This is a genomic window from Pseudobdellovibrionaceae bacterium (genome assembly GCA_020635075.1).
In the GTDB taxonomy this organism is placed as follows: Bacteria; Bdellovibrionota; Bdellovibrionia; order Bdellovibrionales; family UBA1609; genus JADZEO01.
This window is the reverse complement of the sequence record JACKAM010000001.1, coordinates 57,672-115,342: the sequence shown is the minus strand read 5'-3', so window position 1 is coordinate 115,342 and position 57,671 is coordinate 57,672. Positions and strand designations below refer to the sequence as shown.

At 50.2% G+C, this 57,671-nt stretch carries 49 protein-coding genes (2 of these 49 cut by a window edge); 19 read left to right on the top strand and 30 right to left on the bottom strand.

Features of this window, described 5'->3' with window-relative positions; all coding sequences use genetic code 11:
• From H6624_00505 to H6624_00485, 5 genes are all read right to left on the bottom strand, one after another.
• A protein-coding gene (locus H6624_00505) for a hypothetical protein (GenBank protein ID MCB9082788.1) crosses the window boundary here: on the bottom strand, positions 1-3,154 show its 5' portion. It extends 11 nt beyond the left edge of the window; the window shows 3,154 of its 3,165 coding nt (coding positions 1-3,154); the start codon lies at positions 3,152-3,154; the stop codon falls past the left edge of the window.
• The gene (locus tag H6624_00500; protein ID MCB9082787.1) at positions 3,151-5,562 is read right to left on the bottom strand and encodes a hypothetical protein; all 2,412 of its coding nucleotides are present in this window, start codon (positions 5,560-5,562) and stop codon (positions 3,151-3,153) included. The genes H6624_00505 and H6624_00500 overlap by 4 nt, the downstream gene beginning before the upstream one ends.
• A gap of 643 nt (positions 5,563-6,205) precedes the next feature.
• The gene (locus H6624_00495) at positions 6,206-6,550 is read right to left on the bottom strand and encodes a hypothetical protein (GenBank protein ID MCB9082786.1); all 345 of its coding nucleotides are present in this window, start codon (positions 6,548-6,550) and stop codon (positions 6,206-6,208) included.
• On the bottom strand, positions 6,550-7,080 hold the full coding sequence (locus H6624_00490) for a hypothetical protein (protein ID MCB9082785.1): 531 nt from the start codon (positions 7,078-7,080) through the stop codon (positions 6,550-6,552). Before H6624_00490 ends, H6624_00495 begins: the two co-directional genes overlap by 1 nt.
• Positions 7,077-7,850 (bottom strand): hypothetical protein, encoded by a 774-nt coding sequence (locus H6624_00485; protein ID MCB9082784.1) that lies wholly within the window; start codon positions 7,848-7,850, stop codon positions 7,077-7,079. The genes H6624_00490 and H6624_00485 overlap by 4 nt, the downstream gene beginning before the upstream one ends.
• 313 nt (positions 7,851-8,163) lie before the next feature.
• On the opposite strand from H6624_00485, the gene H6624_00480 reads away from it, so the two are divergent.
• The 3 genes from H6624_00480 (at position 8,164) to H6624_00470 (ending at position 10,900) form a co-directional block, all read left to right on the top strand.
• Positions 8,164-8,556: a hypothetical protein gene (locus tag H6624_00480; GenBank protein MCB9082783.1), complete on the top strand. Its 393-nt coding sequence runs from the start codon at positions 8,164-8,166 to the stop codon at positions 8,554-8,556.
• 416 nt (positions 8,557-8,972) lie between these two features.
• Positions 8,973-9,410: a hypothetical protein gene (locus H6624_00475; protein MCB9082782.1), complete on the top strand. Its 438-nt coding sequence runs from the start codon at positions 8,973-8,975 to the stop codon at positions 9,408-9,410.
• A 275-nt stretch (positions 9,411-9,685) separates the two neighbouring features.
• Complete coding sequence (locus tag H6624_00470) at positions 9,686-10,900, top strand: HNH endonuclease (GenBank protein MCB9082781.1); 1,215 nt, start codon at positions 9,686-9,688, stop codon at positions 10,898-10,900.
• A gap of 317 nt (positions 10,901-11,217) precedes the next feature.
• Here H6624_00470 and H6624_00465 read toward each other — a convergent pair whose 3' ends face one another.
• The 3 genes from H6624_00465 to H6624_00455 are packed head-to-tail and all read right to left on the bottom strand — an operon-like array spanning position 11,218 to position 17,838.
• Positions 11,218-12,357 carry a hypothetical protein gene (locus tag H6624_00465; protein ID MCB9082780.1) on the bottom strand — a complete coding sequence of 380 codons (1,140 nt, stop codon included), beginning with the start codon at positions 12,355-12,357 and terminating at the stop codon, positions 11,218-11,220.
• 13 nt (positions 12,358-12,370) lie between these two features.
• The gene (locus H6624_00460) at positions 12,371-15,481 is read right to left on the bottom strand and encodes a zinc-dependent metalloprotease (GenBank protein MCB9082779.1); all 3,111 of its coding nucleotides are present in this window, start codon (positions 15,479-15,481) and stop codon (positions 12,371-12,373) included.
• Positions 15,478-17,838 (bottom strand): hypothetical protein, encoded by a 2,361-nt coding sequence (locus H6624_00455; protein ID MCB9082778.1) that lies wholly within the window; start codon positions 17,836-17,838, stop codon positions 15,478-15,480. The genes H6624_00460 and H6624_00455 overlap by 4 nt, the downstream gene beginning before the upstream one ends.
• 263 nt (positions 17,839-18,101) lie before the next feature.
• Here H6624_00455 and gpmA point away from each other — a divergent pair, with 263 nt between their 5' ends.
• From gpmA to H6624_00435, 4 genes are all read left to right on the top strand, one after another.
• Entirely contained in the window at positions 18,102-18,851 is a 750-nt protein-coding gene (gene gpmA, locus H6624_00450) for a 2,3-diphosphoglycerate-dependent phosphoglycerate mutase (protein MCB9082777.1), read from the top strand.
• Between the two features lie 34 nt (positions 18,852-18,885).
• Complete coding sequence (locus tag H6624_00445) at positions 18,886-19,521, top strand: hypothetical protein (protein MCB9082776.1); 636 nt, start codon at positions 18,886-18,888, stop codon at positions 19,519-19,521.
• A gap of 1 nt (position 19,522) precedes the next feature.
• A complete protein-coding gene (locus H6624_00440; protein MCB9082775.1) occupies positions 19,523-20,620 on the top strand; it encodes a matrixin family metalloprotease in 1,098 nt (365 codons plus the stop codon).
• Positions 20,621-20,768: 148 nt separating this feature from the next.
• Positions 20,769-21,074: an RNA-binding protein gene (locus tag H6624_00435; protein ID MCB9082774.1), complete on the top strand. Its 306-nt coding sequence runs from the start codon at positions 20,769-20,771 to the stop codon at positions 21,072-21,074.
• Positions 21,075-21,146: 72 nt separating this feature from the next.
• Here the strand turns inward: H6624_00435 and H6624_00430 are convergent, their stop codons facing one another.
• A complete protein-coding gene (locus tag H6624_00430; protein ID MCB9082773.1) occupies positions 21,147-21,671 on the bottom strand; it encodes a YceI family protein in 525 nt (174 codons plus the stop codon).
• Between the two features lie 179 nt (positions 21,672-21,850).
• Positions 21,851-22,444, bottom strand: coding sequence for a hypothetical protein (locus tag H6624_00425; GenBank protein ID MCB9082772.1), 594 nt, complete (start codon positions 22,442-22,444; stop codon positions 21,851-21,853).
• 223 nt (positions 22,445-22,667) lie between these two features.
• Between H6624_00425 and H6624_00420 the strand changes: the two genes are divergently transcribed.
• Positions 22,668-24,038, top strand: a complete 1,371-nt coding sequence (locus H6624_00420) for an aldehyde dehydrogenase (GenBank protein MCB9082771.1) — start codon at positions 22,668-22,670, stop codon at positions 24,036-24,038.
• A 3-nt stretch (positions 24,039-24,041) separates the two neighbouring features.
• Here the strand turns inward: H6624_00420 and H6624_00415 are convergent, their stop codons facing one another.
• Positions 24,042-24,875, bottom strand: a complete 834-nt coding sequence (locus H6624_00415; GenBank protein ID MCB9082770.1) for a 6-carboxytetrahydropterin synthase — start codon at positions 24,873-24,875, stop codon at positions 24,042-24,044.
• A 150-nt stretch (positions 24,876-25,025) separates the two neighbouring features.
• Here H6624_00415 and H6624_00410 point away from each other — a divergent pair, with 150 nt between their 5' ends.
• The 8 genes from H6624_00410 to H6624_00375 all read left to right on the top strand — a co-directional run bounded on the left by H6624_00410 (position 25,026) and on the right by H6624_00375 (position 37,125).
• Positions 25,026-26,702 carry an AMP-binding protein gene (locus tag H6624_00410; GenBank protein MCB9082769.1) on the top strand — a complete coding sequence of 559 codons (1,677 nt, stop codon included), beginning with the start codon at positions 25,026-25,028 and terminating at the stop codon, positions 26,700-26,702.
• Positions 26,703-26,932: 230 nt separating this feature from the next.
• Positions 26,933-28,453, top strand: a complete 1,521-nt coding sequence (locus H6624_00405; protein ID MCB9082768.1) for a hypothetical protein — start codon at positions 26,933-26,935, stop codon at positions 28,451-28,453.
• 134 nt (positions 28,454-28,587) lie between these two features.
• A complete protein-coding gene (locus H6624_00400; protein ID MCB9082767.1) occupies positions 28,588-30,096 on the top strand; it encodes a hypothetical protein in 1,509 nt (502 codons plus the stop codon).
• Positions 30,097-30,296: 200 nt separating this feature from the next.
• Complete coding sequence (locus H6624_00395; GenBank protein MCB9082766.1) at positions 30,297-30,902, top strand: ABC transporter substrate-binding protein; 606 nt, start codon at positions 30,297-30,299, stop codon at positions 30,900-30,902.
• A gap of 36 nt (positions 30,903-30,938) precedes the next feature.
• Positions 30,939-32,330 (top strand): hypothetical protein, encoded by a 1,392-nt coding sequence (locus H6624_00390; GenBank protein MCB9082765.1) that lies wholly within the window; start codon positions 30,939-30,941, stop codon positions 32,328-32,330.
• Positions 32,331-32,637: 307 nt separating this feature from the next.
• Positions 32,638-33,591, top strand: a complete 954-nt coding sequence (locus H6624_00385; GenBank protein ID MCB9082764.1) for a hypothetical protein — start codon at positions 32,638-32,640, stop codon at positions 33,589-33,591.
• Positions 33,588-35,174, top strand: a complete 1,587-nt coding sequence (locus H6624_00380) for a VWA domain-containing protein (GenBank protein ID MCB9082763.1) — start codon at positions 33,588-33,590, stop codon at positions 35,172-35,174. Before H6624_00385 ends, H6624_00380 begins: the two co-directional genes overlap by 4 nt.
• Positions 35,175-35,628: 454 nt before the next feature.
• On the top strand, positions 35,629-37,125 hold the full coding sequence (locus tag H6624_00375) for a hypothetical protein (protein MCB9082762.1): 1,497 nt from the start codon (positions 35,629-35,631) through the stop codon (positions 37,123-37,125).
• 132 nt (positions 37,126-37,257) lie between these two features.
• Here H6624_00375 and H6624_00370 read toward each other — a convergent pair whose 3' ends face one another.
• Both H6624_00370 and H6624_00365 read right to left on the bottom strand, forming a co-directional pair.
• Complete coding sequence (locus H6624_00370) at positions 37,258-38,484, bottom strand: alkaline phosphatase (protein MCB9082761.1); 1,227 nt, start codon at positions 38,482-38,484, stop codon at positions 37,258-37,260.
• Positions 38,484-39,206, bottom strand: coding sequence for a hypothetical protein (locus H6624_00365; protein MCB9082760.1), 723 nt, complete (start codon positions 39,204-39,206; stop codon positions 38,484-38,486). Before H6624_00365 ends, H6624_00370 begins: the two co-directional genes overlap by 1 nt.
• A 185-nt stretch (positions 39,207-39,391) precedes the next feature.
• On the opposite strand from H6624_00365, the gene H6624_00360 reads away from it, so the two are divergent.
• Positions 39,392-39,652 carry a peptidylprolyl isomerase gene (locus H6624_00360; protein MCB9082759.1) on the top strand — a complete coding sequence of 87 codons (261 nt, stop codon included), beginning with the start codon at positions 39,392-39,394 and terminating at the stop codon, positions 39,650-39,652.
• Between the two features lie 8 nt (positions 39,653-39,660).
• Here H6624_00360 and H6624_00355 read toward each other — a convergent pair whose 3' ends face one another.
• Positions 39,661-41,229, bottom strand: coding sequence for a leucyl aminopeptidase family protein (locus tag H6624_00355; protein MCB9082758.1), 1,569 nt, complete (start codon positions 41,227-41,229; stop codon positions 39,661-39,663).
• Between the two features lie 94 nt (positions 41,230-41,323).
• Here H6624_00355 and H6624_00350 point away from each other — a divergent pair, with 94 nt between their 5' ends.
• Positions 41,324-42,343 (top strand): endonuclease/exonuclease/phosphatase family protein, encoded by a 1,020-nt coding sequence (locus H6624_00350; protein ID MCB9082757.1) that lies wholly within the window; start codon positions 41,324-41,326, stop codon positions 42,341-42,343.
• Between the two features lie 52 nt (positions 42,344-42,395).
• Here the strand turns inward: H6624_00350 and H6624_00345 are convergent, their stop codons facing one another.
• The 12 genes from H6624_00345 to H6624_00290 form a co-directional block, all read right to left on the bottom strand.
• A complete protein-coding gene (locus H6624_00345) occupies positions 42,396-43,100 on the bottom strand; it encodes an FKBP-type peptidyl-prolyl cis-trans isomerase (protein MCB9082756.1) in 705 nt (234 codons plus the stop codon).
• 135 nt (positions 43,101-43,235) lie between these two features.
• Positions 43,236-45,086 carry an ABC transporter ATP-binding protein gene (locus H6624_00340; GenBank protein MCB9082755.1) on the bottom strand — a complete coding sequence of 617 codons (1,851 nt, stop codon included), beginning with the start codon at positions 45,084-45,086 and terminating at the stop codon, positions 43,236-43,238.
• 82 nt (positions 45,087-45,168) lie between these two features.
• Positions 45,169-45,849 carry a helix-turn-helix transcriptional regulator gene (locus H6624_00335; protein ID MCB9082754.1) on the bottom strand — a complete coding sequence of 227 codons (681 nt, stop codon included), beginning with the start codon at positions 45,847-45,849 and terminating at the stop codon, positions 45,169-45,171.
• A 70-nt stretch (positions 45,850-45,919) separates the two neighbouring features.
• A complete protein-coding gene (locus tag H6624_00330) occupies positions 45,920-46,411 on the bottom strand; it encodes a hypothetical protein (GenBank protein MCB9082753.1) in 492 nt (163 codons plus the stop codon).
• Positions 46,412-46,570: 159 nt separating this feature from the next.
• Complete coding sequence (locus H6624_00325) at positions 46,571-46,918, bottom strand: hypothetical protein (protein ID MCB9082752.1); 348 nt, start codon at positions 46,916-46,918, stop codon at positions 46,571-46,573.
• Between the two features lie 129 nt (positions 46,919-47,047).
• On the bottom strand, positions 47,048-48,193 hold the full coding sequence (locus H6624_00320) for a hypothetical protein (GenBank protein ID MCB9082751.1): 1,146 nt from the start codon (positions 48,191-48,193) through the stop codon (positions 47,048-47,050).
• Between the two features lie 165 nt (positions 48,194-48,358).
• Entirely contained in the window at positions 48,359-48,946 is a 588-nt protein-coding gene (gene thpR / locus H6624_00315) for an RNA 2',3'-cyclic phosphodiesterase (GenBank protein ID MCB9082750.1), read from the bottom strand.
• Between the two features lie 13 nt (positions 48,947-48,959).
• Positions 48,960-49,805, bottom strand: a complete 846-nt coding sequence (locus tag H6624_00310; GenBank protein ID MCB9082749.1) for an MBL fold metallo-hydrolase — start codon at positions 49,803-49,805, stop codon at positions 48,960-48,962.
• A 21-nt stretch (positions 49,806-49,826) separates the two neighbouring features.
• Positions 49,827-50,567, bottom strand: a complete 741-nt coding sequence (locus H6624_00305) for a HAMP domain-containing histidine kinase (GenBank protein ID MCB9082748.1) — start codon at positions 50,565-50,567, stop codon at positions 49,827-49,829.
• A 1-nt stretch (position 50,568) separates the two neighbouring features.
• Positions 50,569-51,033 (bottom strand): CBS domain-containing protein, encoded by a 465-nt coding sequence (locus tag H6624_00300; GenBank protein ID MCB9082747.1) that lies wholly within the window; start codon positions 51,031-51,033, stop codon positions 50,569-50,571.
• A 12-nt stretch (positions 51,034-51,045) separates the two neighbouring features.
• Positions 51,046-51,348 carry a ribosome-associated translation inhibitor RaiA gene (gene raiA / locus H6624_00295; protein ID MCB9082746.1) on the bottom strand — a complete coding sequence of 101 codons (303 nt, stop codon included), beginning with the start codon at positions 51,346-51,348 and terminating at the stop codon, positions 51,046-51,048.
• Positions 51,349-51,536: 188 nt separating this feature from the next.
• Positions 51,537-51,941, bottom strand: coding sequence for a response regulator (locus H6624_00290; protein ID MCB9082745.1), 405 nt, complete (start codon positions 51,939-51,941; stop codon positions 51,537-51,539).
• A 182-nt stretch (positions 51,942-52,123) separates the two neighbouring features.
• On the opposite strand from H6624_00290, the gene H6624_00285 reads away from it, so the two are divergent.
• Positions 52,124-53,272, top strand: coding sequence for a PAS domain S-box protein (locus H6624_00285; GenBank protein ID MCB9082744.1), 1,149 nt, complete (start codon positions 52,124-52,126; stop codon positions 53,270-53,272).
• Positions 53,273-53,317: 45 nt separating this feature from the next.
• Here the strand turns inward: H6624_00285 and H6624_00280 are convergent, their stop codons facing one another.
• From H6624_00280 to H6624_00265, 4 genes are all read right to left on the bottom strand, one after another.
• Complete coding sequence (locus H6624_00280) at positions 53,318-54,790, bottom strand: sigma-54-dependent Fis family transcriptional regulator (protein ID MCB9082743.1); 1,473 nt, start codon at positions 54,788-54,790, stop codon at positions 53,318-53,320.
• A 225-nt stretch (positions 54,791-55,015) separates the two neighbouring features.
• Positions 55,016-55,603, bottom strand: coding sequence for an ATP-binding protein (locus H6624_00275; GenBank protein ID MCB9082742.1), 588 nt, complete (start codon positions 55,601-55,603; stop codon positions 55,016-55,018).
• A 6-nt stretch (positions 55,604-55,609) separates the two neighbouring features.
• Positions 55,610-57,007 (bottom strand): MBL fold metallo-hydrolase, encoded by a 1,398-nt coding sequence (locus H6624_00270; GenBank protein ID MCB9082741.1) that lies wholly within the window; start codon positions 57,005-57,007, stop codon positions 55,610-55,612.
• Positions 57,008-57,017: 10 nt separating this feature from the next.
• Positions 57,018-57,671 carry the 3' portion of a universal stress protein gene (locus H6624_00265; protein ID MCB9082740.1) on the bottom strand. 369 nt of this gene lie beyond the right edge of the window, so the window shows 654 of its 1,023 coding nt (coding positions 370-1,023); its start codon lies beyond the right edge, outside the window; its stop codon occupies positions 57,018-57,020.

The window sequence follows — 57,671 nt, the reverse complement described above, 5'->3', positions numbered from 1 at the left end:
CAGGAATCTTGCGGTGAACAACCAGGTTGTACAACCGGAAGATCTCCAACAAGTCGTCTTTGTCCGTGTTCTGGCTACTGCCAAAACGCTTCGCCTGCTGGATCATGTTCCACATGATATTAAAGGCTACTGAGTTACGAGTCTCATGAGTAACATAGTACTTGCCATCAACCCGCACGATTCCCAAGCGGGCCGTACCGTGACGGAGACTGAAGTAGTCATCCTTAATGGCATTGGGACTCATTTTGCTCATGTCGAGCAAAGTTGAATCGAGAATCTCAGGTTCAGCGTCCTCTTTCTCAGGATCAACAAAGGCATTCGGGTCCACGCCCAACTTGGCCTTTAGGGTTTCCGGAGAGTAACAGGCCACCCGCAGCTTGTGGATCAACTGAGCATTGCGCAGGTTGGTCAGGTTGTAGGCGTTCAATGCGTACAGAGTCCGACCAAAACCAATAAACCAAGGCTCCATGTCCACACGCTCAGTGAGCATGTTTTCTAGGATCTTCTCCATGAGGTTACCAAAATCGCCATACATACCGTCGTCATCCTGGATGTAGCTCAGGAAGGACGCATAGGCCATGTACTGGTTCGGGTTGTAAGTGAAGCTCTCGTCACCCATGAGGAAGAGCATGGCAAAGATCTTATCCCAGATAATACCAATGCGTGTCTGCTCACCGGTGAAGGGGCTGAACTCGTCCCGCCAGTGACGGTCCGAGGAACTCTGCTGGATCACCGAGTTGTAAAAGGCAATCACAAGCTTCACTGCCTGAACCATTTCCTCGCGGATGGGTTCAGAGATTTCGCGAATTTCTTCGGTCTCATCGATTCCAAGCTTAGTACCCAGCTTGTCTTGGATATTGTTGTCATTAAAAGCCGTCCGCCACAAAAGCAGGAACTTCTTCATCTGGAACATGGTGCTGAAGATCCGCGAAGGATAGCCCAATGTGTTCCAGTAAGCCCTGTCATAGCGCAAGTTGCTTGAACGATAACGATCTTCGTAGGTTTCAACTAGTGACTGAACAATCTCTGTCGGAGTGGAACCATGGTCCCACACGTTACACATAGCATTCAGCACCCGGTGTTCATCGGTGCAGAACAGATACTGGGTATGGTTCTTCTTAGAAAGATCAATCTTTTTACCCGGATCATCCGAGCTGTAAGCATAGACCAGAGCCGCCTCATCATAGGGTTCCCAGTCAAACTGCAGATGCATCTCATCACGCAAAGACAGATACTCCATCACCGAAGAGGTATTCTGAACATAGTGATGCTGAACAGGCTCTCCGTTGGGACCTTCGACCATCAAGGGATCTCCTTTTTCGTCAAAGGCGGGGATCGGCGGACGCATGTTTTTCTTATCCACAGAACCATAGAAATTATGTCTCAAATTCAGGTTATGACCAAACTCATGTATGGCCACACGATAAAGAAGAGTCTCCAAAATCTGCTTGGGAGACTTTCCATCCAACAACATCTTCATGCCGTCGCTAAGCGCGCTATCAACCGCGTAAACAGTGGTGTCGCGCACGTGGCGGTGAGTGTCCTCATGAATGGCACGGCGAGCCCAGAGCTGAGTGGCCTTTAAGGCCTCGATGGCAGCACCACGGTCACGGCTCATCAGCTCTTCCAGTTCCTTCAGATCTTGAAAGCGAAAGACATCCTGGTCCACGGCTACTGAGGTGGCAGCCACGTTGGTGCTCACCTCTTTGCCGAGAGCACCCGGGTAAGCCCGATTACCGCCATTTCCATTGCCAAAAGAAGAGCGCCAAGTGAAGCGCGCCCACCCTGGGTAGCCAAATGTGAATTCAGGCAACAATGCGCGGAAGGCATCACCGGACTTAGTTCCCGACTGAACAGCCGCTGCAGTTTGGGTCCAAGTCTTGTGATCATCCTGCTCCAGAGCTTTCTTCATTTCACGGAAGATGCTCGATTTTGCATAGCGGTCTTCTTCATGTTTCACCTGATCCTTCAAAACCTTCAGATAAAACTTCAGGTAACCCGTCCATAACATCACGTTACCAGCGACGATTTCACCGGTGAAAGGATTCGCATCAGTCGGACCATAGCCAAGCGGTGCATTGTCATCGATCTCTTCGATCAACTTGATGAAGCTGTACCGTAGGTCTCCAAATTTTTTATCTCCGGCATCCTCAATTGTAAATCGTGTTTTCAGGCCGTTACGTTCAAACAACTTGTTGGTCTTGGCGATCACACCGTGCTTCGGGTGATTGAAGATCCACTTGTACTCCTCTGGAAAGTCATCGGCAAAATAATAGGTGTGAGTCTTATCTGGAGCCCAGCGATTCATCACAATATGGTTTTTGAAGCGACCATCTTCAGGGTTGATGCTCTCGACCACGGTCTGAAAATAACCGTACTTGGACATGAGAGGATCTTCTTCACCCGCATAGACGTAAGGCTTGTAGCCGGTGTCTTCCATGCGCTTAAAGGAATAGGTGTAATCCACAGTATATGAAAACAAACCCCGTGCATGTTTGCGAATCTCATCGGAACATAAGCCCACCTGAACGTAGTCCGTGCGAATGGTAAAGGAAATGTAATCCTCGGAGGTCACTAAGGACTCGGGCAAAAGATTAGCATCAGCCTTCATCCAGCAGTCAAACATCTGGGCCATGGCGATCTGATAAGGAAAGCTAGCCGCCTCCTTAACATTCGAGTTGGCCCAGTTGACGGTGAAAAAGTTCTTTTGCTCCCAAGGTTTGTAAGGATCTTCTTCTTCAACATTGGATACCTTACCATCGGATTCACGCAGCCTTAACTCAGAGTGTTTAATCGGCCAAGAGTTAATCAGGTTGTCTTCAGCCGCCCCACCTCTTTGATAAGGAGTAACAGCCGAATACAGGCGTAGACTATCCTTGGTAAAGTCAAAATACCCGGCCTTCAGATCACTCTGCCAGCCAACAAAGGCAAAGCCACCGGCTTCACTGGTTTTGGTCACCGTGGTCTTGGCCAGCCAAGTGGTTCCCTGACGACTCTGTCCGTTCAATGGCGAGATATCCTGAGTTCCGGTAAAGAAGGGCTTAAACAGACGCTCCTTCTCGGGATCGGGCTTCTTCTCAATCGGACGCTCTTGAGCACAGGAGGCAAGAAGAGCCAGAACGGAAATGCTGAGAATTAATTTAAAAGATTTCACTGGGCACCCCCTACCTTCTCTTCGGGTCTCTTGTAGATCGTCAATCCTCCCAGCTCACGATCCATTCCGGAATCGTCCGTGTCGTCAAATGACAACAACATGCGCTGGTTGGGGAAGTAGTAGCGAACATTCAAACCCGATCCGTTGGGATCAAGTGGCGAATCAAACTTACAGCCCTGATAGTCCCTGTAGGCTCTTTCATCTTCAGTGAGGGCATCTTCAACAGGGTCCATGGTTTCACCACTACCCTGGGCAATGCGCTCCATCTTTTTAAGGATCCGCAGGTCCTTTTCTTTGGCCTTGATCGACTCGATTTTGGCCTTCTCGGTGGCTTTCAAAAGACTGGCGACGAAGTGAGTGTCCTTAACACCCAGATCAGCCCTAAAGTTGGGCAGACCGCACAGGCCTTCGATTCCTTTACCGTTGGTACCGATGGAGATGGCATCAATTTCAAGAGTGAGAACCTGTTCCTCACCTATGCCTTCACTTGCCACGCGATGAAGTCCAAGACCCAGATTTTCCGTACCCACGGCTTCCATGATCTGGTCGCCCTCTTTCAGCTTGTCGCCATCCAGGTACTGCAAACGCATTTTAGAAGTGGGATCATAGGTGACACGGGTCTCGATGGTCTTGCCATCTTTTTCAACCACCAAGGTCGCCTGCTCGCGGCCCAGGTCGATGTTCTTAATCTTGACCTGGTCACCCAGAGCAAAGCCGCCCATCTTTTGCGAACCAGCGACAATCGGCTCAAAAGTGGCCGGTACGGTGATTTCAGCAATAGGATTGGTGATCTTCTCAAGACTCAAAAAGATATTGCCGGTCTTCTCGTCCAGCTCATAGGCGTAGTTGATACCTGATTTCTCGGCCGGCTGCCAAGCACTGACAAGACCTGCAAAGGTGCGGTTAGTGCCCTGAGCATCAAAGCCAGTGAAGGACCACAAGAACTGCTTGTCACCCTTGTCCATGGTTCCGGTCTTGGCCTTCAGAACTTGATCCTTATCGGCCTGGGCCACTGGCTGAGACGACATTTGACCAATCAGCTCTAGAGCCAGTTTTTTAACCAGGTCCTTCTGCAGCTTGGACTCTTCTTTAAGGAAGGGAACCTTGGTGGCCAAACAAGCTGAAGGTTTGCGTTTGGCCACTTCAGCTGCCAGACGCTCTTTTTCTTTTTCCGCGTCACTCACTTCGTTCATGATGCTGACGGCATCGTTGAGAGTGACGGCACTGCGTGCTGAGAGAGCCATCATCGTTTGACTCATCGGTTGAAAGCTCGCCTCAGGTGCCGCAGCCGCATCAGGCTGTTCTTCACCACAACCAAGAGAAACATCCAAGCCACCGTCCAGATTCTTGGTTAACTTTAGTTGTTTGCCGTTGAACAACAAGGAGTGCTGAAAGTCCTTGGTGAAGTAGAGGCCGTTGAGTTTTTCGTCGGCACTGGGGAAGAAGTAATTGCGATCAAAGCTCGACTTACTGATCACCACACCCAAGCCCTGAAAGCCCTTAACAAAAGCTCTGGTGCTGAGGGTGTTATCGGTGTCGGTGCCGGCTTTCTCTTTGGCCTCGCCCCAAGACATTCCCACGCCAATTGAGTCAGCAGGAGTGCCTTCACCGGCGGGGATCAGAATCTTAGCCTGGATCAAATCCGCATCATTGGCAAAATTGCCTGGATCTTCAGCCTTCAGCAAAATGATACGGAACAATGAACGACGGTCGTCCTGAGAGAACAACATCACCGCGCGAGGCATGCTGAACTGGAGGAACTGCTGTCCGCTATCGTCCACTTGGCAGACGCCCGCTTTTAAGCAGTCAAAGGAGGGATCTTCCACCTTCTCAAGATGACGGTAGACCTTTTTGATCAGTTCTTTTCCGCTAGGATCGCCAACAAAAAGGTCAGCCAGCTCGTCCGCAATATTAATCAGACGGGGCTGGTTACTCGCATCTTTCAAGCCAAGGTCAATGCTACCCAGGTAGCCTGGATTAAAGAAGATTCCAAAGGGAGTGCGTGGCTTGTCCTTGCGCCAGTAGACCCAAATGTTTTCTTCATAGGCGGCCAAGCCATCATCGTCCGGACCATAAAAGGGCTTGGACAAGATGTCTTTGGATTGACCGTATTCAGTTTTGAAGGTGATGCCCCCACCACCGCCATCGACGCCATAGACGATGGGCTTTTGGGAGTTTTCCCGAATCCGTCGGACTTTCTCCTCGGGACTGATATCCGTGCCATTTCCGGAAATGCCCCCACCGGGATTGGTAGGTTCACCCAGCTTTTCTTTGGTCGGTACCTGATTCAGATCCCGCTTAAACTGGGGAGGCGGATCGGCCTGGTATTGTTTTGGTGTTTTATTACAGCCCGTCATTCCGAAACTTGCTGCCAAACAAGCCAGGAGTAAGTGCTTATGCAACGACATGTAGAGACCCCCAAAAGGTTTCTGTGGTTCGGTTCGCTTAATTTTCAACTTCCCTTAACTAAATCGTTTTCCCTTTTAGTCTTACCCAAGTGGGATTGCGCAGAGTCCTCCGGAGACCAAATGACACTGGCGCCTCCGAAGTCCAGCAACCCACGTGCCACAGCCTTACCACGCCGCAGTCCTCTATATAATTAGGCTTGTAATGATTATCACCGCGATCCGGGGGCGTTTTGGGACCGATCCCACCCCATAAGGTGAAAACAGAGAAGTTTTTCCAATTTCAGATCTTAACAGGGCCTTTATGCGTCCACCGCCCCCAAACCCTTCAAATCCCAAGGCTTCAGAAATCTTTTCAGGGTTTTCCGGACTCCCAGCCTGAATTAATGTGAGAGGTCGGGTTCATGTGTACTGCCTTCAAGCTGGCCCCCTAATTGTTGGTCCACAAGATCCTTTATCAGTGACGTCGGTCCTTTGCCGACCATTCTCCGCAAATCCTCACGCGCCTATCGGCCGCGGGCGCAGGAGGCTGAGTGACGGCGGAGGATTCGGATTTCCGGGAATGGCTCGGCAATCGGACCTATCCCCGGACAACCGCAGCCCACGGTTTTGTGGACCAACAACTAAGGAGGCCAGCTCATCAGTTTCATCGGTCTTTGGTTTCGGGCTTTTCCTTCTCGGAGGTCCACAAAATGGGGCCGTCATAGAAGCGACTTGGGTCGCAGGGAATTCTAGTCCAAGGGCAGATTGCAATAGAACATAAAAACAAAATCCCAACTGGAACCCAAAACCAAAACGAATCGACATAGCCCTCGTACAACATTTCATCAATCTTGGTTGGATACAGGAATCTCACCACCAAAACAAAAACCACTATGATAAAAATCAGCACGGCAGCGTCAATCCGTCTTTTATCTGATTTGCTTAGGCGGGCTTGACTCTTTCCTCCCTGATTCTTTCCGCTGTAGCCAGGTGGCATAATGTTTGGCATTAAATCTCCTTCTCTCTCCGCCCTGGCGGCACAACCTCAAACCAGAATCCTCGGGTTTGCCCGTTTTTGAATCTCAGTCTGATTTTGTGAAATCCCGGTCCGTCTGAGTCCTCAATCTGGATACCCCCAATAATGTGACCATAACCTTCCCATTCGGGTTTCATCGGCAGCCTGATTCTGTAGGCGACTCCATTACCTGTCTTCCTCACTTCATCAGTCAGCTTAGAACTCTTTAATGTATCAACATTCTTTTGCGTCAAATTACCGGGAATCTGGGACATCTCCTCAACTTCAACCACTGCCACATCGGCACTGGTCCGAAGATACTGCACCCACCTAAAGGCACCACCTGCCCGAAACGGAACTCTTACCGGTTTGCCCTCCAAATATTCGACCAACTCTTGTCCATCAAGCGAGTAGTATGCATTTAATATCTCTATATCCTCAGTAAAGGCCGGATAAAACAGTCCGAGGAGAGCAATGGTTAAAAGGGCAACAAACATAGCTGCTGAGAGATGGGCTTTCTTCACTCCAGTGCTCCATCTTCTATCCACTCTACGATATCCTCTTCAAGAATTTGACAGTCCCTTGCCCAGGATTCCTCAGAGCAAGTCCTTTCTAAAGAACTCAGCAACTTTAGCAGTGAGCCCAATTCCAAAAGAGGTTCTTTGCCCCTTTTCTCAAAGCCAGATAGCGCTTCCTCAAATATCCAAGCGGCTTTGTATGCCTCAATTGACTTAAGTGAAACGGGATCGGCTGTTATTTGATGAAGGATATCAAAAAGGCCTATCATTTTCTTTCCAAAGGCCGCCCGACCAGACAGAGCTGCCAATTGAAATCCAGGATTACCCATTGGCGGATTTTCTACGGTATATCCCTCTCCACCCACATAGTCCTGCATTTCCGAAAGCATTTGCGGAAGCCCTTCACAACTAACATTGCAGAGATCCACATGGTCGATCTGAGACTTGTATAAAACCATGATCCTAGAGATGTCCTCATATTGTTGTTCGGCCTTGCGCCGCCCACCCTCGAACTCTGCGTCTTCCTCAGGTTTCTTTTGGTCATTCACTTCTGCGCCTTGTCCACTAGACGCCCTATCTAGGCTTTTCTTTGGTGGCTCGACACGCCACCGGTCAATGACAGGCTGTTCAACCGGTGTGAACTGAGGAGTTTTGAGTGCAGTTCTCACTTTTGGCAAAAGTGAATAGACTTTTACTAGGTTTATCGTGATCACGATAGTAACCAGCAAAGTCAGTGCGAGAAGACCTATTCCTATCCACCTCAGAGCCCTTTTCATTACCTACCTTACTCTGCAAAGATTGGATGGAAACAACGCTTCATAGGGACCTCTTAAAGGCACTTTATGAAAAAATAGTTTTCTTTCTATTACAATCTCACCATCTTTTGGATTAAGCATACAAACAGACTCAAAACAATCGGCCTCACTAGACCTTAGTCTCTTAGACACTAGTTATAAATCGATATAGTATAGTCCGTACAAGGGCCTGGCTACAACAGATCTATCACAAGAGTTTAAGCGCCAGGCGTATTTTCTGGATGCATGGAATTCAAAGAGACACTTAACTCAATTCCTGACAATGGAGGGTTTCTTGAAAACGACCTGGGAGTTCCACGACTCTGAAATCAACAAGGTCATTGAGGATAAGAATCAGCTCAGAATGTTAATCTCAGCGATCGTCTATCATGATCGTGAAGACCCAAAGGGTTTGCCTGTATGTACTCAAAATGTCCAATTGAGTGTTTCCGGATGGAACCGAAAGGGCAAAACTCAGAACTACCCAGCTTCGATCTCAGCGGGAAGCATTTTGGTCTCTTCCAATAAATATGAAGGTGAGGTCCCTATTCCACTAAAAGAGTCTGGAGATATTTTGATCAATCTTTTGATGGCCGACTCCGGGGACACTCTAATCATCTCTGGTACGGCAATCTCAATTATTCCAATTGGCCCAGAAGAATTTCTTGATTACTACCCAAGGGATTGAAAACATAACCAGTGTTGCGGAAAGATCCCCTATGAACAAAAAGCGACTTGTATTTTTGCCCTATGATATCGCCAAAGCACTTCCATTATTCATAATTGGAGTTTTCGTATATCCACAAATATTTACGCCTTTGATTGCCTCCCTTTCTCTGGGGCTGGTGTTATATTCTATCTATCTGTTGGGCTTTTGGAAGTGCCCCAGATGCAAACAAAGGTTTTTCTCTTTAAGACCAAAGTTTTACAAACGAGAGTGTAGCAAATGTGGGTACGATTTGGGTGACGAAGATTAACAGCCAGGCGAACGTTTTGGAAGCATTGATTCAGAATATACGCCTGGTATCTAAACTCTAGCAACGGAACAGAGGCTGTACCCTGAGCGAAACAAGAAGGGAACTATCGAAGTGGGCAATTGTTTTCATGTTTGGCGCCTCCTCTTGTGCCTCTCTTTCAATTGAAAGCCGGTCCATTGACTCTCAGACATATCTTAAATCGCGACTGGGAGAAAGTATCCAGAGGATCCAGGAAAGAGACCACTTTGCACTCAGGTACTGCCCTGATAACACCTGTGATGAAATTGCCTTTGATCACATGACCCCCGAACCCGTAGCATGGGATGTTCTACTTGCCTTTCTGACACTCAAGTCGTCATATTACGTTTTAAGAGATTTCAAAACTGAGGCTGTTTCCAAGGCCATTCCTAATCTTACTAACAGATACCAGGTGACTGAGGCACCCAAGGCTGATTTTTCTGGAGCTGACATCTATGATACACTTAAGCAAAGTTACAAATTCACTGTGTACTTTGTTCGATTTGACGAGAATCACGTGTCACGAATCATAAGCCCAGAGAACTAGCCAAGTTAAAAGTGCCAGGCCTATTATATTGGATGCAGGGTTGCGCAAAAAACTTTTTGCAGCGGACTCTTGACGCCATTTTCGAGTTTGTTAGCAACCTTCCAGTCGGTTCAAATCCTGATTTTGGTTTTTCCTTCAAACTCTCGTCCAAAACTCCTTACCGCCTTTGCTCGTGTGTCTCCCAGGCGATTTGATTGGCATTTGGCAAGACCCGAAAAAGTGCATTCAAAAACCCATGTTATAAGATCTCAACTCGTCACGAGGGGGGATCGAATTTGAATCAGCAGAAAGACTTTGAGAAGCACTTGCCACAAAAGATTCGCGACATTCACCATAGAGCCCAACAGGCGTCAGCGAAATACAAGACGGCCGAAATTGAGCTGATCAATATACTAGATGAGGTTGAGCAAAATAGAGTTTTCCTTCGCTACGGCTGTAATTCTCTCTTTCAATATGGGGTTCAATGTCTGGGACTCTCTGACAGCGTGGTCTATACCCTGATTGCTGTGACCCGCAAATCACGCGAGGTGCCGGAGCTTAAAAATGAAATCAAGGAGGGCCGGCTTACGGTTTCTAAGGCTAAGCGCATTGCGTCCGTGATAACCAAAGAGAACAAAAACCACTGGATTGAAATGGCTAAAACCTCCACTCAATCGAAAGTTGAGCGGGAGGTGTCGAAGGTCAATCCTCAAGAGGCGCGAAAAGGGAGAATGACCTATATCCACCCACAAAACGAGATTCAGGAGAAGGTCATTGTTCAGCAGCAGCCGACCGCAGTTCGAGTGCAACTTCAGGTGGGGATCTCAGAAAAACTGATGATCAAGATTCGCCGAGTTCAAGACCTAGTCAGTGACAAATCTCAAAAGCCAGCAAGTTTGGAACAGGCTCTGGAGTCAATAGTAGAACTGTTTTTAGAAAAACACGATCCCGTCAAAAAGGCCGAACGGCAATTTCTCCGTGGAAAGCTCTCCGGCAAAAACGGGTCTCCTGCCAACCGGGGTCGCGACAGCCAAAGTTCAACCGAAAATTCTGTGACCCAAGTGAGCCCGGTACAATCCTTAAGGAGAGTTCCCGAAATGCCTGCGTCAAGCGAAGGGACGACGGAAAAAGCCCTAAACACGAGCCCATCCGGAGATAGAATCGCCGCTACGGACAACAAATCCCCTGGGAGGGAGACCCGGGACGAAAAGATCATCATCACAAATAATATAGAAAAAGAAGGAGACAAGGTACCTAGGGAGCTTTTGCATGGATCAAATGATAACCGACCTGGACGAAGGAAGATTCCTGCGGCGACAAAACACCGAGTGATGATCAAATTTGCTGGCCAATGTGGCCATGTGAGCCACAAGGGCGACCGGTGTCGGGAGACAAGATTTCTGGAAATCCACCACCTAAAGCCGGTCTCTCAGGGTGGGAGCAATCACCTGGAAAACCTCACTCTCCTTTGTTCGGGGCATCACCAGGCCCAGCATCTGAATGGTGTTTAATAGCCCAGAACAATTTCTCGTTAATCTACCCAGCAATACGATGCCCAAATACTTTTCAAAAAAATGGCCCCTTTGGATGCTGGGTGGCCACGAATAGGACCTGGCACCCTATCTAAATGTTTCCTGGACGGGAAAGGGCAGCTCTCAATGAGTCGGGTGGTCGCGTTCCCAGTGAGCGAAAATCGAGTTCGGCTTGGTGCTGCGCTCTGAGAGAGAGCGCTGCTGCCGGACGTATGTCTGAAGATTTTTGCTCAGCTGGGAAAAGCGAGCAGAGACTCATGGACTGATCAATTTCGAATTCATAGAGAGGAAACGGATCAGAAACTAAGACTGGTTCCCAAAGACCACTGCGAAACCCGATCGTCGAAGACTAGGACTTCAACTCCCCACGGGTTTTCTAGCTTTTGCCCGTGACTGTAGCCTAAGGACAGGCTCCAGTTTTTGAGGGGTTGAAAATTCAAAGAGGCGGCCCAACTGTAGAAATGGGTGGGTGGGTTGGTAACCCCTAATGTCCTGGTGGAGTTTTCAAACTGCACCTTTTCGTAAAAGACCTGCTGGACGGAGGCTGACGAAATCAAGCTAAGTTTCTCGTGAAAATTCAAAGCCAGGCCAGCCGCCGCACCCACAGAATACCGGGTCAAGGGCCGTCCGCCGCCACTGCCCTCGTAGGTGGGCGTGGTGGTGTAGCGGTTCACGTGATAGCGCACATTTGGCGATAAACTTAGGCCGATTTTCTTATCTATAAAACTACGCGAAAACTTGCCAGCAGCACTGAGGCGAGTGAGCTGATCCACACGCCTTGAGGCTTCCGACACAGGTACCGTGGCGCCCAAGCTTCCGCTGACACCAATGCCAGCAAACCAGTCCTTGGTGATCACACCACTCAATCCCAATGAGGTGTCGTTGGCCTGCCATTCCGACTCACCGGGAATGACTCGATAAAGTTTGGTGACGGATTGGCCAACAGACATCGTCATGCCGTATTTGAATTTGTAAGCCGCCGACAGGATCAGCATGGAGGTGGGGTCCACGTCTTCGTAGAATCCGCCGTAGTGTTCAGCACCAATGCTGCCCGACCAGGGACCACTGTCTTCTTCCTCTTTCTTTTCGTCCGTCAATTTGGCTTTGCTGCTGCCACCACTGGAAGGCATGGGGGACAAAGGTGGCAAGGGAAGGGCCGCCACTTCATACTGTTGGGCTCGGCGCCTGGCGCGCGCTTTCTTCTTTTTCTTACGGCGCAGGGCTTCGAGTCGCTTTTCTTTGGCCAGTTGTTCGGCAGACTTCTTTCCTTCAATTGCCATCTTTGACGGCTGACTGGACAATAGATTTTCCCCCCCACGGCTGAAATCGGCCCAAGCCAGGGCCAGGCCGACCATCAGCAATGTGATCATCCGCCAGAGCAACCGCCCTGGCTGATTCTTTCGGGTTGGGGGACGCAGGTTTGTCCTGATCATCACTCAGCCATTCTCCTTACTGACACTGATCGGGTACAACACCCCGAGTGAGTAAGTTGTAGAGAATATACAGTTCGCGCACGTCAGCCTTACCTGTGGCCATGCTCTCGCCTAGGCGCTTATCTGAATCCTCCATGTTGGAGATCAGGGTAAAGGCGTAGCGATTTTTCTCTTCACCGGCCACATAGAAGTCACCGCCGACCTCCACCACACCGATGCGGCTGGTGGAATCCCGGAAGTAGCGGTCGGTTAAGCCTTCTCCCAAACTGGCCAAAGGCAACAACTCCAAATTCAATCGGTCCTTCACCAGACTGGTCGAGCTTTGGAAGTTGTCCACATCAATGCCAAATCGAGATTTCATGGACTCAGGCTTATAACAAGAAAACCTCATGCGGTTAATGAACTCCGGGTTATTGAGATTCACGTAGTTGTAAGCGTTAAGCGCATACAACACACGCGAGAATCCGATAAACCAGGGCTCCATCGCATAGCGCACGGTCAAGTTGCTCTCAAAGATTTCCTCCACCATGTTGCGGTCACCTAAGCGGTTCATCATGCTCAGGTAAGAGGCATAAGGCGCATAGTAGTTGGGGTTGTACAAGAATGTTTGATCACCCATCAAAAACAAGGTGGCAAAGATCTTGTCCCAAATGATACCCAAGGCCTTCACTTCACCGGTCCAGTCCTCATATTTGGTTTTCCAATCACGGTCGGCTGAACTTTGCTGAATGACCGAATCGTAAAAAGCCATGCTCAGTTTGACCGACTGCTTGAGGTCTTCGGAGATGTCCTCATAGATGGCACCGATGGCCTCGTCCTTATATAAGGCTGTAGTTCCATCTGCCCCTCTCAGGCGACTGAGTTTCTCCTGAACGTTGTTCACGTTAAAGGCCGTCTGCCACATCATCAGAGGCTTCTTCATCTGGAACATGGTGTAGAACATGTTAGAAGCGTAATACCAGGTGTTCCAGTAGGCTCTCTCGTTACGATAGTTCAACAGCCAGTAGCGGTCCTCGTAGTCTTCGATCAAACTCATAGTCACTTCTGATGGCGTGGATCCCTGGTCAAAAGCGTTACACATGGCATTTAGGATGCGGTGCTCATCTGTACAATAGAGGTAATGGGTCTTGTTCACCTTGGACAAGTCCACAGCACCACCCGTTGCCGAAAAGATGAGGGCGGCTTCATCGTAGAGTTCCCAATTGTGATCGCCATGCATTTCGTCTTTAAGGGTCAGGTAGTCCATGACTGAACTACTGGTGGCGACAAACTTGGAATTCTGTCCATCGCTACGTACCTGACGGAAATTCTTTTTATCCACAGAACCATAGAAATTGTGACGAAGTCCCAAAGTGTGTCCAAACTCATGGATTAGGACACGATAAATAATAGTCCGTAAAACTTCATCGTCGCTCTTACCGTCCATCATCATATCGGTGGCACCAGCCAAAGCAGCCTCAACCGAGTACACGGTGGAATCCCGCTCATGCATTCCGGGTTTAGCAACCTGCCTCAGGCCCTCCTGAATCACATCCTTCATGCTACCCATGATTTCAGGTCCTAGGCCCGCCCAGCGAGGTCCCATGGATTTGGTGGCCAAATCCTGCACCCGACTAAGGCTGTCGAATTTAAAGAGCTTGGTTCCCAACATGTCTGCCGGATTCGACTTGCTCTCACCAGCTTGGGACAATCCCGGAAAGGGCGACTGGGTGAACTGAGCCCAGCCCGGATAACCATAGGTGAATTTCTTGAGCAGATAATCAAAGGCCTGACCCGAGCGAGTCGAAGGATTCAGTTTTGCCGCCGTCGCCGTCCACTTGGTTGGGTCTTCTTCCTTCAGACGGGCTTTGAGCTTTTGGAAAATACTACTCTTGTCGAACTTGCCTTTTTCACGCTCCAAACGTTCGCGCAGGACTTTGAGATAGTACTTCACACCACCCGTCCATAAAATGATGTTACCCGCTAAGGTCTCACCAGTCAGAGGGTTGGCGTCTGAAGGGCCATAGCCAAAGGGGGATCCATCATCCAGAGTCTCAACTACTTTGATAAAACTGTAACGGCCATCACCAAACTTCTTGGTACCATCATTATTGTCCAAAACCTGAAAGCAAAGCCCCTGGGTACAAGAGTGGTCCTTAGGGTTGTAGTTGTTGAGCTTGTGTTTTCCATACAAAGCATTGGTTTTGACAATGATGTCACGAAACAAGGGTTTATAGACTTCTGGGAAGTCCTTATCAAAATAATAGGTGTGAGATTTCTTAGGATCCCAGCGGTTCATCAGGAATGTGTTGGAGTAGCGACCATCTTTGGCCAAGCCCTCTTTGACGGTGCGGAAGTAACCATATTTGGCCAAGAGAGGATCATCCTCGCCCGTGTACACATAGGGCTGAAAACCACTAGAAGGCTTCACGCGGACAAATGAGTACTTATACTGAACTGAAAATGTAAAATCACTGCGATGGTGACGGCGGGTACTCATGTTGCACAAGGAGTTCTGCTGGTAATCCACACCAATTGTGAAGCTGATGTAGTCCTCAGTGATTTCCCGGGAGTCCTCGACCAAATAGGCAGCCTTCTTCTGCCAACAGCGGAAGGTGGTCGCCCAATCCAAGGAGTAAGGAAAGGTGGCCGCCTCTGAGATATTGGCCTGGGCCCAATCGAGAGTAAAAAAGTTCTTACGCTCCCAATTGAGATAGGGGTCTTCCTGCTCCTGATTGGTGACCTTGCCATCGGATTCGGCCAGGCGTTTTTCCGAGTGGGTCACATCCCACTCGTTAATCACTTCAGGAAGCCTGTTAACCTTGCTCTTGTAAGGCAAGATGGCGTTGAAAAACTTCAGCTTGTCCCTGGTGAATTCAAAATAGCCGACTTTGAGGTCACTCTGAAAGCCAGTAAACACAAAGCCCGAGTTCGAACTGGTGTTCACCACTGTGACTTTGGCCGCCCAATACTTGGCTGAGTTGGCACCTGTCGCCGCCTGCAGCACACTGGGGGCGCCAGTAAAGACTTGCTTAGACATACGATCGCCTTCGGGATCAGGAAGCTTCATGACCGGACGGTCCTTGGCGCAGCTAACCAGCAAACTTAAAACGACAAGGACAATGGGAGTTACATACGACTTTTTCATTGGCCACCTCCCCTCAAGACCTTCTCTGAGGCCTTAGGATCCGGCTTCTTATAAATGACGACTTTATCCAATTCGCGGCTGATAAATCTCAACTGGGTGTTCTGCCGGGGGAAATAAACAGCCGAGCGCAAACCCTGAGCCGCTGAGTCCACGGGAGCCTCAAAAATACAGGATTTAAATGCCAGGTACTTATCCTCCAGAGCCAAGGATTCAGATGAAAGCTCTTTAAACTTCCATTGGAGCTGGCCCACACTTGGACTCTCCACTCGTTCAATCCAGCCTTTCTCTTCCGCTTGTTTGCGAATCTGCTCCAAACGCTCCATCAGGGCTGTGCGCCGAGCGTTGGTTGTGGTCGACATAGGCTCTGGCACATCCAAGCCTCTCAGGTCGGCAAGTAGCTCACTGGTTTCTTTGTCCAGCTTGCGCCTCAACTGAGCCAGCTGCTTGGAGTCGTCCGCCCGCTTAATGGCGGAGGGAATGCTCTCCACCACCGAACCTGTTTTTGCTGCGCCAAATACATCCAGATCGTAGGCACCAAAGGGCAGGGCAAAACCAGGAATCTCACATAAGCCCATCACGCTGTTATAGAGCGAGTCTGATGCCAAAATAATGATTTCAAAGGCCTCATACGAAACACCATCAATATTAGTTGTTCCGAGCGCCTGCCCGCCAATATTGACGATGGAACCGACTTTGATGAGAAACATGGGCTGATAGTAGATCTTGGTCTCAGAGCCCTCACGGTACATCACCGGCTGCTCACCGTTGGGATTGTAATCGACCCGCATCTCTAACCATCCACGGGTGGGATGTTGATATCTCAGTGTGGCGGTCTGCCTTTCCTCATCTTTATCCTTAATATAGGCGATTTCACCCAGGCCAACTCCCGCCAGCCTTTGGCTTCCCGCCATCCAGACCTTTTGTCCCTCTTCAATTGCTAAACGTTCAAACTCGCTATCGATCATGCCGTAGCCAATGGACAGAAGGCCCGATTGCTCATCCATATTGTAGCCAAGGCTAAAGCCAAAACCCGTCTTCTGGTTGTAACGGATCACCCCGCCTCCAACAGCACGGCCGGGACGGTTTTCGTGAGCGCCTTCAACCATGCTAATGACGACTTCGTCTTCGCTCTTTTGTTTATTCATTTCCTGTTCGGTGAATTGAACCAGAGCTTTAATCAGAGCCAATTGTTTTTTGGCATCACCGGGGAAAATCTTCTGATTTTCACCAATCACATAGTTGCCATCACCAGGGCTTGCTGACTCCTCTGCCAGCTTAATCTGTACCTGGTCTCCAGCCCGGGGTTGAACGACAATCTTTTTGCCGTTCATGCGGAACTGACCTTGAAATTCAGTATCAAAAGACACATTCACCAAAGGATCATCGGCCTCGGGTTGGCGGTCCTCTTTACCAAATTTATCGCGTAGAAAGATAATCCCCATACCGCGAAGAATTTTTCCGAAGATGCGCGTTCCAACCACATAACGTTTGTCGTCTTCCAAACCAGACTTAGCCAGAACTTCGCCAAAGGGCGTACCTAAAGCGATGCGATCCAGGACTTCACCTTGGGCGCCCAGAACTTCTATTTCGCCTTTCAGAAGTTCCACTCGACCCTCAAGGCCCATGGGCTCAGAGCTGACCTGAATGATGATGGTGCCCAGGGCTTTCCGACCATCGTTACTAAAGCGCAAAACCACGCCTGGCATATTGAAGTCAAAGGACTTATTGTCTTCAGCGGCTGATATGTAACAAGTCTGATCGGCCAAGCAATGAGAGTCCGAGCCTGTATTCTTAAGTTGACGGTAGATAGCCTCAATAAAAGCCTGGGCCTTTGGATCATGATCCACCGGACCTGTTCCAAAAAATGAAGCCAGCTCAGTTCCGATTTTCACCGCACCATAGGGTGAGGGTAAATTCACTGGCCCAAGGTACCCACCAACGATGATCATTCCCACCGGAGTGCGAGGTTGATCCGGACGCCACAAAATACACAGTCCTTCTCGATAGTAGAGGCAACCAATTGAGGTCAATCGACCCTTGCTCAAACGAAACTCCGCCTCTTCGTAAGTGGTGGTCAGAGAGACTCCGGCAGCACCCTCGCCCAACACGATGGGCAGCATACTGTTCTGGCGAACCCGGGCGTCCATTTCCTCTTGAGTCTCCTCCCCTCGCTCTCCGGAAAGAAGCCCGGCATTGGGGCTCGAGGGAGGTCCGATCAACTGCTCCAGGGTCAGGCGACTGGGGTCCACCTTGCCTTGGTCAGGAGTCTGAGTCTGGTACTGTTTAGGGGATTTAGAGCAAGCTATGCCTGCGCCCATGACAGCAAGGACAAAGATTGTCAGAACAACGCGATTCATAGAGTTCCCTTAGTTATGTATTCCGTTCGAATTCGATTTGAGAGCACAGGTGGCTCCCCTTCCACTTTGACTGGCCTGAATCTTCAACAAATATGCCAGGCCTGTGCCCCCGATTGGCGCCTAAGCCTTTAATTTTACGGAATAAAATTATTCCGCCTGGACTTCAAAAAAGACTTGAATGACGTTTTTGGTCAGGCGCCCCAGGTGTTGAATCCCAAGGCCAAGTGGGGTTATCACTTGGCCTTGCACATAAGGGAGCCATCATGAGCACACACAAACTTATTTTACTTCGTCACGGACAGAGCACATGGAACCAGGAAAACCGCTTCACCGGATGGACGGATGTGGACCTCACCGATCAAGGAAGGCAGGAGGCCAAGGCCGCGGGACAATTGCTCAAACAAGAAGGTTACGAGTTTGATGTGGCCTACACATCGGTATTGAGGCGCGCCATCCACACTCTGTGGTCCGTGCTCACAGAAACTGGACAGGAGTGGCTCCCGGTTATTCGCCACTGGCGCCTTAACGAACGTCACTATGGCGACCTGCAAGGACTCAACAAGGTGGAGACCGCGGAAAAATTCGGCGAGGACCAAGTTTTTGTTTGGCGACGAAGTTTCGATATTCCACCTGAGGCACTAAAAGAATCAGACCCACGCCATCCCAAGCATGATCGTCGCTATGCCGGTGTGACCCCTGGGGACCTGCCTGCCACTGAAGCACTCAAGCAGTGCCAGGACCGAGTTCTCCCCTATTGGGATCAAGAAATCGCTCCAGTCATTAAAGCCGGTAAGCGCGTCCTTATCGTTGCTCACGGCAACAGCTTGCGCGCTCTGGTGAAGCACCTGGACGGGATTTCCGATGATGAAATCACCCAGCTTAATATCCCCACTGGAATTCCTTTGGTTTATGAGCTTGACGACAAGCTCAAGCCCATCAAAAACTACTACCTGGGTGACCCGGAAGCGGCGGAACGAGCCGCCCAAGCCGTGGCCAATCAGGCCAAAAAGTAAGAGGACCCGAAGCCAAACCAGGGAGGGGCAAGCGATGGGGAAGTTCAGAATTCACTGGGCCGCAAATGGCCTGGGGCTTTTTTTTATTCTTCTGACATTTTCGCCGACAGGTGCCGCTGCTCCAGCCAAGGCTCTTTACTTGGGCGGGGGAATGCTGAACTACAACCTGACCCGCACCACCACCAGCGACAATGCCTCTTCCAGTTTTTTGGGGCCCATGTTTTATCCTCTGCAGGCCCGCACTTTTTGGAACTTTCATAGCGATCTCATTATGGCTCCCCGCTTTGCCTATACTCTCTTGCCTCGCGAAGCCCAAGATGGAGCGGCCGATACCACTATTATGTTGTTTTCCTTCCCCCTTCTTTCCCCTTTAGGTGCCGGTGGTTCCGGAGGCTGGGATTGGACTTACGGTCTCGGCTTGATGTTCTACCAAGTTAAAGGAAAAGGGGGGCTGGTCACTCTCAACAATGGCACCAGCACTTCGCAGTTTGCCCGCCCGGGGCGCGACACCACGGCTCGCAATATGACCTGGGAGATGGGTATGGCCTACACCTCTGCGGACTCTAAGTGGCGTACAGAGATTGAAGCCCTATTTGTGAGTCTCCTCACCGAGAGGCGTTCTTATTCCTTGATGGTCACGGTCAATTATCAAGTTGGTGGAGGTTATTGAAATGAAGTTGCGATACACCTTTCTAAAACGGGCCCCCTTAATTGTTGAACCACAAAATCCTTTATCAGTGAAGTCGGTCCTTTGCCGACCATCCTCCGCAAATCCTCACGCACCTTTTCGGCCGCAGGCTCGTCTTCGGACTGCGTCAGCTTTGCCGCCGCAGTTCGTTCGGCTGAGCCTACTCCCTTCGGTCGCTCAGCCTCCTGCCCTGCGCGACGGTGAGGATTCGGATTTACGGGAATGGCTCGGCAGTCGGACCTATTCCCGGACAAAGACAGCGCACTGTTTTGTGGTTCAACAATTAAGGAGGCCCGTTCTTACCATATTGATCACAGTGGCTATGTTGTGTCTTGCTCCTTCGGCCCAGGGGTTTACCCTCAGTATTACTGATCCAAATCTTAAGGGTTTTAGCGGCAAGTCCCTCAACATTTTGTTAAATCCCACCAATTGCCCGGCCGGGATTGAGGACAATATTGAAACCGCCATTGATTTATGGAACTCGGTTCCCACCTCCCGTCTGGAAATCAAGATGGGCGGCACGACCTCGACCACAGCCGCCAGCCTGAGATTTTTCTCCTTCCCTGAAACGGCGATCATTGCCTGTTCCACGGACTTTGCGACAGATTCAGCCAGCTCAGCCGGGACCGGCGGATGCACGGGCACCTGTTTGGATGTCGTTCCAGCCGGAACCCGTAGCACCACCCTTGGTACAGGCCGGATGCAAAAGGCCTTTATTGTCGTCAATATGAACGCGGCTGCTGGGGGAAATTTCGGCCTCAAATCGACGACAGAACGCGAGATAACCATTGCCCATGAAATGGGCCATCTGATTGGACTCGGCCACACAGAAGAGGTGGCCGCCCTCATGCATTTTTCAATAGCCGCCAAAACCAACCTCAACCTCCATCAGGACGACATTGATGGCATTACCTACCTCTATGGTCGGGATGAGCTGGGGGGGGACCCCTTGCTGGGCTGTGGCCGTTTTCAAGGTCCTCTCTCACCCTCCGGACCATCCGGGGGCCTGGTGATATTGCTTATTTTCCCTGTCATCTTGTGGACTTGGGTAAGATCTCGAAAAAATGCCCGGTACCTGTAGGAAGCACCACACAAAGACTTTTCATTTCGGTTGTCCCCTTGAGACCAGTCGTGTTATTTCTGTTCCCGTATATAAGACACGCTTCTAAGGGATCCAGGGGCAATTCCGCCCAGTCCTCTTAAGTGGCACCCAGGCTGAGGAGGCATTAATGGGCAAGAAACTCTATGTTGGAAATCTGAGCTACCAAACTACTGACCAAGATCTTTCTGATCTTTTCTCTCAGTGCGGTACTGTTGACTCCGCTCGCATCATCACTGATCGCGACTCTGGAAGAAGCAAAGGCTTCGGTTTCGTGGAAATGTCGACTGACGAAGAAGCATCTTCTGCAATCGAAAAATTTAACGGCCAAGAGTATGGCGGTCGTAGCCTAACTGTTAACGAGGCTCGTCCTCCGCAACCCCGCAACAGCTTTGGTGGCGGAGGCGGCGGTGGCCGTCGTGGTGGTCGCCACTAATTTTCGCTAGAAAACGGAAATCAAAAGCCCAGCTCGACGAGCTGGGCTTTTTTTTGGTTTTCCGACTCAGAACTAAAATGTCGTCAGATCAACGATTTGGTCTACGCCCAAAGTTTTGTCGGCCCGCAATTGAAAATACAGATCCAACTTATCGCGAACTTTGGCCACCACTCCCATTCCAAGTTTGGGCGGCTCAATGCCAAAGTGTTTGAACTTGCTATAAATCAAACCATTGGCCACAACTCCATGGCCATTTCTCACCATTTCCACCTGAGCCGAGACAGGATAGGCCTTTCCCGCAATGGTGAGCTTCCCCTCCAGGGTGAAGCTCTTTGACTTCAGCAGTTCCTCCCACTTGGACTGAGGCCAACTGCTGGTACGAAAGACCATATCTTTGTGTTTCTCTGCCTTAAGGATTTTCGCCACATCTCTATCCCGTTCACTTTCGCCCGACTCAAAAGACTTGGTGGGCACCCGCAATTCAAAGTAATACTGCCCTCCCACTTCCGGGATGATCTGAGAACTGACACTACAATTCTTCCCCACCACATCTACCGTGCGCACAAGAAAAAAGGTCTTACGTGTCTTGTAGGCCACGCAATGGCCCTCATCGGGGAATAGTGGGTCGGCGGCACTTTCCAAAAGGGGAGAAAAAAAGAACATGGATAGGATGAGTGAGAGTAAGGGTTTTGGCATTTTCATGGATTGAGCTTAGCAACGGGGTAAAAAAAAAGGAAGGCCAGGGCCTTCCTTCTTTGTATTTCGAACCAACCTGATTAATTGGTCTCTTTGGCGTCTGCCTTCTGCTTTTGTTCCATGTCGAACTTACGAGATGCGAGAGCCGCATCACAAATCTCCAACTTCTCGTTGTATTCGTCCTCTCTCTTGTTCAGAACCCGCTTGTAGCCGTTGAAGCGCTTAATGCGGTCTTTGAGGAACTCCTCGGAGACGGCAACAATCTTGTCCTTCTCATCGACGCCGATTTCGAACTCATCTTCCTTGTCCGTCACCCGGTCAATGGGCTCAGTCCACTTCAACTTGCCATCGCCGCCATACTCCTTTGAGGTGAGTTTGAGTCGACATTGCTTAAGGGCGCCATAAAGACCTTCGGAGCCATACTTCCTATTGCCGTAGACTCGATCCTCGAGTTCGTAGACCTGATTCTGCAAGCGGCGCAGCTCTTCGTTCATCATGGTCTTGCGCTGGACAACCAAGTTACCATCCTTGATTCCTACGGATTCATCGCCGCTCACTGCAGACTTCTTCTCCATTTCAGTTTCGATTTTCTTCGCCTTGTGAGGGTTGGACGCACAACCCGCAAATAAAGCCAAGGTTCCCATTCCTAACAAAATATTACGCAGACTCTTCATGGTTCACCTCCAGGTGCTGCGTTGACTTCAGTTTGTCATTATGCCGAGGCTCATTTTGCCGGGGAAGCCCTTTTTACTCCCATAATACTCAGCATTATCTCATTGAGATTCTTTCAGGAATGGATAATGCCTGAGGGCTTGACAGAATCATTTGCAAGGCCTGGACAAAGGTTTTCCTTCCTTCCCCAGTTTGTTTATGATGGAAACCAACAAAGGATGGCCTATGGAACTCACTCCCCAGATTTTACAGCAGCAGAAATCCTTTTTTCGCAGTGGCAAAACCCTGCCCCTGTCCTTTCGCCTGGAACAGTTGAGCAAATTGGAGCGCATGATTCGCGTCAGCGAAAATAAGATCCTCGCCGCGGTTAAGGCTGATTTGGGCAAACCGGCCCTTGAGGCCTGGACCTCTGAGATCGCCATGGTATTGGAAGAAATCGACGTGATGAAAAAGAAGCTCAGCTCCTGGGCGAAACCGCGAAGCGTAAGTCTTCCACTGGCCCTTCAGCCGGCCAATGCTCAGCTTCGACCTGACCCCTACGGCCAGGTGCTCATCATGTCACCCTGGAATTATCCTTTCCAGCTACTCGTCCTACCAGCGGTGGGTGCTATGGCTGCGGGAAACGTCTTAACTCTTAAGCCTTCAGAGTTTGCCCCTCATACTTCCAAACTCATCGCCGATCTGTTTCAGGACAATTTCCCCAGCGAGTACATCCAGGTCGTCGAGGGGGAACTGGAAGTGAACAAACAACTTCTGGCCCATAATTTCGACTACATCTTTTTCACCGGTAGTCCACAAGTTGGAAAAATCGTCATGACGGCGGCCGCCCAACATCTAACTCCCGTTACCCTTGAATTGGGTGGCAAAAGCCCCTGCCTCGTCGATCGTGCGGTCAACATTAAGGTTGCCGGCCGAAGGATTGCCTGGGGCAAGTTTTTTAACACTGGGCAGACCTGCGTGGCCCCTGACTATTTGCTGGTTCACAAATCTGTTCGTAAAGAAATGCAACACGCGATTGTCGACGCAATTGAGGAGTTTTATGGCAAAGATGCCAAACAAAGCCCCGACTACGGCCGCATTATCACCAACCGCCACTATGATCGGTTAGTAGGTTATCTCAAGGACGGAGAGATTCTATACGGAGGTCAGTTTGATTCAGACCAAAAGTACCTTTCACCCACATTGTTGATCAACCCCAAGATCGACTCACCGGTCATGACCGAGGAAATATTTGGACCCATTCTACCCATCGTCGAATATGAACACTTGAGAGAGGCCCTCGAAATCATTGACCGCCAACCAAATCCGTTGGCCCTCTATCTTTTTACCACTGACAAAAGTGTGGAAAAGACCGTACTTGAATCGGTGGCTTTCGGAGGCGGATGCGTCAACGACTGCATTGTTCATTTGGCCACCAGCCAACTTCCTTTTGGCGGCATCGGCAACAGCGGCATGGGCCGCTATCACGGCAAATACAGCTTTGAGACCTTCAGTCACATGAAGGCTGTTCTTAAAAAACCCACCTGGAGCGATCCCAAGTTTCGCTACCCGCCCTACAAAGACAACCTCAAGTGGTTCCGCTTCTTGCTGGATTAACAGTTAAAGCAAAAGAAGGGCCCGCTCTCGGCCGTTGGTGGCTTCGACGAAGGAGTTTTTGCGGGTTTCGCGCACAACCAGGAAGGCGAATTTGTCGCCCCAGGCTTGGCGCATGAGTTGACTCCATTTTTCGGTGAGGATTTCGCCTGAAGTGTTACCGACAATTTCGTTAAGAAATGTCTGATTAAAGGGTTTGATCAAAACCCGCTCCACATCTTGCTGGAATTCATCTCTTTTCATTACCAAACCGGTCTCGGAATCCACTTCACCTTGCGCCGTTACTTCGATCGTATACTCGTGGCCATGCATCGAGGCACATTTGTTGTAGAGGCGCCGGTTTTCTTCCATGGACAAATCAGGGTTGTGATGGCGATGAACACATTGAATGCGGAAGGCCTGGGTCAATAACAAAGGAAACCCTGACCCCTCACAACCGACCCACAGATTCTTATCTTGTCGCAAACGCGTTCCGACCAGCTGCAAGGCCGGCCTCAGTTTACCCACTCGCTGGTCAATCCGCCGAAACAATTCACTCACCATGTTTTCCGGAGTCGGATTGAGGGCTTTGAATTTTGGTTCTGAGTCATTGAGAAAACTGTGGTCCCAATCTTGAACCACCTCTCTAAGCATAGCGTCGAAATCCTCCTCTGACAGAATCCATCCCGTCTCGGGATCAGGGCTGCCCTCAATAGATGCGGACAACTCAAAATTAAAGCCACACCCGCCCCCTCCGCCCGCAGGCCCAAAGGCCCGCCAATTTGCTTCAGGGGAAAATTCATGGTGGCTGCATCTGACAGCTGAGCTAAAAAAGACTCGATGGCTTTTCCTAATCTTCACAAACACTCTCTTACCACCTCGTCGCCTTGCAACCAACTCCCCCAGATGAGGATGCTACGCGCCATATCCTTTTATTCACCCCCCGCCCACGCCCGTGCTAGACTGCCTTCCGCAACTCACTAACATCTTTATTGTGACGAGGTGACCTTTATGGAAAAGGTTTGGCTTAAGAACTACCCGCAAAATGTTTCGCCTGAAATCAATGTCGGCAAATTCAAAAGCATCAACGAAATGTTTGAAGAGAGTTGCAGAAAGTTCGGACCTCGGCTGGCCTTCGCCAACATGGGATCAAATCTGACTTTTGAAGAACTCGATGAGATGTCGGCCGACTTTGCCTCTTTCCTCATCAACCACGCCGGCCTGAAAAAGGGCGACCGAGTTGCCATCCAAATGCCCAACACACTTCAATATCCGGTCGTAATGTTCGGCGCACTTCGCGCTGGTCTGGTGGTGGTGAACACCAATCCACTCTATACCACCCGTGAAATGAAGCACCAATTTAACGACAGCGGTGCCAAAGCCATTATCATCCTCGCCAATTTCGCTCACCAACTGGAAGAGATCATCAACGAAACTGAAATTGAAACCGTGGTCGTCACTCAACTGGGAGATCTCTTGGGTTGGCCCAAGTCCCTGTTAGTCAATAGTGTCGTCAGGTACTTGAAAAAAATGGTCCCCGCTTACAACCTCCCAAAGGCCTATTCATTTTATGAGGCTCTTGACTTGGGGGCCGAGAAGAAATTCAATCCTGAAATTTGCCAGCCGGATGATTTGGCATTTCTGCAATACACGGGTGGCACCACGGGTGTTTCTAAGGGAGCCATGCTGACCCACCGAAATATTCTCGCCAACATGATGCAAATTGCTGAGTGGATGAAGCCCCGACTGGTGGAGGGCGAAGAAGTGGTGATCACGGCTCTGCCGCTTTATCATATCTTTTCTCTCACCGTGAACTGCCTGACCTTGATGTACTACGGTGGCACTAATGTCCTAATCACCAACCCCAAAGACATTGATGCATTTATTAAATTATTGAAGAGCACTCGTTTTACTGTCTTCACCGGGGTGAACACTCTGTTTAACGCCCTTATGAATCATCCTGACTTTGACCAAATCAACTTCAAATCGGTAAAGGTCAGTGTCGCTGGCGGAATGGCCTTGCAAAAGGCGGTGTCCGTCGAATGGCTAAAACGAACAAAGACACCGGTGGTGGAAGGATATGGCCTGACCGAATCTTCACCTGTGGCTAGCTGCAATCCCATTGATGGAACGGACCGGGTCGGCACGATTGGCCTGCCTATCCCTAACACTGAAATTAAAGTCTGCGATGAAAACGGCGAACCTCTACCCCAGGGGCACACAGGGGAATTGGTGATTTATGGTCCTCAAGTAATGAAGGGCTACTGGCAAAGGCCTGACGAAACTGCCAAGGTAATTTTGCCCGATGGCGGATTGAAGACAGGGGACATCGCCGTCATGGACGAAGACGGCTTCTTTAAAATCGTTGACCGCCTTAAAGACATGATTTTGGTTTCGGGCTTCAATGTATATCCAAATGAAATTGAAGACGTGGTGGCCTCCCATGCTAAGGTTTTGGAAGTTGCAGCTGTCGGCATCCGTGATGACAAGTCCGGCGAGTCGGTTAAGATCTTTGTAGTCAAAAAGGATACATCTTTGACACCCGAAGAGCTGCTGGATTATTGCCGGGAGAATCTCGTGGCTTACAAAGTTCCCAAGCATATTGAATTCCGCGAAGAACTGCCAAAAACAAATGTTGGTAAAATCCTTCGCCGTGCTTTGCGCGACGAGCCCGCCGCCCATCCATAATATATAGATAAAAGTTCTACAGCTCCTCATTCCCCCTGGCGAAACATGCCATTGACAGGTGTCAAAAAAATCCCCGGAAAGAAGGAGCTTAAAACTAACCAGCTTCTTTACACCCTGGTCCCCGCTTTGCAATTCGGTTCTGTGGGGTTCATTGGCGGTTAACTTTTTTAAGTTAAGCTCTGTGCGGAGTTAACGCCAAAGAAAAATCTTCTTAGGAGGAGGAAAAACAAATGAATACGAAGGCTCTCTCTATTATAGGGGGCCTTGCAATGGTCCTGTGGTCATGTCATTCCGGGTTTGACAGCAACCAAGAAACAAATAGCAACGACGGCGCATCGACCGCCCAAAATGTCGATCAACTGAACTCTGGCGTTACAAATCAGGCTCCAAAGATTTCATGCCAGATCACCAATACCAACAATACCAGTCAAAAGCGCAGCATCAACACGATTGGCGAACAAGACACCTTCTTTAGTGGTTACCCACAAGAAGGCGATACGGTCCGTTTTGATTGTTCTGCCACCGAGGATGAAGGCAGCTCCGTCAGTTTCTTTATCGATACTGACTATGATGCCCAAAGTCCGGACTTTAAGCCTTTTGGCTTTGATCTCACGTTAGCTGCTGGTAATAAAACCATGGCCCTAAAGGCTGTTGATGAACATGGTCTCGCTTCAGTCAAGACTTTCGCCATCAACGCCCAATGTGCCAATGGAGCCAAGCCCGTGGTCAACGCCTCAATGGTGGCGATCACCGCTGAAAGCAAACACAACTTTTACACCTTTAGCGTTCCAAATGGGGCGGTTTCAGGTGGTTCGGGATTCCAGTTCGCCTGGGATTTCAACGGCGATGGAGTTTTTGATCCCTTTGATCTCAACTCTAGTGCCGGAGCCATTTGGAATGAATCTCCAGTTTCGCAAGGGATTTATAGCGTGTTTGCCTCAGCTGGATCGCATCGACGAGTGGCCTTACTACGGGTACGTAACAGCTGTAATATGGAGTCCGACACTGTTCAGGTGGAAATGGCGGATGAACTTCCAAACATCGCCCGAACACCTGAGTCACAAGCAGTCAAAAAGGGCTACTACTACTTACAGTCTGACATCGGATCCGAGTCTGTTACGACAACAGCATCTCCCTCTCTCAAGCAGCGCGTAAACGGACCTTTCCTAGGAACCTGGTACCCAGGTGATAAGGAAAAGAGAGTGATCTGCTCCTATAATTTTGAGAAACTAGCGCAGAAAGCATCATTCACGATTCAAGGACTCAACTGGTACACGGGTGGCCTGCAGATGGATTCAGGCAACCAGTTTATTCATGGCATGGAAATACGGGTTAACAATATACCCGATAACGGCAGTTCAGCGTCCCAAACTTATACCCAGGCTGATGGGGTCCAACTCCATTCAGCAAGTTACCGAGTCTCAGCCGGCGATGACGGTATTACGCACGAAAATTACAACCGCATCGACCAGGCCTGTACCATCGAAATCACGGTTCAGCGTGATGAAGGTGTCATGCCGTGTTCCAGTAATTCAGACAAGGTTGAGTTCACACCCACAACTGCGACCATCATATTGGGTGAGTTCCAGTGCCCGACTCTGACAAACTCCTCCACGAGCAAATCGGTCAGCGCCCGAAATGGCAAGTTCTACTGTGAAGTTGCACCAGTTGACCAATGTGTTGGAGCGGGTGGTCCTTGTGTCGATGGAATTTGTAGTGGAGGTGGTGGAATACCAGCTATTCCTCAATAACCTGCAGATTCTATCGAAGTTTAGTTCTGAATATTCGTGAGACAATGCTTTCCATGGGCCCTGAAAGTAAATTCGGGGCCCCAGTTAGGGGCAAAAACTACAGGGAAGGCGTGGGTACACAAAGTGGGGAAAAAATGAAAACGGAATACCTTTTAAAATATTATCTTTTGCTGATTCTAGCTCTTACCCTAGGGTGCGAGTCCAACTTTCAGGGGTATGGCCCTGAAGGCACCATCGGGACAAATTCTTCCAACAATTCGGACAATCTTAATCCCGGCATCACCAATCAGGCACCGAAGATTTCCTGTCGCCTCACCAATCTCAACAACACCCTGCAGATCCGCAATGTTGATACGATTGGTGAGAAAGACACCTTTTTTGACGGTTACCCAACCGAGGGCGATACCATCTCTGTGGATTGCAGTGGCACCGCCGATGAAAACGCCAGCACTCTGGTATTCTCCATCGACACTGATTATGACTCCGAAGATCCTGACTGGAAACCTCTGGCTGGCAGCATTGTTCTTGGCCCTGGGCGCTCTTCAATGGCGATTAAGGCCGTTGACGAGGGTGGCCTGGTGACAATTAAAACCTTTAATGTAGATGCTCAATGTGAAAGTGGCGAGCGACCCGTCGTCGACCCGACGAAGGTCACTATTTCAACAGCCGGCAAGCACAATTACTACAACTTCTCGGCAGCTGGAGCCGTCACCGGCGGCAGCGACTTCCAATACGCCTGGGATTTTAATGGTGATGGCGTCTTTGACCCTTTTCCGTTAAAAGCGACCAATGGCAAAATTTGGATCAACTCCCCATCTGCCTCAAACGTGTACAGTATCTTCGCCTCGGCAGGGAACCACCGTAGACAGGCCTTTTTAAGGGTTCGCAATGGGTGTAACCTGGAGTCCCTAACGGCCTTCATCGAGATGCCTGACGAGATTCCCAATATCGCACGAACTCCCGAATCTCAGGCGGAAAAGAAACCCTATTACTACCTGCAGGCGGACATCAACCGTCTTGGAACCCAGCCTTCGGCCATTGCCATTAACCAGAGAACCAACGGACCCTATCTTGCGACCTGGTACCCGGGGGACAACCCAAAAAGGGTGCTCTGCTCCTATGACTTTAAGAAGGTGGCGAACAAGGCTCGCTTCACCATTCAAGGTTTGAACTGGTACCAAGGTGGGAATGCCATTGATTATGCCAACGAGTTTATTCATGGCATGGAAATCGGCATTGCCAATATTCCGGATAATGGCGGCTCAGCTCCCCAGACCTATACCAGCGGCGACCACGGGGTTCTACTTAACAAGGCACTCTATAAGGTCTCGGCAGGAGATGATGGCATCGTCAAAGAAAACTACAACCGAATCGATACGGCCTGCTCAGTGGAAATTACAGTTGAGCGCGGCCAGGCTGTCACTCCCTGTACGACCAATACGGGACAGGTGGAGTTCACTCCATCTTCTGCAACCGTGATCTATGGTGAATTCAATTGTCCAAGCTTGACCAATTCCCTCACCGGTACGGCGGTGGGTGCGAATAATGGCAAGTTTTTCTGTGAAGTTGCCCCGCAAAACCAGTGCATCGGAGGTGGTGGTGGCGGTGGCGGAGGCGGCGGGATCCCCCCCGTGCCTCAGTAGAGGAAAGATGGATTGACACATCTGGCTATTGTCGATGGTTCAGATGCTGCGTGGAAATCTTTCAAGAGCCCTGCCTGATGGCGGGGCTCTTTTTGTCTATAGCGCCATCTAAGCCACTTGGACGTGGTTCCAAATTGGTATCCCATTTGCTTCTTATGGCGGCCATAAACCGGGGTTAACCAATTTTTAGGGAGTCGAAGATGGGTCTGCGTTGGGTGAAATGTTCTATTTTAGGTCTGTTGATGGGTTTAGCCAGTGTTCAGTCAGGAGCTGAAGAAACCCCTGAAGCCAAGGTCCTGGCCCTTGCCAATGGCCTGGCCTCTATATCTTCTTCGACAGATGCTCCCGAAGTCCTTCATGGGCGCCTGTGCCAAATGATTCGTACAAACATGGATATTGAAGGCATTGGTAACACCCTTCTGGGTGCCTTCCGCAAAAACGCTCCAACTGACAGTCTTGAGGCCTTTTACGCCATTATCCCCCAATCTGTGGTTCAGAGCTTTCGTTCCATTTATGAGCTCAAAAACTTTACCACTGAAATCAAACGAATCTTTGAGGATGAGAAATCAGTCGACGTGCACACGGTCTTGCAAGCCAGCATTCCTTACAACGTGATCTTTACCCTGGTGCCGGCAGAATCCGGCGGATTTCTGGTCCGCAATGCGACGATTGAAGGCCTTAGTATGTTGCTGAGCCGACGATCTAACGTCCAACATGATCTGCGTCGCCTAAGAAGAGCTGGCTCCAAAGATCCCGTAGCGGATTTGGCAGTGGAAATGGCCGAGAAATCCACTCCCTGCCCTTGATTGACTTCAATATCAGGCGGCCGTTATGATTTTCTTATGGCCGCCGATGAACTCACCACCACGCGAAAAGCTCTCACTATTAATCTGAATGACTCCATTTACGGTGCTTTTGCTGAAATCGGCGCCGGACAGGAAGTGGCTCGGCATTTTTTTAAGGCTGGTAGGGCCTCTCATACCATTGCCAAAACCATGTCGGCCTACGACATGACCATCAGCGATGAGATCTATGGCAAGGCGGGACGATACGTCTGTGAAGAACGCCTGCTAAAGATGCTCGAGCATGAGTTTGATTTACTAGAGGGCCGTCTGCGGGAACAAAGGGGGCATGAGACCTGCTTTTTCGCTTTCGCCGACACCGTCGCCACCAGCAGTCAGCAAGACGGTCCCCGTTGTCACGGTTGGATGGGGGTTCGCTTTCAAATCCGCCCGGGTGGTCCGACGAACGACGTTGTTTTGCATGTCAATATGCTGGATCAGATGCGCCTGGACCAACAGACCGCTTTGGGCATTCTAGGGGTTAATCTCATCTATGCGGCTTTTAACCAATTGGATGGTCCCTCCCGCTTTGTTGGCGAACTCGCTGACAACCTTGGCTCTCACCGCATGGAAATTGACCTGCTCAAGTTTTCAGGACCGGATCTTGAGCATGTGGACAACCGACTCGTAGGCATCGAGTTAGTTGAACAAGGACTCTCTAAGGCAGTCCTGTTTGGCCCTCAAGGTGAGGTTTTGCAGGCGGCCGACTCCCTTTACCAAAAGCCCTTGGTTGTGCAAAGAGGCACGTTCCGCCCGGTGACCAAAATCAACGTGGAAATCCTTAATCGCGGCGTGAGCCAAGTCCACCTGTTGGGCGACCTTCAAGGGCAGGAACCAATGCCGATTATGGAGATCTCCCTAAAGAGCCTATTGTCGAAAGGGGGCGAAGTCGACCGCCAGGATTTTCTCAATCGCATCGAAACCCTCACACTGCTTGGTTACCCGGTCTTAATCTCCCGTTACCCCATGTTTTATGAACTTAAGAGATTCCTACGCAGCTGCACCCAAAACGTGATTGGATTCGTGATTGGCGCCTCCCATGTGGAGAAAATCTTCCACCCCGAATTCTACTCTTCCCTCTCGGGAGGACTCATGGAGGGGATGGGACGCCTGTTTGATGAAAAGACTGGTTTTTTGGTGTACCCGTTTAAATCTGATACTCTTTGTCTGACGGCTGGTGCCTTTCATCCTTCTCCCCAGTACTTCCATTTGTTTTGTCACCTTACCGATAATGGCCGAATCATTGATATGGCTGGTTGTGATGATATCGATACCAGCATTCACTCCGAGCAAGTTCGCCAATCCATGGAAGACGGCGATCCGAGCTGGAAAAACCTTGTCCCAAATCAAGTCGCCCAGTTGATTGAAACCAAAAAGATGTTTCAAGTTTAAACAAATAGCACCGACCAATCTCTGTGCATGCGGACTGCGGCACACGCGTCTCGCGCTATCTAGTGTCTACATTTTGAGACGGCAAGATCACCCCGGGGCGTTATCGACACTCTTGATTTGACTGACTTTTTCCTCACCTCTGTCTCTCTAATTGACACGTTTCAAGTCGGGACCTCGTTTTGGTACGTCAACTCCACTCTACACTGTCATCAAACTATACAAGCGAGCCATCGGTGATTTCGAGATGAGGTGATTTTGCTGTGGCCCTACCTTTGCAAAAGTGATCAGTGGGGGTTTGGTAAATTTTATGGGGAAATTACTGGGGCGTCTTAATGTTATTGTCGTGGTTTGGATGTGGCTTAGCAGCTGCTCCGATCCTCGTTTGGTGGCAGGGCCTAAGCCCATCCCCCAAAAGACCACGGCCGTCTATATTAAGAACTACTGCCCGACCGATGGATACCGGTTCACTGAGATCTTCTCCTTTAATTCATCAAGCCAGCTAAAAATCGAAGCCTACGAGCACTTGTATTACCACATCTCTGACTATGATCGTGACGGCTTAAGCGATGAATTTGAAAAGGAACAAGACGTGATTGACACCTTTAACATAGGCTGGGGACTCTGGGACACCAACGGTGACGGGTACTCTGACTTCTTGATGTATGCCATTGGCTACGACAAGGACAATCAGGTCCGGTTGAGCTCCTGTGCACAGGCCACACAAGACACCGATGATGATGGTCTGCCTGATTGCGCTGAGGATGTTCTGCGCACTGATTACACCAAGCCGGATTCGGACAATGATGGTGTTCCTGATGGCATCGAGTATCGATTTGGAACAAATCCAAGCGACCCCATGGATGTCATCACTGACTACGATCAGGACGGTCTCACTGTGATGCAGGAGCTGAAGGCCAACCTTCCCCATCGCTTCACCAATAATGAGCTGATCAATTCTAAAGCATATAAATATGATGTGGAAACGTTCTATAATGGAAGTCAGGACTGCTACAACGTTCGTATCTCCAATATTCCTGTTATGGACGTTTCAAACGGAAACCTCATCCACGTGATGGCTGTTGAAAACAACACCATTCCTGGCCAAGGGGATATCACCAGGATCTCGACTTTGAAGGTCCTCATCCCCCGTGGCATTCAGGACAAATCACGTGCTGTGATTGACAATGGCATCCAAGGTCAAGTGGTCGATGGCGTGAATATTCCGCTTGTCCTTGAAGACGATACAGAGGAGCCCATATGAGAATCCAAGGATTGGTCGTAATTATTCTTGGCCTTCTGCTACTAAACGGTGTCTTCGGGCAAGCTTGTAGCGATGTCCGCCTCAAAGAAGGCGAGTACATGCTCTACAAAGCCACTCAGATCGGGGTGGATCTTTGCACCACCAAGTCTGACACTATTCGTAGTAATCTGAAGTTCATCTTCGTCTTAGACCGCTCAGGCTCCAACCAGGTTCGCTACGCTCCGGACAACACTGCACTGCCTGGCACGGACCCTAACGGAATTCGCCGATTTGACGCTATCATTCAGTTCGTTCAGCAGTTTCAATCTGACCCTTATGTTTACTGGTCCATGGTGAGCTTTGCCAACCAGGTGCTTGGTAATCCCAACTTTCAGGACTTCACCAACGATAAAGCTGCCTTCATGAACTTTGTGGTCAACCAGAAAAACCGCACACAGCAGATCGACGGTGGCTGGACCAACTATATGAGTGCTTTGGATCAAGTAACTGACATGATCCGCCGGGATATCGCTGCGGCAAAAACCCAAGACCCAGTGATCAGCTCTAACTATGTGCTGTTCTTCGTGAGTGACGGTGAGCCAATTGTTAACGGTAACACCCAGGCATCTGATGCCATTCTCAACCGCATCCGCGCTATTGCAGCTATGGAAGAGGAAGAGAAAAAGTTGGTCGAGGGCATACAAGTCAATACGGCTTACTACTTTGAAGAACCTGCCAGTGCCGCCGCTCGAACTCTACTCAACAATATGTCACTTGAAGGCAATGGAGACTTCCTTGAGTTTGCAGCCGGACAAACAATTGACTTTAGCCGCTTTGCCATTCCACTGCGTATCTCCAAATTTGATGTAAAGGAGATATGGGTCACCAATGTCAATACGGTCTGGCATGACAATATTCTCCAGGAGGATTCTGACCGAGACGGCTTGGCCGATGAGTTTGAGTTGATCTTAGGATCAGATCCGAACAAGTACGATTCGGATGGCAATGAGGTCGGCGATGGTGTGGAGTATCGGATTTCCGGGGGCGTGAGCCCATGTAAGAATGCGGATTGCAGCCCAGTGGGAGCTGATCCCTACACCACCTGTCGCTCACTTGAACTGCCGTCGCCTTCAGCTACTAAATATGACGACAGGGATAACGACTTCCTGAACGACTGTGAAGAGAAACTTTTGGATACTGACTATGAAGAGCCAGACACCAACTATGACTATATTCCTGACGACCTGGCATTTAAAAACGGCGTCAAAATGAACGAATCGTCCAATGCCGGCTATTTGGACCCGGACTATGATGGCATCAATGACTATCAGGAATTGAAGTACAACACTCCAGCCCGGATTCACAACGACAACGTACCTGGGCATAAGAGATTGATCTATCAGGGTGGGCTCGTGAGTTCTACACCAGACCAAGACTGCTATCACTTCAATGTTTCTGATATGGTCACACGAACCAACTGGGACACCATCCGCATTTACATCATGGAGAACACCAAGACGCTGGACGAAAAACGAATTATGAGAACCGCTGAGAAGCAAATGGTGGGTGGCGCTGTCTACTTCACCGATGCAGACTTTAAGTAATCGAGGTGGTTCTGTTTTAGATTGACCCAACCAAACCAACCCAACCAAACCAACCAAACCCGGCCTCCAGAAATCTCTGGAGGCTTTTTTTTGGATCAAAAGGTACCAGAAGAAACCCGGCACCTCTAAGGATGCCCAGCCCAACAGGCCCAGGGGAAAAGGGGCTGTTCGTCTGATTGACAGTTCTTTGGGAATTGCGTCTCACCTTGAGAAAGCGGAGAAAGTTCGCGACCTTGTAGAGCAAATGAGAGAGGCCTGTGTCTCGAAATTGACTATTATTCCGACAGAATTGTCCTCTTCTAAAAATGAGATCGATCAGAAAACTAGACACTGTCAGCAAACTCGACGCTCGAAATCGAAGGTATTGCTCACCGCCGGTTTTCCTTATGGCCCTCCCTTTGCACATCTTATCTGTGGGTATTTTAAAGGGCCAGGAGGCCCGATTGGGGGAACAGTGAAAAACCGTACGCTTCTATTCATATGTATGCTGGCCGCCGCTCTCGCAACAGGATGCGACTCGAGCTTCAAGTCTTCCAACTTGAATGGGAGCAGTGGCAACTCATCTAATAATAATGACAATCTGGATCCAGGTATTACCAACCAGGCTCCTAAGATTAGTTGTCAACTCACCAACATGGCTAATTCTTCGCAAGTGCGAACAGTTGACACCATCGGCGAGAAGGACACCTTCTTCAACGGATATCCGACTGAAGGTGATACACTCTCTGTTGATTGCTCTGGTACTTCAGACGAAAATGCTTCGTCGGTGAAGTTCTCAATCGACACCGATTACGATCCAGAAAATCCAGACTGGCAAGCCCTCTCGGGTAGCATTGTACTGGAAGCTGGTCGCAAGCCCATGGCCATTAAGGCTGACGACGAAGACGGTCTATCGACGATTAAGACCTTCGCCGTTGACTCACAATGTGCCAACGGAGCGACTCCTGTGATCGATCCGGCCGATGTGAGCATCAGCACAGCTGGTAAGCACAACTTCTATAATTTCTCGGCAGCAGGTGCTGTAACTGGCGGAAGTGACTTCCAATATGCCTGGGACTTTAACGGTGATGGCGTGTTTGATCCCTTCCCGATGACAGACACCAACAACTCGATCTGGATGGACGCCGCCACCGCATCTAATGTATATAGCATCTTTGCTTCAGCTGGCTCACACACCAGAATGGCCTTCTTACGGGTTCGTAACGGATGTAACCTTGAGTCCAATACGGCTCTGATCGAAATGCCAGACGAAATGGCGAACATTGCACGCAATGCTTCGGCCCAAGCTGAGAAGAAGCCTTACTACTACTTGCAGTCGGACATTGACCTGCTGGGAACTGAGCCTTCAGCTCTGTCTCTTAATCAGCGTACCAATGGCCCTTACCTGGCCACTCAGTACCCTGGAGACAATCCTAAGCGTGTGATCTGTACTTATGACTTTAAGAAAGTGGCTTCTAAAGCTCGCTTTACAATCCAAGGTTTGAACTGGTACCAAGGCGGGTCACGCATCGACTACGCCAACGAGTTCATCCATGGAATGGAGATAAAAATTGCCAACATCCCTGACAATGGCGGACAGGCAACTCAGACCTACAACAGCAGCTCCGACGGCGTTAGCCTCAACAACGGCCTCTACAAAGTGTCTGCTGGGGATGATGGTATTGTAAAAGAGAACTACAATCGCCTCGACCAAGCTTGTACGGTGGAAATCACCATCGAGCGCGGCCAAGCGGTTGTACCTTGTAGCACAAACACAGATCGAGTGGAGTTCAAGCCTGCTGCAGCCACAGTGCTGTACGGCGAGTTCAACTGCCCGAGTCTGACCAACACAGCAACTGGCTCAGCTGTAGCTGCCAACAATGGTAAGTTCTTCTGTGAAGTTGCTCCGCAAGACCAATGTATTGGTGGCGGCGGCGGTGGTGGCGGAGGTATCCCTCCTACTCCACAATGATGTGTTGATCGAGTGGTAATTTGATTTCTCAACCCAAGCAACTCATCTTACCCAACCCAAATCACACCGGAGGAAACTCTTAGCGTTGACAGTCCCTTCTCACCGGAAGGGACTTTTTTTTGCCTTCTCACTCTAGAGTTCTAGTGCAGATTTGATGATGTTAAAGATTTGGGTGTTCTCCATCACACCGTGAACCTGCTCCGCGCCTGGGCCACGCGCGTAGAGGTCCACATCCGCAGCGGTGTGGCTGGTCTTGAGGTTGAGAGGGCTGATGCCCTCTGGCCACGTGTCCCGGTCGGTGGACATACGCGCCACCTTGTACTCAGGTCCTCTATAACTTCCCGAGCCTTTGGAACTGTGGATTTCCATCTTTTGATTCCAGATGCCCTCGTCAGGAACAGGTCCGTTGACCGCCAAGCCACCTGTATCATGATCTGCGGTGAAAAGAATCAGAGTCTCCTCTAACAGTCCCTTTTTCTTAAGCACCTCAATGGCCTTCTCCACTGCTAGATTGAGTTCATAGGTGGCGTGGAGGGCGGCGGGAATTTTGCGCAAATGAAGAGTCTGATCCACCTCTTCGTTTTCGATCATGAGAAAAAATCCACCTTCGGCTTGAAGGCAATCAATGGCTACCTCGGTCAATCGTGGAAGACTCAGCTTGCCCTTACCTTTGGTCACCAGGGCCGAAGGAAGATCCTCGTCAGCAAACACCCCAATGACACGGTTCTTGCGGCACTTTCGCCTGACGCCCGAAAGACCTTTCATCAATTTCAAGGTTTCAGCCAATTCCTTCTGGTGTCGACTCACTTCCAACCAGCCACCACCCATAAGCAAATGCAAGGGGCTCACGGCTAGATCAGAGAAGATCTTAGCGAAATTCTTGCGGTGACTCACGTGTGCGTAGAAGGCGGCCGGAGTGGCATCAAAAACCTCAGTGGTCGTGACCAAACCAGTACGCTTGCCTTTGGCTGCAGCCAATTCCACCAGGGTTGGAATTGGTTCGCCTTGGTGCTGACGAATAGCCTCATCGGTTTCAGCTAGCTGGAAGTCCTTTGGGAGCCTCGTACTGAGAGTCGAATAGGGAACTTTTTGGCCCGTGGCCATGGCCGAGGCTCCCGCCCCCGAGTCGGTGACGATTTTATCCCGACAGTAGGTTTTCACTTTGGCAACGTGGGGAAAGCGATCAATGGGTAAGGATCCCCTCACCCCTTTAAACTGAAGACGGGTCGCCTGAAGCACAGTCGGCCCCATGCCATCGCCAATAAACAGAATTGCATTTTTTGCCTTTGAGATGCCTTCAGCACCGGCGAGACACGAGACAGAAATAAAAAGATAGATTGCCAGTAAGCACTTGGACATTAGAAAAGGTAAGAGACCCAAGCCGCAAAGGTCGGCACAAACATCTCCCCTGAGATCACTCCCTGAAGATAATCATCCACCTCTTTGTCCACCAACTCCTCATTGGCTGGAGTCACAAAGGAGTCAAACGTCACCTCAGTCGAAGAACTAATCGGCTTAATGAGACCTGCCTCCAGAACCAAAAAGAAACTATTGCTCAGTCGTTTGGTGTAGCCCACGTGAGCTGTCAGACTGTGCATGGATGTGCTAATATCAGGTTTGGCCGTCTGAGCAATGCCAAAGAAGTCCCGATCGAGGGACTCTTCAATGGTGTCCATGTCGGTGGATCCGCCCTTACCTGTACTCAAACTGTAACCAAAGTCCACGTAGAGGCCACTCTCCTCACTCCCAAATTCGTATCCTACACGCACATCCATATAGATGTTATTGGCAATTCCCGAGGTCACCAGTTTCGCGGTGTTCTCTCCGTGAATGCCGATTCCTGATGCTAAAGACGAATAGGAATCGGTCAAAAAGGCGGGGGAAAAACCCAAACCGAGAACGCCAAACCAATTCTGTGGGAAGTTGGTTCTCGCCCTCACCTGCATACTCATGGGGAACTCCATTCCCGCCTGAGCTTCGAAGCCTTGGAAAAATTGGGCCTCGGCTGTATTCGTCGCCAACGCGGAAATAAGCCCCATGGCCAGGACAGCCAGAATTCGATTTTGAACCAGCTTCGCCATACTCTCCCCTTTTCCAAATAAAAGAATGCGGATTTGGCCTTCTATCCTCCGTTTAAGTCTACGGAATGGGAGGAAAAAGGTCAGGGAACTCCTGCTCAATCAGGACCTAGGTCAGTTTTCACTCCCCAGGCCCCATAACTTCTATTATCCTTGTTTTTAGGAGAAGGGGGATCCAAGTGCCAAACATTCGCATTCGCCATATTTTGGTCGACCACGAGTACGAAGCTAAGGATATTCTGCGCAAGCTGGAAGAAGGTTCGGAGTTTGGGCAACTTGCGGCCACCTTTTCCAAATGTCCCTCAGGCGAAAAGGGCGGGGATCTGGGCGAAGTCCGCAAGGGACAAATGCTGGAACCCTTTGAGGAAGCCGCCTTTGCCTTAAAGGCCGGTGAAACCAGCGGGCCAGTGCGTACTCGCTTTGGATTTCACATCATCCAGCGGATTTAGCCTGACCCTTAAGACAACCACTCCGCCAAGCATTGCACCATCTGGCCACTGCCCCCGGGTTCGGTCAGCGCCCCTTCTGATCGATCCTGCCAAGCATAGATGTCCAAATGAGCCCAGGGCACATCGCCCACATAGGTTTCTAAAAACAAAGCAGCGGTTACCGCACCACCGTAACCCTCGGTGCAATTCATACGATCACCGAAGGGGGTCGACAAGGCCCGATGATAGGATTGAACAAGGGGCATTCGCCAACACAGATCTCCCCGCTTTTGCGAAGCCCGTTGAATTCCTTCAGCGACGGAGTCATCGTTGGAAAACAGGCCCGCCACTTCCAAGCCAAGACCGGCTTTGATAGCGCCGGTTAAGGTGGACACATCAACAACTACCCGTGGTTTGTCTCCATTTGGCGGATGAACCGCCACATCCAAAGCATCGGCCAAAACCAGCCGTCCCTCAGCATCCGTATTGTGAATCTCCACTAGCTTACCGTTGCGCCCTTTAAGAACATCCCCCGGTCGGAAAGCAGATCCTGACACTGCGTTTTCCGCCAAACTCAAATAAAAATCACAGGGCTTGTTCACCTGACTGAGCACTGCCCACACAGCCAGACCGGCCACGGCCGCCGAACCACCCATATCCTTCTTCATCAATCTCATGGCGGATGCTGGCTTGAGATCCAAGCCCCCTGAGTCAAAGGTGATTCCTTTCCCGACGAAGGCATAGGGTTTCACTCGGCCTTTTTTGCTACCACCGCTGGGGCGGTAGCTGACATGGACCAGGCAAGGTCCGAACTCGGCACCCTTACCTACTCCCTCCAGCAATCCCATCTTTTCCTTCTGCAGACGAGGCTCATCCCACACTTCAACTTTGACGTTCTTTTCACCGCGAAACACTTCAATCATGGCTTGAGCATAAGATTCCGGATGAAGCCAGTTGGCAGGAAGATTAACCAAGTGGCGAGCGAGGTTGATAGCTGCCGCCATATGCCCAGCCTTTTCGACTAATTTGGTCGTTACCTTTCCCTTTTTTCGCGTCAATGCAAGCGGCTTTCCCGCCTGACTCCAACGGCCGTTCACCACATGTTGAAAGCGATAAGTGGCCACTTCCAGACCAGTCAAAAGGCCGAGAGCTATCTCCTCTTCCCAATCCACAAAATCAATGTGCAAGCCCTTCACTTTCTGATCTTGAACAAGAGTAGATACCAATCCGGCCAGATCCCGGGCTTGAGTGTAGACTGAGGTTTCCAAATAACCTTGGTGGTTAGGGCTCTTCTTCGGGAGAGTGGGAATCTGCAGGAGCCACAACGGACCATCAGCCGTTGTGTACCGAAGAACCGTAGCCTCATTCCCCTCCAGGTCCTTTAGATCCCATGGGGAGAGAACATCCATAAGGTCTTTCTTAAGTGCAGCAAGTTGGATCCCATGACAAACAATGACCTTTGCCCAGCCCCCGGGACTTTTGGGAGCCGCCAAGTTGGCCTGAGCCACCCAGGACTTCTTAATTTCAACCAGACCTTTCACCCAATCCGGGTTTAAGGGATCCATTGTCGATTTGCGTTTTCCTGCTTTTTTGGTCATGCGCCTGCCTCCGAGATCCCTTTTTATGTCACAGGCTCCCGTCCTCGACAACAAAACCCTCAACATCAGTGACCCTTTTGTTTAGACTTTCTTTATGTCTCTCCTGTCTAGCGCATCGCTTCGTTTTATGCAGCTCAACGCAGAGAATCTCTTTGTGTTTATGGACCGCTACAAGGGACAAAACCTTGAAGGCATGACTGAAGAGGAATGGCAAAAGTGCTCCACCGCTCCCACCGCCAACAAAAGCCTGCGCAAAATCTGGAGTCTGGTCGAAACAATCAAAGAAGTGTCCCCCGACATTGTCATGCTCAATGAAGTTGGCGGAGAAGAGTCTTTAAAAAACTTCAACCACCACTTCCTTGGCGGCCAATTCCGGCCAATGATTATTGAAGGTAATTCCGACCGGGGGATCGACCTTGCCTATTTGGTAAAGGAAGATCCGGAAGTCCAATATCTCCTCATCTCCCACAAAAACCGGCCTATTGATTTCCTCTATGAGCATGAAAGGGAACATAGCAGCCGCACGAGCCATTACTTCTCCCGAGACGTTTTGGAGTTACGGATATTCAAAAAGGGTGAGGGTTCTCCGCGTCTCATTTGTCTTTTGGTGCATCTTAAATCCAAATTGGACCCAGATGGTTGGGATCCCCAGGGGCGGGGGCGACGAGAAGCTGAGCTCAAAACCTTGGTGAAGATTTACAGCGAAATCCAAAGGGAAATGGATGGCAAAGTTCCCATCATCATAGGCGGAGATTTTAATGGTATCGCTCACAAACAGGCCTGTGAAACCGAGTTTGCCTCCATCTACGCAGACTCAGACCTTCAGGAACTCTTTGACGTCTCAGCAAAGGAAGTCACTGAGGAGGATCGAACCACCCAGCTGCAATTCTTCCGCGATGGCAGCGTGCGCCTTCTGCAATTGGATTACTTTTTTCTCTCCCCCCAGCTGCACTCAGCTATCCAGCCCGAGGAGTCACTGGTGTATCGCTACAAAGGGGATATGGGGATGACTCTTCCTCTGCCAACCAACCTGGAGCAAAGGGGGGGGCTGCCCTCGGACCACTATCCCATAGTCGCCACCTTAGCCAATCCTCTGAACCGGCAATGGAAATAAAAAACCCGCTGAGGACAGCGGGTTTTTCTTCAACTTCAAATTCAATGACCAACTACTTGGTGGACTTTTCCTTGTCCTTGTCAGCCTGAGCCTTCTGGGCCTTTTCCATTTCCGCTTCCATCTTTTTCTTGTGCGCTTCAGCTGTGGAAATATCCATGAGCTCCACATCAAACACTAGAACAGAGTTAGCTGGGATTCCAGGGCGAGCTCTTTCACCATAAGCCAGATCCGGCGGAATGTACAGCTTCCACTTGGCGCCCTTTTTCATCAGCTTCAGAGCCTCCTGCCAACCAGGAATCACACCACCAACAGGGAAGGTTGCAGGTTGACCACGGCCATAAGAACTATCGAATTCCTTACCGTCGATCAAAGTGCCTTTGTAATGAACTGTTACAACACTGTCCTCTTTGGGATTGGGGCCGTCACCTTCCGACTCCACTTTGTATTGAAGACCAGTTTCAGTGGTTTTCACACCCTCTTTATCTTTATTCGCTGCCAAATAGTCATCGCCAGCCTTTTTGTTTTCAACCGCTGAGGCTTGCTCTTTCTCCTTGCGCTTTTCATACATGGTCTTCATCGCCAACTGCATTTCTTCTTCAGTCAGGCGGGTCTTCTTATCTTTCATCACATCTTCAATCGCCATGGCCAAAGCCTTGGAGTTGATTTCGACCTGCTGATCTTTCATGTTCTTAGCGAATTGGTAGCCAATAGCGTATGAATACTTGGACTCGTCTGAGTTCAGTGAACCTCCGCCCATCTGATCACAAGAAAAAAGCCCAACCACTAACAGGGCACAGCCCCAGACTTTGAAATGCTTCATCATTTCTCCTTAATTTTGGTCATCCGGCCTAGCCGTTTGAGCCACTTTACTCAGGTGCCGTGAAGGGGTCAATCAGGCCCTGCTGCCATCCACATTGCTGTGCGCCATTTTGCCCAAGCCCGAGATATTCACAGCCTCGCCTGTCTGCACCTTCCACAACGAGGAATAAATTCCATTCCGCTGAAGAAGTTCTTCATGGGTTCCGCTCTCAGAGATCACCCCGCCATCGAGGACATAGATGCAATCGGCACTGCGGATGGTGGACAAGCGATGGGCCACCACCAAAGTGGTGCGATTTACTGTCACTCTCTCCAAGGATCGTTGGATGGCGGCTTCGGTCTCGTTGTCCACGCTTGATGTGGCTTCATCAAGAACCAGTATGGGAGGATCTTTGAGAACCGCCCGAGCAATCGCCACCCGCTGCTTCTGCCCGCCACTGAGCTTTTGTCCCCGCTCGCCGACAAGGGTGTCCAATCCGCTGGGCAGACGGTCAATAAACTCCATGGCCTCGGCCGTCTGAGCCGCCTTGAGGATCTGCTCCTCGTCGGCGTCAAAGCCGCCATAGCCGATATTGTCGCCAACGCTGCCGTGAAAGAGGTAAACATCTTGGCTGACCAAGCCAACGCCCTGACGCAAGGATTGAAGATTCCACTTCGGCAAAGGCACTCCGTCCACCAGGATCTCTCCTGATTGAGCCTCATAAAAACGCAACAAGAGTTTTAAGATGGTGCTTTTGCCACTCCCTGTCGCTCCAACAATGGCGACTGTTTGTCCAGCCTTTACCTTAAAGCTCAAGCCATTTAAGACCGGTAGTCCTTGCCGATAACCGAAGTGAACATCTTTGAATTCCACCTCGCCGCGAATCCTGTCTGGTCGATGATGACCGTCGCCAATCCGTGCCGGCCGGTCCATAAGGCCAAAAATCCGACGAATGGAAGCCATGGCCCGCTGATATTGATCAAAGGTCTGTCCTAGTCGGGTCAAGGGCCACAAAAGCCTCTGAGTGATGAAGACCAACACGCTATAGACTCCGACTTCAAGCTGCCCCTGAAACACCAACCAGCCTCCCATCACCAGAGTCGCCACAAAGCCGATTACCACAGCCATGCGAATGAGAGGGGCAAATGCCGAGCTCAGGCGAATGGCTTGGTGGTTGGCCTGGGAGTAATCAAGACTCTCCCGCTCAATGCGCTGAACTTCGTGCCCTTCCGCTGTATAGCTCTTAATCGTGGCAATACCCGATATATTATTGGCCAGTGTTCCATTGAGAACATCCACCGCTTCTCGAACCTTTTGATAGCGAGGAGCCAACCTCTTTTGAAACAAAAAAGAGCCGAATAAAATAATGGGGATTGGTGAAAAAGAAAACAGCGCCACTTGTGGCGCCCAGTAGAAAAAGGCGGCACCAATACAAACCACCGTCGTTCCAACCTGCAGGATCTCATTGGCCCCACCATCAAGAAAGCGTTCCAGCTGGTTCACGTCATCATTAAGGACCGACATGAGACCGCCGGTTGAACGGTCCTCAAAATAGACCATGTCCAAGTTTTGCATACGACTATAGGCATCGACTCTAAGATCATGTTGCAGGTGCTGGGCGAGGAAGCGCCAATAAATCGAGTGTGCGTATTCAAACACCGATTCTGCTCCCCATATCACAACTGTCAGACCAGCCAGCACCCAGAGCTGAGTCATCAAATCCCCTATCCCCAACACGGCTAGTGCCGAAGCCTCTCGCTTAACCACCACGTCCACGGCCAGGCCAATCAAAAAGGGTGGCGCCAAATCAAAGATTTTGTTGAGGATAGAAAAACTCGAAGCCAGGTATATTCGAACTCTGTAGGCAGTAGCATACTGAAAGAGCCGCTTCAGCGGATGCATGAGATCTCCCGGTAAAGACAAGCCCCATGTGTAAAAGGCCATCTCCCTGCTGGCAACTCAATTTCCGACAAATCCGGTGCCATTCATGGTATTAGCCCCAGCTCCAACCGGCAGTCAGTCAACGCTAGACTCTGCTCAGAGTCTCCCGCCACTCCTGAAGGGTCTCCCTGCCCGAGCCAGGCTTAAACATCCTCCCCTTCCGGTGAAGGGATTCCCCTTCGCGGATGATGTCCTCTTCAATGAAAAAAGTCAGCCCTTCAAATGCCGGATCACTGTAGTGAAAACTGTAGCGAATGTAGTGATCGTCACCTACCATGCCGTTGCCAATCACCACTCCATCCTTGTCGACAAAGTGAAAGGACGACCCATGGGTTGGATAGACGATCTGCCACTCAGAGTCCGAAATAACTGTACCATCCTTAAGCTTCTGCAATCTGGTGATGCGACCACTTTCTTCGATCGTCAACCAAAGATCATAAGGGAAGGGACCCGACTCAGACTTGGTGCATAGGCCCTCACCAAAGTAAATTCCAGACTCAAAATGCTGGATGACCGGTTGCTCTGGGCGATGGCTCGCCGTCAACTGAGCGGCCTTCCCAGGAGGTAAATTCAGACGACCAATAAGGTGCTCAGCCATGGAAAGACTAATGGCTCGTTTGTTGTTGAGTATCTTTGACAGCAGGGATGAGTCCACCTGGAGGGCGGCAGCAAAAGCTCTAAGGGAATACCTTGGATTCTTACTAATACGTCGGTCCAACTCCTCCTGTAGGAGTTGCCTGAATTCATCATGACTCTCTTTTTCCACCCTGGTCTCTCCCGCTTAGGCGGAATTCTTCAACGAATTCCGCCCCATGGCAAGAGAGGGAACCCAGGTTTTATGGATTTTTAACCAAGACCTCAGACCACTCTTCCAAGGTCTCCCGTGTCGCACCAGATTTAAAGACCCGGCCCTTGCGTGACCAACGATCGTCGGTTCGCACCAAGTCCTCGGTGATAAATACCTGCACTCCTCGGTCCGGATCATCGTAGACAAAATTGTACCGACAGTGCTCCAAACTACCACAAAATCCATTGCCAACAGTCACCCCATTTGGGTCCACGAAGTGAAAGGCCCCACCCTGAGTGGCGTAAACAATTTGCCAAAGGGAATCGGAAATCACTGTCCCGTCTTTGAGACTTTGCACACGACGAATGCTTCCCGAGGTCCCGATGGTCAAAGTGAGGAGATACGGGATGGGACCGAAGTCCGACTTGCTGAGAATCCCTTCGCCACTATACACACCCGGGGTAAAGGACATGGTCTTCACTTCAGCAATAGCGGGAGCATTTAGGGCGATTACGCATAAGAGAGTTAAAATCTTAGTCATGATATCCTCCTCAGTTATTTTCAATAAACTAAAGAGGCCATCGGTCATGATCAATCGAAGACCCAATGGTCAAGGAAGATACTGAGGACAGATGTCCTCAGTACTGGACTGGAGTAGAGTGGCAACAGTTGACGTCTATAATTACTCGGCCAGAGCAATTTACTCGTCGGCAATAATGTCGTCGTCGAGGAGTTCGCCCTCGTATCCAGTTCCAGCCTCATCGCGAGTGACGCAAACCCAAAAACGGGCGGTCTGACTTCCCCAGTAGCCAGGCTTCTTGGCCAAACCAGTAACCGTGACCAAGCAGCCGTCAGCATTCTCCGGATCGATCTCCAGTGCCCAAATGTCATCAGGAGACATGTTGAACCGGTCATCTTCCCACCCCTGGGAGTAGGCATCCACAATCGTGTCGCGAACCACTTGATCAATCTTGGAAAATTCCCCCGCCTGAGCGGAGAAAAGAAGGAAGACGACAGACACACTCGCCAATATTCTCATAAGCCCCATTAGGAACCCCCTAAGCACTGCAAGAACTCAGCTCAACAGCTATGAGAGGGCCCAGAATAGATCAACCTAATAATGGAAAATGACATTGTTACAGGGGGGCGAAGCCCCCTGCCATTGTGACGCACCAACTCATTCGGTGATTTTGACCGTACTCCCGGCGCTCTTGTTACCGGTGGTCACGTTTCTCCACCAGCCGGTGAATTCCACCGGGGAAAATCGGCCAGGAGCAAAGGTGGCCTCCCACCTCAGATTGGTTTGGCTATAGGTCCAATCCGCGTTGGGCATGGCTGTCCAGGCTGAAAGATTGTTACAAAAGCCATCGCTTTCACCTTTGACTTCGGCACAAGCCTTTGAATTGGCAGGGTCACCGTTGATGATATACCCATAAATGGTGTCACTGGTTTTAAAGTTGGTGTCGGCCGATCCAAAAGGAGTTTTGGAAAATACGATTGTCGGCCCTGCATCGGCGGCAATGGTGATAATGATTGGATCACTGACTGCATTGGTGTTCTTGTTCTTCCAAAACAATCGATAAGCCCCCTGGGGAAACTCACCTGGCTTGAGCAACAATTCCCATCGCTGAAGAGTGTTCGAGTAGGTCCAACCATTGGCCGGCATATCCGTCCAGTTCGTCGGAGTCGAGCAATAGCCATCTTGTGTCCCGACCACCTCAGCACAGCCCTGAGATCCGGTTTTTGGCGCCTGGGCCACTTGGAAGTAAATGGCCTCGTAGGGGTAATAAGTGGTTTCCGGTTTGTTGTAAGGGAATTCAACCGCCACCATCAAAGGCTTGTCAGCAGGCAACACCTGAATGGAAACAAATCCAGCCTTGCTCGTCCCCTGGTTTTTCCAATAAAGCTTGTGGGTTCCCTCTTTGAAAATCCCCGCAGAAAATGTGGCCGTCCATTCATTGGTTAAATTATCAAAGGTCCAATCGCTGTTCGGCATAGACGTGTAGTTGCTCGGAGTTTGACAAAACCCATCATTAACGCCAAAGGTCTCGGCGCAACCGGAAGCACCGGGCCCACTGTTGAGGATGCGTCCGTAAATAGTGTCTGTGAGGCGAAAGGTGGTCGCTCCCGCCCCATTGGGCGTTGTGGAGAAGACCAGTGTGGCCACCTTGCCATTGTCTGGTGGGGCCGAAGAACTCTGGTTTTCCTGAGAAAAATCCTTCCCCTGCTTGCTACAACCCATGCTGAGGCTGACAAGCAAGGCCAAGCAAAGTATCAATGCCAAATATGCGATATTGGGAACACCCGCAGATCGTGACTTCATTATCCCTCCCGAAACTCACGCCAGGTCCGAAGGACCTGAACCACCCAAAACAATTCGTACACCTTTATACTGCAAATCAGGAGACCAACTGAGGGCTAACTAGTTGGATTTAAGGAAGAAATGCCTTCATTAGGCTAAACAGCTGTCGCAAAATACGACACAATCTCATTCTGAGACAAGACCCATCAAGGGTTCGCGGGCGAGGATCTTGTAGACTGGGAAAAATCGGGCCTGAACGCTCTCCATGAGCAAAATCTCGGTAACCTGAAACTCACCAAATTTATTGCGCACAAAGGGGGAAATGAGATCGCCAACGCCTTTAGGGTTGCGCAATCGACCCACGGTCAGGTGGGGCCTGTAGCCTCTCTCGTCGATGGGAAAACCCCGTTTTTCCAACTCACCCGCCAACGTCTGTTGCAGCTCCACCAAAGATCGTTTGGCAGGAGCCCCCACCCACAAGACGCGAGCCTCCCTTTCCGAGGGAAAAGCCCCTACTCCCTTTAGGGGGAGATTAAAATGGGCGCCATGCTCCGCCACATTTTTTAGGATATCCAACATCTCTGGTACTCTTTCCTCCTCTGTCTCACCAACAAAGCTCAAAGTAAAATGCCAGTTCACATCAGGAGTCCACTTGACCTCCCAGCCTCGGCGATCAACGCCAATCCGCAACTTTTTGACGAGAGTCTGAATTTCAGGGGAGTCTTTGAGGCCTTCCGGTTGAATGGCAAAGAACAGTCGCTTTTTAGGTTCCATTTCGCCAACCACCTTAACTTTGGGGAAAGACATCAACTTTGGACCGCAAATGACTCGGAACCCTCTGATCGAGAATTTTGATGCACTCATTGACACTGTAGCGACTGGAAAGGTGAGTGATCACGATCTTCTCACCCTCAAATTGGTCCAAGCGGGGAAGAAGCTCATCCAAATGAACATGACCCCAATCCCTGGCATTTTCCACCGACTTGCGATCGTCAATATAGGTGACTTCCATGAACAGAATACGACTCCTGCGGACCAACTCGTTATTGTCAAAAAATTCGATGCGAGAATCACCTGAAAAGCTCACCTCAGGCTCTTCCCAATTCTCCTCCACCTCAGTACCGCTTTTGCGCAACTCACGGATCTCCTTACCCTTTAATTCGGCAAACTCAGCCTTCAGTCGCTTTTTTCTCCTCAACAGCGTATAACCGAGCGCGGGAATTCGATGGTGGGCCTCGAAAGGCCTCACTACCAAGTCGGCTCGCAAGGGAATAGCCTCGCCCGGTTTGACCGAATTGAAGTGGAATTGATATTGATGGCCCTCCATTTGCTCCCACGTCGCCATGATTTGCTTCATCGGAGCCACCATGTGCGACGGCATATAAAACTCGGGTGCGGACAAATGGGCCAGACCTCTTTGTGAAATCAAATAGGGAATACCAGAGGCATGATCCATGTGCCCATGAGTGATAAACAGTCGAGACACGCCAATAAATTGAGGAAGCCCCTGTGCAACGTCAAATGCCACGTTAAGACCTGGTATCAAATAACAAGTCCCGATTCCAGCGATGGTTGAGCCTTTGATGGTCCATTCACCGTGAGTCCATTCCACCAAGGGGAGACTATGCAGCAAGAAAATCTCCAGTGCTAAATACTAAGACTTATTTTTATATACTGGAAAGTAGAGGTCAAAGGTCGTGCCGTCAGAACCGGACTCACTGAGGTGAATCCTACCACCAAGCTCGTCGACCAATTTCGCCGAAATGGTCAGGCCCAAGCCAGAGCCACGACCGATTTCTTTAGTGGTGTAAAAGGCGCGAAAAATTTCTGTCTGAATGTGAGCTGGAATTCCTGGTCCGGAATCAGTCACCCGCAAAACCCACTCATCCTCGTACTTCTCCGCCGAAATGCGAATTTCCTTGGATACTGTATCGCCGCACTCTTCCATAGCCTGAATGGCATTTACCAGTAAATTGACCAGAATCTGTTCCAAGTGAGCCAAAGTACCAAACACTTGGGCTTCATCTGGCACCACGCAGGTCACTTTAATGTCGTGGGATTCACACTCGGAACGCACCAGTTCGATGACTTCCTCCGTCGCCCTGCGAACAGAGACCGAGGTAAATTCACTCGGGTCCGCAGATGCACAAAATCGAACTAGTGTTTGCAGAAGAGCAGCCACCCGATCCACCTGCCCGAGGATAGCCCTTAAAGAATCACCATCCTCTCCCTGGTCATGCCTGGCGAGCAACATTTCCGCCCGCCCACGAATGGTCCCCAATGGGGTGCCCATTTCGTGGGCCAGACCGGCTGCCAGCAATCCCACCGACGCCAGACGATCCTGCAAAAGCAGCTGGGCCTCAATGGAATCCTGCTTGCGACCAGATTTCTTCACCTTAGGACTCCGTGAAATTCACATTCCATTCATAAAAAGAACGGACAAAGTCAGCTTCGGTGATAATGCCAACCAGACGGCCACTCTCCACCACCGGCAGACATCCATATTTTTGCGTGAACATCAACTCAGCTGCCTTGGCCAAAGGGGTGTCGGCATGAACTGTTGTCACGTTCTTTCTCATCACCTCAGAAACAGGAATTTCCCGATAAAGAGAGCTTTCATCAGACTCTTCAACCTGGGCCAGACGCGAAATGGCGGCTTTGAGGAAATCCCGATGGGTGACGAGGCCGACCAGAACGTTATCCTGGTTGACGACCGGTACATGACGGATCCTCTGCCACTTCATCAGATCTTTGAGAAATTTAATATTATCGTCTTCAAAGAGTGTGAAGACGTCTTTGGTCATTAAGTCCTTCACTTGGGGGGCGAATTTCCCCTCAGTAATTGTTTCCACAGTGGACATGCTTGGTTCCCCTTAGTTTTGACGGTGGCGCATGGCAATGCGCTTTTTGTTGCGACGATCAACCTGACGGATCAGGTGGTCTTTAGCTTTGGCAAGAGCCGCGTAAAAGTCCCGGTCCGTATCCGAGCTGGTGATGTTTTTTTTGCCCAGTCGAACATTCATTCTGACCGTAAAGAGCTGATCACTTGTCTTGGAGAGGTATACGGAGACGGAGTGCTCCTTCCTCAGGTGTTCATTTACTTGATCCACCTTTTCTTTGATCCCTTCACGAATGGCAGGGGTCAGGTCAAAGTCTTCGCTTATTATATTAAACATACAGCCTCCTTCCTTATCGGCGACTAGATTTCAAGTTTTGTACCACCAAATGGAGGTACGGCTCGCCCTTCAATTCGATCTGAATCAAATGGAGCCACATAGATGGGAAATTATGGCCCATTCATGGGGACAGGAGCAACACAAGACTGAGATCTTAATGTGTTCTAAATCTAGGAAAGAATTGGGTTTTAAGCCGTCGCCGTCACGTGGGACGAGACCACCTGGTGGAGCTCGGCCAGAGAAAATGGTTTGTTCAAGTAGGCCACAGCCCCCTCTTGAAGGGCTGCCTTTTCAGTGACCCGATTGCCAAAGGCTGTAATCAATATGACAGGGACCTCAGGCATCGTCTGTTGAGCCAACTGGAGGAATTCAAAACCGTCCATCTGCGGCATATTGATGTCAGAAATGACCAGATCAACCGGAGGAATCCCTCCTTTTGCTGCCGCATTAAGAGCCTCCAAGGCCTTCAATGCCGAACGAAATACACTCAAGCGGAATCCCCGCCCTTCCAGGAACTCTTTGATCAGCTCCTGCATAGCCGCGTCATCTTCCACGACCATGATGTGTTTGTCGGTTTTCACCCTGGCAGCCATTTTCTACACCTGTTCCTGGTCCCGCGAGACAATTTTACCCTCTTGCCCCTGCGGTGTTCGTCTCTTTGTCCCCTCATCCTCCCCCCATGCGTTCCGGGTTCGATTTCAGGGCGGCATACCTGAAAGAACAGCAGGATTTGTGCCAAAAAAGACCGTGTAAAAATTAGGTCAATTTTGGAGAAGTGTGTTATTTACCTCCAGTGATGGATCAGGTGGGAATCTCACAACTATTCAGTCAGGACCAGCTCTTCGCCCAGTGTGTGCAGAGCTGTAGTGAACCCGTGATGGTGACAGACCTCAAGGGACGACTGATTTACGTGAACGAGGCCTGGTCGAGAGCCTATGGGTACTCAGCCCAAGAGGCTCTCGGTCAAACCCCAAGTATTTTGCGCTCAGAACACCAAGATTCCCAATTCTACCAAAAAATGTGGTCGAAAATTACGGATCCCCGAATCGGCTATTGGAAGGGTGAATTGGTCAATAAGGCCAAAGATGGCCAGGAAGTGCCGGTGCTTCTGACCGTTACCCCCTATCGCTCACGATCCGGCGAAGTGCTTGGCTACATGGGCATTGCCCTTGACCTGACAGAGCAAAAATATCTCCAGGCCCAGGTGGAACAGCAAGATCGTCTGGCAACCATCGGCGTACTGACCAGCGGAATGGCCCATGAGGTGGGAACCCCGATCGGCGTGATTCGCGGCCGAGCAGAAATGCTGCTGATGGATGCTGAGGGTGACGAAAACCTGAAAAAGAATCTGGATATCATCATTAAGCAAACAGATCGCATTTCAGGGTTTATTGGCTCATTGCTGAAGCTCAGTCGCTCCAACTCGGCGGATTTGGAATTGGATATTCTGGAGATTCGGCCGGTGGTCGATGAGGTTTTGGATCTGCTGGCTCCCAAGATCCGCAAGAACAAAATTGAAGTTGAAGTCAATTTGGAAGAAGGCATGGTGGCCTTTGCCGATGATGGCCGACTGGAACAAGTCTTGATCAACCTCATGGTCAATGCTGTCCATGCCATTGAGAAGAAACTCGAAAGAGACGATTCCGCAGAAAAAAATGCTCAATATATTCGTGTTCTTGGTCGTCGCACTGTGGATCGTGCCGAGATCACCATTGAAGATAGTGGCTGTGGAATTGCCCCAGAAAACCTAAAAAAGGTGTTTGAGCCCTTTTTTACCACAAAACCCACGGGACAGGGGACAGGCCTTGGCCTGTCCATCGTCAATCGGATTATCAATGAAATGTCGGGGACGATTTTTGTTGAATCCACCGAGGGCAAAGGCACTCGCTTTACTTTCACCCTTCAGCTTCCACAAATACAATAAGGACTTTCGCCACCTGCGAGTGAATGCCCAGCACTCTCTTGCCCGTTAGTGAGGTAACGTGGGGGGCGACTCCACTCCCCGGTGCAACTCCGAAGTTTCTGCCTGTACCGGCATCTCCGGCTTCTTAGGCCCGTCGTCCACAAAGCCATACTCGCGCTCTTTACGATACAAAGTTCTGCGGTTAATGCCCAGAATCTGTGAGGCTTTTTCCTTGCGACCGCCGGTCTTATCTAAAACATACTTAATATAGCGGCGCTCCAAGTCGGCGACGGTTGGCAAACTGGAAACCGCCGTAGCAAAAAACTCCTCAACGGTGTCTGTTCCACCAGAAACTGGCAGGTCCGGAGCATCGATAATTTCCTTGGTACTCAGAACTACGACACGCTCAATGATGTTTTCCAATTCACGGACGTTTCCATCCCAGCGGTAATTCATCAGCTTTTCGACTGCTGAAGAGGAAAACCCCTTCACAGGAGAGTTATTGGCAGAACCATACTTTTGCAAAAAGAATCTCGCCAGAATCGGAATGTCCTCCTTACGATGACGCAGAGGAGGAATGTGAATAGGAATCACGGCCAAACGATAATACAGGTCCTCACGGAATCGGCCATCCTTAATGGCCTCACTGAGATCTTTGTGAGTCGCCGCTACAATGCGCACATCAATGTCTTTGTAGGTGTTGTCACCAACAGCCTTGATCTTGCGCTCCTGTAAAACACGCAACAGTTTCGCCTGAAGAGCCATGTCCAGATCGCCAATCTCATCCAAAAATAGGGTTCCGCCTTCAGCCTCTTCAAACAAACCGCGCTTGCGATTAACCGCCCCGGTAAATGAACCTTTGGCATGACCAAAGAGTTCTGACTCCAAAAGGGTTTCAGGAATGGCCGTACAGTTAATGGCCACAAAGGGGCGATTGGCCCGTGGCCCCCCTTCGTGAATGGCTCTGGCCACCATTTCTTTCCCTGTTCCGCTTTCTCCCGTGATCAACACATTGGCGTTGGCCTTGGACACGCGATCCACCAACTCAAACACCGAATGCATGGCCTTGGACTTGCCGATCAACTTGCCGGCCGACCAGTTTCTCTGCACTTCAGTGCGCAACACCTGGTTTTCCATTTTCAAACGGCGAACCTGCACGCCACGAGCGACCCGCACTTCCACTTCGGCGAGCTTAAAGGGCTTTACAATGTAGTCGTAAGCTCCCACTCGGGTGGCTTCAATGGCTGATTCAATGCTACCAAAGGCGGTGATGAGGATCACCGGCACCTCGGAACAGAGCCGCTTCATCCGCTCAACAAACTCAATTCCATCCATCTCAGGCATTTGAATATCGGACAGGACTAGATCTACACAATCCAGGTTGCCTTCGGTGTCCACAATCGCTTTAAGATGCTCAAAGGCCTTGGTCGCTAATGGAAAGGCCGTCACCTGGTAACCAGCTTTAGAAAGAAACTCGGTCACCATCTCCCGCATTTCATTGTCATCGTCGACAACGATGATACTGCCTCGCTCAGTCATGGGACAAAATATCTCCTCTTTGCGGGCAAATCGCCCGTTTATTGAGCAATATTGCCTCGTTTTACCCCTAAGTCCAGGGTTTTTACCCTTATTTTCAGGAATTCAAGCAGTCGCCGTGCCAACGCATAAGGTTCCAGGTCCTCAAGTGATATGCACAGCCCCAAACCCACCCTCAGAATTGAGGTTGCGTTTGGGGCTGTGCATATCACTTGAGGGCCTGGAACCTTATAGCTTGATTTTCTCGTACTCCGTCCCGGCGAGGATTTTTTCCACAATGGACATCACTGCTGAAACTTTGTGGAAGAAGGACTCAGTACTAGGGATGATAAAACGCCGAGGGTGACCGCTCCAGCACTGTTTGATGCGTTCATTGATGAGATCAGCCTCGGTGTGATTTTCAATTCGGATGACGTTTTCCTTGTCGTAGGACTCAGATCCTGCGGTATCCAAATGGATGACCCAATCATAGCGGCTCAGTTCGGCCTTTTCGCTCGACTGGATTTTACTGAAAAACTCCGGATCTTTCTCGTTGGGCCAATAGGCCCAGCCATCCAAGGTTCCACGGTCACAGACCATAAGGAGATCCTCTTTATTTTCCATTTCATAAATGGCTTCGTGAGCGACCTGGACCGCATAAATGGCCTGCTGCTGCAACTTCACCGCATCGGCATAGGTCCGCCGTGAGAACCCGCCGCCAAACAAAATGCTGGCAGACTCCGGGATCATGACCACCCGCTGGGCAAACACTTTGGTGATCGACATGGCCATGGTGGTCTTTCCCCCGGAAGGGCCACCGGTTAAAACCAATTTCATAGCTAACTAGCCTCCATTGATTAAAACCTCGTCTCCCAACTGGGGGATCATCACCTTCCACTCAAACTCGTTGCTGATGCGATATTTGAGGGCCCGCAAGGCGTTAGGTTCACCATGATTAAGGAAAACCCCACGCGGCGGTTTTTTGAAATTCCTCAGCCAATCCATGATGTCGTTCGAGTCCGCATGCGCTGAAAAGGTATCCATAGCCATGATCTCAGCCTCAACCGTCACCGGCTGATGGTGAATGCGAATGTCGGTTAAGCCCTGCTTCAGCAACAAGCCCTTGGTGCCCTCGGCCTGATAACCAACAAACAGAACGCCACTCTTGGGGTCAGGGAGCTTGGCTTTGAGGTGGTGCAGAATTCGGCCACCCGTGAGCATTCCCGCCGCCGAAATCACGATTTTGGGGCTGTCATCCATGCACAACAACATAGAGTCATCTGCCGACTTCACAGCCGTATAGCTGGAGGTGCAAACCGGTGACTGCAACTCCCCGTCCACCACGGCCAGCTTCAATTCCTCAGAATGGTTAGCGTAGACCTGAGTGGCATCCAAGGCCATCGGGCTATCCACATAAACCGGAAGAAGGGGAATCAAATTTTGACTCTCCAATTGGCGAATCAAATACAGTAATTCCTGGGTCCGCCCCACGGTAAAGGCCGGGATCACCAGAGTTCCGCCCCTGCCCGTCACCTTGCGGATGATCTCGCCTAAGGGTTTCAGCTGACCCTCCCTTGGCTGCACCCGATCCCCATAGGTGGACTCCATGACCAAATAATCGGTTTCAGAAATCATCACCGGTGGCTTAAGAATATGGGAGCGGCCATTGCCAAGATCACCAGAAAATGTCAGCAAACGGGAGTCATGGCTGCCCTCATAACTAAACTGTACGATGGCTGAACCGAGTATGTGACCGGCACGTATCATGCGCAGGCTGAGACCTGGCACCAGCTCTTTCCACTCGTCCATGGGAATGGATTCAAACTGCTTAAGTACGCGAATGGCGTCCGGGGTTGTGTACAAGGGAAGTGCCGGATAGTGACGAGAGTGCCGACTCTTGTTGGCAAACCGAGCATCTTCCTCTTGCAGGTGAGCCGAATCCATCAACATGATGTCGCACAAATCCTGAGTCGCCTTGCTACAGTAAACCGGACCATTAAAGCCCTCTTTGGAAAGCTTAGGCAAATATCCACTGTGATCAATGTGGGCGTGGGTCAGTACCACCGCATCTAGCTTTTCCACTTCCGGAAAAGGATCCCAGTTAAGTTGACGGATTTCCTTGGGACCCTGATACAAACCACAATCCACAAGAATTCGGTAGTCGCCATAGCGAACCACGGTGCGACTCCCGGTCACTGTGCCCGCGGCTCCTAGAAACTGCAAAAGGAGTTTTCGCGACATCTACTGGGCCTTAAACGTGAACAACCCACACCGGGCAGGCTGCTTCACGAACCAACTGGCGAGCCACGCTGCCGACCAACACCGATGCCACAGGCCCTGACTTGGAGCCCACAGCCACCATGTCGACACCGTGGGTGTCAATGTACTGATTGATCGAGTCAGTGATAAAACCAGGCTTTTCTTCAATGTAAAACTTGGCGTCCACTCCAGCCTTGGCTGCTTCCTCCACCCACTTGCGGCTTTCTTTTTCGCGAGTGTCAGATTCCTTCTCAATAAATTGCTGAACCGATACCCAGCCTCCGCCGGCCATATAAACTCCGGTCTGAATCATGGGTTCAATAGGATCAGGAAGCTTGTGATAAATCACCAACTGAGCATTATGGTGTTTACAGAAATCGATCACTTTTTTGAAAGCCCGTTTGTTTCCTTTGGTCAAATCAGTTGGAAACAGGATTTTCTTGATGCCATCAACTTTCTTTGACTCCGGACTCACCAAAATCAAGGGCGTTTTTGTTTCCATCAGAGCCGTTTCGGCAAAACTACCCAAAAAGAAGCGCGCCAGACCTGTACGGGCATGGCTGTTCATGACCACCACTTCAGCCTTTTGCTTGTGGGCGTATCCCAAGAGCTTTTTCACATCACCAGTCATCGAGGCTTGCTTGTT

Coding starts and splice junctions, on each gene's coding strand:
- H6624_00435 (MCB9082774.1), top strand. CDS start 20,769: ATGGGCAAGAAACTCTATGTTGGAAATCTGAGCTACCAAACTACTGAC.
- H6624_00300 (MCB9082747.1), bottom strand. CDS start 51,033: ATGTCCACTGTGGAAACAATTACTGAGGGGAAATTCGCCCCCCAAGTG.
- H6624_00380 (MCB9082763.1), top strand. CDS start 33,588: ATGAGAATCCAAGGATTGGTCGTAATTATTCTTGGCCTTCTGCTACTA.
- raiA (MCB9082746.1), bottom strand. CDS start 51,348: ATGTTTAATATAATAAGCGAAGACTTTGACCTGACCCCTGCCATTCGT.
- H6624_00495 (MCB9082786.1), bottom strand. CDS start 6,550: ATGCCAAACATTATGCCACCTGGCTACAGCGGAAAGAATCAGGGAGGA.
- H6624_00455 (MCB9082778.1), bottom strand. CDS start 17,838: ATGAATCGCGTTGTTCTGACAATCTTTGTCCTTGCTGTCATGGGCGCA.
- H6624_00330 (MCB9082753.1), bottom strand. CDS start 46,411: ATGACTAAGATTTTAACTCTCTTATGCGTAATCGCCCTAAATGCTCCC.
- H6624_00340 (MCB9082755.1), bottom strand. CDS start 45,086: ATGGCCTTTTACACATGGGGCTTGTCTTTACCGGGAGATCTCATGCAT.
- H6624_00320 (MCB9082751.1), bottom strand. CDS start 48,193: ATGAAGTCACGATCTGCGGGTGTTCCCAATATCGCATATTTGGCATTG.
- H6624_00420 (MCB9082771.1), top strand. CDS start 22,668: ATGGAACTCACTCCCCAGATTTTACAGCAGCAGAAATCCTTTTTTCGC.
- H6624_00410 (MCB9082769.1), top strand. CDS start 25,026: ATGGAAAAGGTTTGGCTTAAGAACTACCCGCAAAATGTTTCGCCTGAA.
- H6624_00370 (MCB9082761.1), bottom strand. CDS start 38,484: ATGTCCAAGTGCTTACTGGCAATCTATCTTTTTATTTCTGTCTCGTGT.
- H6624_00475 (MCB9082782.1), top strand. CDS start 8,973: ATGTTTGGCGCCTCCTCTTGTGCCTCTCTTTCAATTGAAAGCCGGTCC.
- H6624_00400 (MCB9082767.1), top strand. CDS start 28,588: ATGAAAACGGAATACCTTTTAAAATATTATCTTTTGCTGATTCTAGCT.
- H6624_00405 (MCB9082768.1), top strand. CDS start 26,933: ATGAATACGAAGGCTCTCTCTATTATAGGGGGCCTTGCAATGGTCCTG.
- H6624_00355 (MCB9082758.1), bottom strand. CDS start 41,229: ATGACCAAAAAAGCAGGAAAACGCAAATCGACAATGGATCCCTTAAAC.
- H6624_00500 (MCB9082787.1), bottom strand. CDS start 5,562: ATGTCGTTGCATAAGCACTTACTCCTGGCTTGTTTGGCAGCAAGTTTC.
- H6624_00485 (MCB9082784.1), bottom strand. CDS start 7,850: ATGAAAAGGGCTCTGAGGTGGATAGGAATAGGTCTTCTCGCACTGACT.
- gpmA (MCB9082777.1), top strand. CDS start 18,102: ATGAGCACACACAAACTTATTTTACTTCGTCACGGACAGAGCACATGG.
- H6624_00395 (MCB9082766.1), top strand. CDS start 30,297: ATGGGTCTGCGTTGGGTGAAATGTTCTATTTTAGGTCTGTTGATGGGT.
- H6624_00440 (MCB9082775.1), top strand. CDS start 19,523: ATGAAGTTGCGATACACCTTTCTAAAACGGGCCCCCTTAATTGTTGAA.
- H6624_00325 (MCB9082752.1), bottom strand. CDS start 46,918: ATGGGGCTTATGAGAATATTGGCGAGTGTGTCTGTCGTCTTCCTTCTT.
- H6624_00385 (MCB9082764.1), top strand. CDS start 32,638: ATGGGGAAATTACTGGGGCGTCTTAATGTTATTGTCGTGGTTTGGATG.
- H6624_00390 (MCB9082765.1), top strand. CDS start 30,939: ATGGCCGCCGATGAACTCACCACCACGCGAAAAGCTCTCACTATTAAT.
- H6624_00425 (MCB9082772.1), bottom strand. CDS start 22,444: ATGAAGAGTCTGCGTAATATTTTGTTAGGAATGGGAACCTTGGCTTTA.
- H6624_00280 (MCB9082743.1), bottom strand. CDS start 54,790: ATGACTGAGCGAGGCAGTATCATCGTTGTCGACGATGACAATGAAATG.
- H6624_00290 (MCB9082745.1), bottom strand. CDS start 51,941: ATGGCTGCCAGGGTGAAAACCGACAAACACATCATGGTCGTGGAAGAT.
- H6624_00275 (MCB9082742.1), bottom strand. CDS start 55,603: ATGAAATTGGTTTTAACCGGTGGCCCTTCCGGGGGAAAGACCACCATG.
- thpR (MCB9082750.1), bottom strand. CDS start 48,946: ATGGAACCTAAAAAGCGACTGTTCTTTGCCATTCAACCGGAAGGCCTC.
- H6624_00345 (MCB9082756.1), bottom strand. CDS start 43,100: ATGGGCGGAGGTTCACTGAACTCAGACGAGTCCAAGTATTCATACGCT.
- H6624_00445 (MCB9082776.1), top strand. CDS start 18,886: ATGGGGAAGTTCAGAATTCACTGGGCCGCAAATGGCCTGGGGCTTTTT.
- H6624_00460 (MCB9082779.1), bottom strand. CDS start 15,481: ATGAAAAAGTCGTATGTAACTCCCATTGTCCTTGTCGTTTTAAGTTTG.
- H6624_00270 (MCB9082741.1), bottom strand. CDS start 57,007: ATGTCGCGAAAACTCCTTTTGCAGTTTCTAGGAGCCGCGGGCACAGTG.
- H6624_00350 (MCB9082757.1), top strand. CDS start 41,324: ATGTCTCTCCTGTCTAGCGCATCGCTTCGTTTTATGCAGCTCAACGCA.
- H6624_00365 (MCB9082760.1), bottom strand. CDS start 39,206: ATGGCGAAGCTGGTTCAAAATCGAATTCTGGCTGTCCTGGCCATGGGG.